We start from the raw sequence: 56,912 nt of genomic DNA, 5'->3' as shown, positions 1-56,912 counted from the left end.
GCTGATGGCCACCGCAGGCCTGCAGGATGCGCTGATGCGTGGGCAGCCGGGTCGTTGGCTGCGCGACTGGCGGCAGGCCGACGATGTGATCGCTGTGGCCGGGGATCGCCTGGCGCCGGCCGGCAGCCTGCTCGACCTGGCCTCTTACGCGCGGCTGGCACTGCAGCAGGGCTGCAACCTGCGCGAAGCCGCCACCCGTGACATCGAGTGGGATGGCGAGCCGCTGGAGGCACTTGCCGGATGAATGGTGAAATGGCCGCGCAGATGGGGTTTTCCGAGAGCGCACGGGCGCTGGCGGGCATCCACGCAGGCACGCCGTTGCAGGCGCTGGTGCCCAACCTGCATGCGCGCTTCGAAACCCTGCCCAGCGCGGCGGGCGACCTGCCGGTCACCGTGCACGATGCCCGCCCGGGCGATGCCTGGGTCTGTTCGCCGCGCAGCACCTATGCCGACTACGCCGCCGAAGAAGGTGCGCGCTACCTTCCACGCTGGGCCGCGCCGCTGCCCCGGTGGATGATCGCCGCGCTGGGCACTCCCCTGCGCTGGAGCGGCATCGACCGCGCGGTGTCGATCAACAACTGGCTGCTGTCCACCAATCTCTACCCGGCACTGGCGCAGGCGGCGCCGGCCAGTCTGCTGCGCATCGCCAGCGAACGCTGGCCAGCGCACACACTGTGGTTCCGCTCGCTCAACGAACACGACAATGCCGACTGGCTGGCGGCGCTGCAGGCGGCCGGCTGCCACCTGGTGGCCAGCCGGCAGGTCTACCTGTACGACAACTTCGATGCGCTGGCGCGCCGGCACGGCAACCTCAGGACCGATCTGGCCCTGCTGCAGCGGACGCCGTTGCAGCACTGCAGCGACCACGACATCGGCGAGCAGGACTATGCGCGCATCGCCGAACTCTACGCCCTGCTCTACATCGGCAAGCATTCGCGCTTCAATCCGGTGTACAGCTCGCTGTTCCTGCGCCACTGGCATCGTGCCGGCCTGCTCACCTTCGAAGGGTTCCGCACCCGGGATGGCCGGCTTGCCTGCGTGCTGGGCATCTTCCGCCAGGGCCACACGGCCACCGCCCCCATCGTCGGCTACGACACCGCCCAGCCGCAGAAGCTGGGCCTGTACCGGCTTGCCACGGCATGCGCCTACCGTCGCTGCCAGGCCAACGGTTGGCGCCTGAACTTCAGTGCCGGCGCGGCCGGCTTCAAGCGCCTTCGCGGCGGCGTGCCCGCCATCGAGTACAGCGCCGTCTACACGCGGCATCTTCCACGCCGAACGCGCGCGGCCGTCGCCGCGCTTTCCACACTCACCTGCCGCGCCGGCGTCCCGATACTGCGCAGGTTCGGCCTATGAGTGCCTGGCATCCACGCCTGTTCACCCACTGGTACGCGGTCGCCCGTGCCGACGAACTGGGCACCCGACCGCTGGCCGTCACCCTTCTGGACACGCACGTGGCATTGGCACGTACGCGCAGCGGCACGTTGATCGCGCTGGAGGATCGCTGCCCGCACCGCCACGCCCCCTTGTCTGCTGGCTGCGTGGAGGGCGAACGGCTGGCCTGCCCCTACCACGGCTGGAGCTTCAACGCGGATGGCCGGGTATGCCGCATTCCGGGCCTGCCGGCGGACAACGCGCTTCCCGGGGTGCGCGTACGCCACTTCGCGGCCTGCGAACTGGATGGCTTCATCTGGTTGCGCCCCGGCGACTCCGGCGCCGCGCAGCCGCACGCGATGATCCGCGCCACCGACCCGCAGACCCGCCGCTTCCTGTGGCGTACGCGCTGGTCGGCGAACGTGGTCGATGCCATGGAAAACTTCCTGGACCCGCTGCACACGCACTTCGTCCATGCCGGACTGGTGCGCCGCGATGCCGCCCGGGTGCAGGCAGTGGCGCACTTCCGTTCAAACGAGGAAGGTTTCAGCGTCGACTACCGGTGCATGCCCGCGCAGTCAGGCTTGCTGTACCGCCTGTTCGAATCGAAGCGCACGGCCGAGCGTGCACACGTTGCCACGCCGGGCAGCGCCCGCCTGGAATACGTCTACGCCAATGGCAGCCGGGTGCTGATCGATCTGCACTTCACCCCGCGCACGCAGGAGCAGACCGATGTATCCATCGCCCTTCACGTGGAAGGGCGATGGGCGCCGGCGTGGGCGGTACGTCTGCTGGCCTGGCCCTTCCTGAAGCGGGTGAACGCGCAGGACATGGCCATCCTGGCGCTGCAGGCAGGCAACAAGCGGCGGTTTGGGGAGCGCAGGGGCGCGTCGACCCCGCTCGACATCGTGCGGGGCACGCTGGAGCACTTCTGGACGCAGGGTGAGCTGCCGCCGGCAGCGGCCCGCGACATATCGATGATGCTGTAAGTCGAACATGCCGAACGCAGCGTCCGGCATGTTCGTACCATGTCTGCCCTCAGTGGGCCGCCATGTAGATGTCCTGCAGAACGGCCTTCTCCAGTTCCAGCTCGCCCAGCAGGTTCTTCACGATATCGCCCAGGCTGAGGATGCCGACCAGGGTGTTGCCCTCGGTCACCATCAGGTGGCGGCGACGCGAGTACGTCATCAGCGACATGGCCTGCTTCAGCGTGGCGTCCGGCGCAATGCCTTCCAGACCGGTGGAGGGCAGCGTGGAAATGACCCGGCGGCCGGCCTGCGGGCCGTCGTCGGCCAACACGCGCACGATGTCCTTTTCGGAAATGATGCCCACCGGGGCACCGTCCTTGACCACCACCAACGCGGCGATACGGTTCGCGCTCATCTTGTGCGCGGCGGCACCGATCGTGTCTTCGGCGTCGATGGTGATGACAGCTTCTTTCTTCGATTGCAGGAGTTCGCGGACGTTCATTCTTGTTTCCTGGTACAGGTCACTGAAGTCAAAAAAGTGTGCTCTTCCGAATCGCCCCCTCCCCGGGAACAGACCTTTCAGCGCACGTCTGGCGCATGCTGCCTGCCGGTGAAAACAATGGGCAGGTGGCGTGCTGCAACGCGATCGAAACCGACGCTGCAGCAGCAGCGACGGCCCCGGTCGATTCGATTCTACGACTGCCCTGTGCGGCCACTACCGGCACCGGTGGGACAGTTCGTCGTGGAACCTGTCGACGATTCCGAGAATCGCACCCGCGCTGAAACCGGCGCTGAATACAGCCGCCCGCCAGCGCTAAAGTTCGCGCCACGACGGCCGACGCATGCGCAGCCGCCCGACCCTGCGAAGTCAGGGGAACGGGCGCCAACTGCCCAGCACCGCGTCGGTGCTGTACTGCGCCGCTTCATCGCCCGACAGGTGGTGCGACCACGGCACACGCTCCTCCGGCGAGGCGCCAGGCCCGGTGCTGCCGAACTCACCGTAGTAAGTGGTACGTTCGGCATCGGGCTTGTCCCAGTTGTGCCAGCCCGCCTGCACGACGTGCGGGCCCAGGTTGGACTGCAGGAACACCGTGCGCGCGAAAGGCCGCCACGGCCGGCCCAGGTAGGTGGTGCCGGCACCTTCGCCACGCAGCAGCGCGCGTCGGAACACGTAGCCGAAGCGCTGCCCTTCCGGCGTGGATGCCGCGGTGACCCAGCCCAGCTTGCCCTTCGATACGATCGTGCAGTCATCGAACAGCGCGGTGGCCGCACCGAAGATGAAATCCACCGTGCCCTCGATATAGCAGTCCTTGAAGTGCAGCACGCTGCCTTCGTGGGTGTACAGCGTGTCCTGGTTGCCGAGCAGGCGCACGTTGCGGAAACCACCGCGTGGCGGCGCCGCGTACAGCGCCAGTGCCTGGCCGACGTTGCCGGCCGTGTTTTCGATGGTCAGGTCCTCGGCGATGAACTCATCGCCGTGCACATAGACCGTGGCCGAGCCACTGGTGCGCATCGCCTTGCCGGTGGCCGGATCGACCAGGTCGGCGTAGTTGTTCCAGCTGAGGATGGACGCGCCGGCGCCCGCGCCGCGCAGCGTCACCCGGGTCTTTTCCTTCGGCACCTTCACCACGCCGCGATACAGGCCTTCGCGCAGCACGATGACCTGGCGCGTGCGGTTGCCATCGGGCACCGCATCGATGGCCGCCTGCACGCTGCGGTAGTCGCCGCTGCCATCGGCGGCCACCACCCAGTCACGGGCAGTGGCCGGCAGGCTGGCGCACCACAGCAGCATCGCCAGGGGAAGAAAACGACGGCATGGAATACGCATGTTGGCTCCTGCGGGACGTGGCAACGGTCAGAACTTGTAGCGCAGGCCGACCAGGTACTCGCGCCCGGTCTGGGTGTAGGTCAGCGGCAGTTTCCAGGCCGTGGTGCCCACCCATTCATTGCTGGTTTCGTTGGTCAGGTTGATCGCTTCCAGGCTGATTTCCAGCTGGTCATCGATCTTCCAGCTGATCGAGGCATCCACCGTGTCCACCGCATCCATGCCGTGGAAGCTGAAGCCCTGCACGCTGGCCGGTACCTGCGTGTAGTAGCCATCGCGGTGGGTGTAGGACACGCGCGCACCCAGCTTCTCGCCTTCGTAGAACAGCGTGCTGTTGTACGAATTCTTCGACAGTCCGGTCAGGTCTGTCTTCAGCGATGCCGCACCGGTGGAGGTGAGGTACTGGATCTGCGAATCCACCCAGGTGTAGTTCAGCTGCAGGCCCAGGTTGCTCCAGCGCCCGGGCAGGAAGCTGAAGGGCTGTACGTAGTTGAACTCGGCGCCCTTCAGGTCACCGCCCGGGGTGTTCAACGGGCGGGTGAAGGTGAAGTCCTCGTTGGGCGATACGCCGGTGCCATCCAGCAGGCTGGCCGGCAGGCCGCTGGCGGTGAACGGCATGACCGTGCTGGTGCCCTGCACGAAACTTTCGATGTCCTTGTGGAACAGCGCCAGGCCCAGCAGGCCGCCTTCCTGGAAGTACCATTCCACGCCCAGGTCCAGCGTGCGTGCGCGGATCGGGTCCAGGTTGGGGTTGCCGCCGTTCACGTAGCGGTGGCCGCTGGACAGGCTGAGGGTGGTGCCCGGCGTAAGCGATGACAGCCCCGGCCGCGCCATCACCTTGGCCGCACCGAAGCGCAGCATCACGTCGGGGCCCAGCTCGGCCACCAGGTTCAGCGAGGGCAGCGTATCGGTGTAGTCGCGCGAGACATGGGTCAGCACCATCGCCCCGTCCACGGTGGAATAGCCGGTGGACGACTGGGTGGTCTTCACCCGGCGCACGCCCACGTTGCCCGACACCGGCACGCTGCCGATATCGAAGCCGAACTCACCCATCAGCCAGGCACCGCGGTCTCGCTCTTCCACGCTGCGCCGCGTCGCATTGCGTTCGTACAGCTGGTAGATGCCCTGCCGGCTGTAGATGCCCAGCAGCTGCGACAGCGCGGCAAGATCGGGCACCGCCCAGGCTTCGGGCGCACCGGCCACGCCGCCCAGGCGCGCGATGTCCACCATCGCTGCCGGCACGGTGTAGCTGCCATCGGCGAAGGCCGGCACCACCGTCTCGCTCTGCCGGCGGTACTCGCTGGTGTCGAACTGGTAATCCTTGGCCAGCAGACCGCCCTTCAGGGTGAACGACGGCCCGAAGTTCCAGCTGAAATCCAGCGCGGCGGTGTCGAAGGTATTGGTGGCGTACTGCGGGCGCAGGCGCACTTCGGCCAGGGTCCAGCCACTGGCGTCGGTGGGATCGATGCCGTAGTTGAAGGTCGGGTGGGTGACGCTGTCGCGGAAATCGTAGCTGTAGCCGGCCACGTTGGCCTTGTCCATGATCAGCGTGGTCTGCACCGGGTTGGCATGCTTCGAACTGGAATGCCCGGCCAGCAGGTTGATCTTGAACGCATCGCTGAAACGGTGTTCGCCGCTGAGCGAGACTTGCTTGAACTCGGTGGCCCATTCGTCGCGGCGCTGCTCCGAGCGCACGCCGGCGCCGTCGAACACGCCGTACAGCAGCGCACCGGAGGTGGGATCGATGTAGCCATCGCGCAGCAGCATGTTCTGCTTCTGCGCCGAGTAGGCGAACGAGATCGCTTCGATGTACTTCTCGCTGCGCACGGTATCGATCTTCGAATACAGCGCGTCCAACGCGAACTCGGTATTGTCGGTCGGCTTCCACTGCAGCGCGGCGGTCACGCCCAGGCGCTTCTGGTCGTGCTCCAACAGCGTGTAGCGCGGGAAATACGGGTGCCACACGCCATCGGCCAGGCCGGCGGTGAACGGCGACGCCGGATTGAAGCCGCCATTGCTGCTGGCGCTGTACCAGCGCCCGGTGTTGCTGCCCTCTTCGCGCACCTGGCGCTCGGAATAGGCCACCGACAGCAAGCCGCCGAAGCGGCCATCGGCCCAGGTATCGGCAATCAGCGCGGCCGCGCGCGGGCTGGCCTTGTTCGACAGATCGTTGAAGCTGCCCTGCCCGCTGGCGGCAAAGGTGAAGCCGTCATAGTCGAACGGGCGCGCCGTGCGCAGGTCCACCGTGGCGCCCAGCGAGCCCTCTTCCACGTCGGCCGAGGCGGTCTTGCGCACGATCAGCTGCGAAAACAGGTCCGAGGCGAACACATTGAAGTCGAAGCCGCGGCTGCGGTTGGTGCCACCGGACTGGTCCGAGCCACCGACGGTGGTCAGTGCTTCCAGGCCGTTGATGCGCACGCGGGTGAAATCCGGGCCCAGCCCACGCACGGAAATATTGCGGCCTTCGCCGGCGTCGCGGGTGATGGTCACGCCGGGAATGCGCTGCAGCGATTCGGCCAGGTTCAGGTCGGGGAAGTTGGCGATGTCTTCGGCCACGATCGCGTCGACCATGCCCTTTTCAGAGCGCTTGATGTCCAACGCCTTTTCCACGCTGGCCCGATAGCCGGTCACGGTCACGGCATCCAGGTCGGTGGGGTTGCCGCCGCTGTCCTGGGCGGCGGCCGGGCCGGCCAGGGCCAGCAGCACGGCGCTGGCCAGCGCGCTGGCGGCGAAGGTAACCGGTGTCTTTTTGCGATTCAGCCTGTGCGTCATGAAAATCCCTTGCAATCACTGCTACTGGCGGTCGTAGGTGCGCATCAGTCGATGACACCGGGGGACAGGCAACGTAACAGTGTCATCCGGCTGAAACATCGTGCGGCGCAGCACGGCGCCACACCCAGCCAGGGGATATCAGGCGGTATGGGTGGCCGGCGGCGCCGGCGGGGGCAGCGCGCGCGGTGGGCGCGTGGCCCACCAGCACAGCAGGGAACCGGCAGTCACGCAGGCCACGCCGCGCACGAAGCCCATGCCCGGCTGCAGCGACAGCCACAGGCTGCTCCACAGCACCGACAGCACCGGCGCGAAGTAGGAAAAGATCGCCATCGAGGTGACGTTGCCGTGCTGCAGGCCATGGTTCCAGCAGCCATAGGCGGTGGCGGTCAGCAGGCCGAACACCGCCACCTGGGCCAACCCACCCCAGTGCAGGTGCAGCGGCGGCGCATCGCCCAGCAGGTACTTCAGCCACAGCACCACAGCGGTGGCGGCCATGAACAGCGGTACCGCATTGCGGGTGCCGCCGATGCGCTTGGTCACCAGCGAATAGGTGGCCCACATGCAGGCCGCGCCCAGTGCCAGCGCATAGGCCAACGGGTTGCTGCGCAGGTTGTCCCACAGCACCGCCGGCGACCAGGCGCCCTCGCCGGTCACCACCATCACCACGCCCAACAGGCACAGCACCGTGGCCGGCAGCAGCAGCCAGTTGCCGCGCTGCAGGCGGGTCAGCACCGTCAGCAGCACGGTCAGGCAGGGCCACAGGTAATTGATCATCACCAGTTCCAGCGCCTGCCCACGGTGGTGGGCCAGGCCGATGGACAGCGACAGCGACGCCTCGGTGCCGATGAACAGCGCGCCGCCCAGCAGCAGGTAGCGGCGCGGCAGCTGCGAAGGCCGCGGCATGCCCAGCATCAACGCGGAAAAGAACGCGGCGGCAGTGAAGATCAGTGCGGCGCCACCGGTGGCACCGAAGATCTCGCTGATCGTGCGCAGCATGCCCAGCGTGGGGCTCCACAGCAGCACGGCACTGGCGCCGATCAGGGTAGGAAGGTGGGGGGACGCAGAAGCGCGCAGCGCGCGGAAGCCGTACATGGGGGCGACGACAACAAGGGCAGTTCGGTTGAAAGGCACGCGCCCGCCTGCGCCCGGCCCCGACAACGGAACAGGCAGACAGCGGAACAGGTGAGTCCTGGGAAGTACGCTGGTCCGTAGCGACGTCCCCGGAATGCCCCGGCACTGTGCGTTGCAGGGGAATACGGCAGGAGGCGGGTTACAGCAGACGACTGGCCGAAGCGGATTGTACGCCTTCGATGTTGCGCCGCAATAGAGCCCTGTTCAGGCGCTACGCGGCGCGGTCACGGCGGAAGCGTGGCAGCCCGCGCAGGCGCTCCACCAGCCACTGTGCCGCGCCCGACAGCGGCCACTCCGCGCGGTGGATCAGCCACAGCGTATCGCGCACCGGATCGCCACATTCCACCGTGTCGATCAACGCCGCCTGCGCGAACGATTCGCGTGCATGGCGCGGAATGACCGTGAAGCCCAGGCCGCGCGACACCGGCTCCAGGATCAGCGCGACCTGGTTGGTGAAACCGTGCACCGGCAGCGTGCCCACCCCGGGGTTGCCCGGGAAACGCCGCGACAGCAGGCGCGTAGCCATCGCTCGTCCATCGGGGTGGTCGATGAAGCCCAGCCGCTGCAGATCCGCCCAGTCTTCGGCCTGCGCACCGGCAGGCACCACCAGTTCCAGCACTTCCTCGGTGAAGGCCGAGGCGGCCACGCGCGGGTCGTCCGGTTTCAGCGTCACCAGGCCCAGTTCGTACTGTTTGTTCACCACCGCCTGCAGCGCTTCCGGGTCGGGAGCGAAGCGGTGGCGGATCATCAGCCCCGGGTGGTTGCGCTGGTAGTCCAGCAGGATGGGATAAAGCGCCAGGCCCACGCTGCCGGGGCTGATCAGGCTGACCTCGCCCTGGTCTGAAACCGTCTGCGACAGGCTCGCCCGCAAGCGCCCCTGCGCGCGCTCCATGTCCTGGATGAAGGCCAGCAAGGCGTTGCCCGCCGGGGTCAGTTCGATCTGCCGCGGCCGGCGGATCAACAGCGGCCCCAGTTCGTCTTCCAGGTGGCGCACGTGTTGGCTCACCGCGGCCTGGGTCAGGCCGAGGTGCTGGGCCGCACGGGTGAAGCTGCCTTGGGCAACCACGGCGGCGAACGAGCGGAGCCACTGCGGATTATGCATAACCAGATTTTATCCATGGGATAAGTCGCCATTAGACCACCTATGGGCACGGGCCACCTACGCTTGTACAGCCCCCTTTCCCTCCCTGCGCGACTCCCCCATGAAAATGAACGCTATTCACTGGCCCGACGGCTACCTGCCGGGCCTGACCGACAATTTTGTCTCCAATGAGGTCATCGTCGCCGGCCTGACCGCGGCCGACATCTGGCCGCTGCTGGCCACCCCGGCGCACTGGCCGACCTACTACGCCAACGCGGCCAACGTGCGCTTCCACGATGGCCGTGGCCCGGTGCTGGCAGCCGGTGACCACTTCTATTTCGAAACCTTCGGCTTCCCGGTCGAAGCCCGCTGCACCGAATACAGTGCGCCCACCGCCGGCGCGCCGGGCCGGGTGGCGTGGCACGGCTGGGCCGGCGAGGAAGGCGCCGCCAACCGGCTGGATGTCCACCATGCCTGGCTGGTGGAAGACCTGGACGCTGGACGCGTGCGCATCCTCACCCAGGAAACCCAGAACGGCGCACCGGCCAAGGCGCTGCAGGCGGCCAAGCCCAACCCGATGATCAACGGCCACCAGGACTGGCTGGACGGCCTGGTCGGCGCCGCCCGCGCCCTTCCGCCGCGCTGATCCCATCGCTCCCCGCCCGTTCGCTGCACCCCGCTACCGAGATCTTCATGACCGCTCTGTTCAGTCCCTTCACCCTGAAGGACATCACGCTCCGCAACCGCATCGCCATTCCGCCCATGTGCCAGTACTCGGCGCACGAGGGCTATCTCAGCCAATGGCACACCCCCCATTACGCCGGCATGGCGCGGGGTGGCGCCGGTCTGGTCATCGTCGAAGCCACCGCCGTTTCCGCTGAAGGCCGCATCACCCCCGGCTGTGCCGGGCTGTGGGAAGACGGCCAGATCGAAGGCATGGCGCAGGTTGCCGCGGCGATCAAGGCCGCCGGCGCGGTGCCCGGCATCCAGATCGGCCACGCCGGGCGCAAGGCCAGCGCCAACCTGCCGTGGGAAGGCGACGACCACATTGCCGAGGGCGACCGCCGTGGCTGGCCGACACTGGCGCCGTCGGCGCTGGCCTTCGGTGGCGGGCTGGGCAAGGTGCCGCAGGCGATGACGCTGGACGACATCGCGCGCGTGCAGGCCGATTTCGTAGCCGCCGCCCAACGCGCGCTTGCCGCAGGTTTCCAGTGGCTGGAACTGCACTTCGCCCATGGCTATCTGGCACAGAGCTTCTTCTCGCCGGTGGCCAACCAGCGTACCGATGCCTACGGCGGCAGCGCTGAAAACCGCGGCCGCTTCCTGCGCGAAACCCTGGCCGCCGTGCGCCGCGTGTGGCCCGAACACCTGCCGCTGACCGCGCGCTTCGGCGTTGTGGAATACGACGGCAACGATGAGCGCTTCTACGACGAAGCCGCGCAGCTGGTGCGGGACATGCGCGATGGCGGGCTGGATCTGATCGACGCCAGCATCGGCTTTTCCACCGCCGCCAGTCGCGCGCCGTGGGGCCCGGGCTTCTTCGTTCCGGTGGCGGCACGCCTGAAGCGCGATGTGCAGATGCCGGTGGCCGCAAGCTGGTGCATCGACGATCCGCATATGGCCGAAAAGGCCGTGGCCGAGGGCAGCATGGACCTGGTGCTGATCGCCCGTGCGCACCTGGCCAACCCGCACTACCCCTACCAATTGGCGCTGGCACTGGGCGAACAGAACCCGGCCGGCGTGCTGCCGCCGCCCTACGCCTACTGGCTGTCGCGCTACCGCGGCCCCGGCAAGGGCGCCGCGCAGTAACGGCGCAGCACCGGCGCCGTTGTCAGCCGCTGCCGTGGAACTGCAGCCCCACCCCGGGCAGCGTCTGGATGTAACGCGGTGCGGCGGCGCTGTCGCCGATCTTCGGCCGCAGGCGTGCCAGCAGGATGCGGATGTAGTGCGCATCGCGGTTGTGGGTGGGCCCCCATATGCCGGTCAGGATGACCGGCTGGGTCACCACCCGCCCGGCGTTGCGGGCCAGCAGCAGAAGCAGCGCGTACTCCTTGCGCGACAACGCAAGGGGGCTGCCCTGGAAGGTGACCACGTGGGTCTGGTCGTCAATGCACAGGCAACCATCGTCGAAGCGGAACGGCTCATCGCCACTGCGGCTGGCCGAGCGCAGCAGCACCCGGATGCGCGCCATCAGTTCATCAATGCCGAACGGCTTGGTGACGTAGTCATGTGCACCGCCATCGAGCGCGGCCACTTTCTCGCGCTCGCCGGCGCGGGCCGTGAGCATGATCACCGGCGCCGGTGAAAACGCCCGCAGCTGGGCCAGCACCGCGTGCCCGTCCATGTCGGGCAGACCGACATCCAGCACCACGATATCCACGCTGCAGCTGCGGGCCACGTCCAGCCCGCCCTGCCCGTTCTCGGCCAGCAGCACCGTATAGCCCTGCGCACGCAGGCTGATCTGCAGGAAGCGACGGATATGCGGCTCATCATCGATGACCAGCACGTTGATGCCCGATTCCACGGCGGCAATCTGCGTCACATCCGGTTCCTCACGCCGCCGTGGGGCGCAGCATCGGCAGGGTGATGCGGATGACCGTGCCCACCCCATCCGGCCCGGCAAACGCTTCAACCGATCCGCCATGCGCGCCGATCATGCCCTGCGCGATGGTCAGGCCCAGCCCGGTGCCCTTGCGGTTCCGGTCGCCACGCTCGACGCTGTAGAACATGTCGAAGATGCGCTTGCGCTCGTCCTCGGGAATGCCGGGGCCACGATCGCGCACGTCGATCTGCAGGGTGCCGCCGAGCAGGCGTGCCGACACATCCACCGCCGCGCCCGGCGGTGAGAACCTGGCGGCGTTTTCCAGCACGTTGAACAGCCCCTGTTCGACCAGCGCCGGATGCACCCAGATAGGCGGCACGTCCGCGGCGATGGCCACATCCAGCGTGACCCCCGGCTGGTACCGGCGCAGACGCCCGGCGGCCGATCCGATCAGCTCATCCACGCCCACCCAGTCCCGGTTCAACGTCAGCCCATCGTGGCCCAGCCGGGTCATGTCCAGCAGATTCTGGATGTAACGGTCGAGCCGGTCGCCCTCCTCCAGAATGGTGTCGAGCAGGTTGGCCTTGTCCTCAGCCGACAAGGCATCGGGATAGCTGACCAGGCTGCTGGCCGAACCAATCATCGACGCCAGCGGCGAGCGCAGGTCGTGCGACACCGACGACAGCAGCGCCGAGCGCAGGCGCTCGGTCTCATTGCTGACCCGCGCGCTTTCCAGATCGGCCACCAGCCGGGTGCGCATGATGGCCTGGGTCACGTCGTCGATCATCGCTTCGGCCAGGCGGCGTTGTTCGGGCGCCAGGCGCCCCGCGTCCTCGCCCCAGCGCAGCCCCGCCACGCCCACCACGGTGCGGTTGGCCAGCAGCGGAACGAACCACCACGGCGAGGCGGCCAGCGTATCGGTGAAGCGCCCGGCCTGCTGGCGGTGCGCCAACGACCAGTCCGCCGCCGCCCGATCGGTGGCCTGCAGTACGGTGCCGGGCGACTGCTCGGTGCGATCGGCAGACTGGATCCAGACCGACACCCCCAGGCTGCGTTCCATTGCAATGCGCCCCACGTGCAGCACCTGGCCCAGATCGGCGGCGCTGCTCAGGCCGCGCCCCAGTCGCTCCATCATCGTGGCCTGCGCATTGACCGCGCGCAGCGCCAGGATCTGTGCGCGCAGGCGCGTGGCCAGGCTGCCACACACCAGTGCCGCCACCAGGAAGATGACCACCGTGGCCACGCCGCGGTTGGCGCTGATGCTGAAGGTGAAGGTGGGTTCGATAAAGAAGAAGTTGTAGCTGAAGAAGCACAGCGCCGCGGTGCCAACCACGCCCAGCATGCTAGTGCGGGTGGCCACCAGGATCACCGCCACGATGAACACCATCGACATATCGTCAATGCCGAGCCAGCGTTGCGCCATCCACGCGGCCACGATGGCGCCCACCGTCGCCAGCAGCGCGGCACTCAGGTCGTGCCGCAGCAGCGAGCGGTCCGGAATACGCAGGCGGCGGCGCGCACGCGCACGCGCTCCGGGCGAGCTGATGATGACCAGTTCGTAATGTGCGCCGCGCTGCAGCAGCTGCTGGGTCAGCGTACGATTGACCATGCGCGCCAGCGGCCGCTCGCGGGTGCGGCCCACGATCAGCGTGGATGCACCGCAGCGTTCGGCGTGGTCCAGCAGTGCGTCGGCCACGTGGGTACCATGCACCACCTCCGCCTCCGCGCCCAGGCTGCGGGCCAGCGCGAACGCGCGGTCCAGCTCGGCCTGGCGTGCCGCCTCCACCGGCTTGCCCGACTGCACGGTCACCACCGTCCAGGGCGCATCACGGCGCTGGGCGATCCTGCGCCCCGCGCGCACCATGTATTCCGATGCGCCCATGCCATCGATGGCGATCAGCACCCGGTTGCGCAGAGCGATGCCGGGCAGGCCACGCGCGATCTGCGATTCACGCAGGTCCTCTTCCACATGATCGGCGGCGGTCTGCATGGCCAGTTCGCGCAGCGCGGCCAGGTTGGACGGCGAGAAGAACGCCTGCAGCGCATGGGTCGCCTGTTCGGGCAGGTAGACCTTGCCCTGGTTCAGGCGTTCGATCAGTTCGCGCGCGGGCAGGTCGACCAGACGGATATCGCGCAGGCGGTCGAACACCGCATCGGGCACCGTCTCGCTGACACGGACGCCGGTGATGCGATGGACGACATCGTTCAAGCTTTCCAGGTGCTGGATGTTGACCGTGGTGTAGACATCGATGCCCGCATCCAGCAGATCGATCACATCCTGCCAGCGGCGCTCATGGCGGCTGCCCGGCACGTTGCGATGGGCCAGTTCATCGATCAACGCCACCTGCGGGCGGCGCGCCAGGATCGCATCGACATCCAGTTCCTGCAGCTTCCGCCCCTGGTAGTCGATCCGCCTGCGCGGAATCAGTTCCAGCCCGTCCACCAGCGCAGCGGTTTCGGATCGGCCGTGGGTTTCGACGATCCCCACCACCAGGTCGATGCCCTGGCGGCGCAGTTCGCGTGCGCGCGACAGCATGGCGTAAGTCTTGCCCACGCCGGGCGCGGCGCCCAGGAACACGGTGAGGTGGCCGCTGTTCTGGCGACGGAGTTCTCCGGCCAGGGCATCGGCCTTGGCGCTGCGGTCTTCGTTCATGGCCCGCTTCCATCAGGGTGGCGCACGCCCCCGTGCGTGCACAGGGGCGGCAGGATACGCGCGTGTCGCGCTCAGTGCCTGGACGGTGCCGGTGCCACCTGGTCCAACGCCAGGTTCAGCTCCAGCACGTTCACGTGCGGCGCGCCGTAGAGGCCGAAGCGCATGTCCTCGGTGTGCTCGGCCAGCAGCGCCTGCACGTCGGCGACCTGCATGCCACGCGCTGTGGCCACGCGCTGCACCTGGATCTGCGCGGCCTGCGGCGAGATATGCGGATCGATACCGCCACCGGACTGGGTCACCAGATCGCTGGGCACGGCCTCCGGCGCCACGCCGTCGCGTGCAGCGACCGCCGCGCGGGCCTCGTCCACCCGTTTGCGCAGGTCTGGATTGGTGCGCGCCTGGTTGCTGCCGGCCAGCGCCATCACGTCGTACGACGCCGCCGACGGGCGCGACTGGAAGTAGCGGTCATCGGCAAACGGCTGCGCCACCAGCGACGAGCCGACCACCTTGCCGTCGCGCTCGATCAGGCTGCCACTGGCGGCGGCGGGAAACATCAGTTTTCCCAGGTGGGTGGCCGCCAGCGAGTAGACGAACCCGAAGCCCAGCAGTGAAACGATCGCCAGGCCGATGGAAGCGCGCCAGACGCCGCTGCGGGTAGCGGTGGATCGGGACGGAGCGTGTTCAATGGTGTTGTTCATGGCAGGTCCTCAGGCGCCGGACACGGCGGCCAGCGCCATGTCGATCAGTTTGATGGCCGGGAACGGCAGCAACACGCCGCCCAGGCCGTATACCAGCACATTGCGGCGCAGCAGCGCGGTGGCGCTGGCGGCACGGAAGCGCACACCGCGCAGGGCCAGCGGAATCAGGATCGGAATGATGATCGCGTTGAAGATCAGCGCGGCCACCACGGCGTTGGTCGGGCTGGACAGGTGCATTACGTTCAGCGCGGCCATCGACGGCAGGGCGGCGAACATCGCCGGCAGGATGGCGAAGTATTTGGACACGTCGTTGGCCAGCGAGAACGTGGTCAGCGCGCCGCGGGTGATCAACTGCTGCTTGCCTACTTCCACCACCTGCAGAAGCTTGGCCGGATCCGAATCCAGATCGACCATGTTGCCGGCTTCCTTGGCGGCCTGCGTACCCGAATTCATCGCCAGGCCGACGTCGGCCTGCGCCAGCGCCGGTGCGTCGTTGGTACCGTCGCCCACCATCGCCACCAGTCGCCCCGAAGCCTGTTCCTGGCGGATGCGGGCCAGCTTGTCTTCCGGGCGCGCCTCGGCGATGTAGTCGTCCACGCCGGCTTCGGCGGCGATGGCCGCAGCGGTCAGCGGGTTGTCGCCGGTGATCATCACCGTCTTGATGCCCATCGCACGCAACTGCGCGAACTTTTCCTTGATGCCGTGCTTGACCACGTCGGACAGTTCGATCACCCCCAGCAGGTGGCGACCATCGGCCACCACCAGCGGCGTCGCGCCATTGCGGGCCACCTGTTCCACGCGCGCGGACAGTTCCGGCGACGGTTCCGAGCCCAGCGACTGCGCGTACTTCACCATGGCGTCGATGGCGCCCTTGCGGATCGCACGCACCTGCCCATCGGCCAGGCTCAGGTCGACACCGGACATGCGGGTGTGTGCGCTGAACGGCACGAAGTGCGCGTTGGCCGGCTCTTCGATGGGCGTGTTCGGCTGGCGGGCCAGCTTCACGATCGACTTGCCTTCCGGGGTCGGGTCGGCCAGCGAGGACAGCAGCGCTGCTTCGCGCAGGCGCTGCATGTCCACGCCCGCCAGCGGATGGAACGCCGTGGCCTGGCGATCGCCGTGGGTGATGGTGCCGGTCTTGTCCAGCAGCAGCACGTCCACGTCACCGGCCACTTCCACTGCCTTGCCCGATTTGGCCAGCACGTTGGACGACAGCGCGCGGTTCATGCCGGCGATGCCGATGGCCGGCAGCAGGCCACCGATGGTGGTCGGGATCAGGCAGACCAGCAACGCGACCAGCAGCAGCGGGTCCAGCGAAATGCCGACGAAGCCGGCGATGGACGGCAGGGTCAGCACCACGATCAGGAAGGTGAGCGTCATCGTGATCAGCAACAGGCCCAGCGCGATCTCGTTGGGGGTCTTCTGCCGATTGGCACCCTCCACCAGCGAGATCATGCGGTCCAGGAAACTGTTGCCCGGTTCGGCGGTCACCCGCACCACGATCTCGTCGGACAGCACCTTGGTGCCACCGATCACGCCGGAGCGGTCGGTACCGGCCTCACGCAGCACCGGTGCCGATTCGCCGGTCACCGCCGATTCGTTGATGGTGGCCAGGCCACGGATGATCTCGCCATCGGCGGGCACGATCTCGCCTGCTGACACCACCACCAGATCGTCCGGGCGCAGTTCGGCGGCCGGCACCGAGACCGCGCTGCCGGGCTTGGCCGCATCGCTGATCCTGCGCGCCACCAGATCCTTGCGTGCACGGCGCAGCGAGGCGGCCTGGCCGCGACCGCGCGCTTCGGCCACCGCCTCGGCGAAGTTGGCGAACAGCACGGTGACCAGCAGCAGTGCAGTGACCGCCCAACCGGTGCCGGTGGCGGCCTTGCCGGCGATGGTCAGGCCCGCGGTGAGCAGGGTGCCCAGCCACACCACGGCCATCACCGGGTTGCGGAAGGCATGGCCAGGCGACAGCTTGGCGAAGGACGCAATGACGGCGGCCTTGAACCCGGCGGCATCAAGCAGCGCCGGGCGACCGGGGCGTTGCCCCGCATGCATGGACGTATCAGTCATTGGGAAATCCTCAGAAGGCCTTGAGCGCCAAGTGATCGGCGATGGGGCCCAGCACCAGAACCGGCATGAACTGAAGCAGGGTCAGGATGACGACCACCGCGATCAGGGTGAGAGCGAACGTCGGCGTTTCCACGTGCAGCGTGCCCGGGCTTTCCGGAACGGCACGCTTGCGCGCCAACATCGCCGAGATGACCAGGGGGATGATCAGTGCCGGGTAGCGGCCCAGCGCCAGCACCACCGCACAGGTCAGGTTCCACCAGTAGGTGGCATCGCCCAGCCCTTCGAAACCGGAGCCGTTGTTGGCAAAGGCCGAGGTGAATTCATAGAACACCTGGCTGATGCCGTGGAAGGACGGGTTGGAGTTGCCGGTCAGGCTGGGCACGGCCAGGGTGATGGCAGTAAGGGTAAGCAGCACCAACGGCTGCAGCAGCACCAGCACGGCCAGCAGCTTCACCTCGGGCGCCTCGATCTTGCGACCGAACAGTTCCGGGGTGCGGCCGGTCATCAGGCCAGCCAGGAACACGCTCAGCAGCAGGTAGACGATGAACTGCTGCAGGCCGCAGCCGATGCCACCCCAGATGGAATTGACCAGCATGTTGCTGATCGTGACCAGGCCGGTAAGCGGCGACAGCGAATCGTGCATCGCGTTCACCGAACCGTTGGAGGTCTGCGTGGTCAGTGCCGCCCACAGCGCGGATGCATCGGCGCCGAAGCGCACTTCCTTGCCCTCCATCAGCGCACTGTTCGTGCTGGTGGACGAGAGCGATTCAGACCACAGGGCCACACCGGTGGAGACCAGCGACATCGCCAGCATGGTGCCCACCACCAGGGCGGTGAAGCGGCGGCGCCCGGTGAAGGCGCTGACCATGAAGGCGATGCTGACCGGAATCAGGATCAGGGCCAGGGTTTCCAGCAGGTTGGAAATCGCAGTCGGGTTTTCCAGCGGCACCGCGCTGTTGGGGCCATACCAGCCACCACCATTGGTACCCAGCTGCTTGGCCGCCACCATCGAGGCCACCGGCCCCAACGGAATCTTCTGCTCGGCCATGCCCGCAGACGCGTCGATGGGCGTAGCCACCGGACCGCCATCGAACGTGGACGGCACGCCCTGCCAGGTCAGCAGCAGCGACCACAGCAGGCACAGCGGCAGCATCAGGCGCACCGCCGGACGGATGACATCGGCCCAGTAGTTGCCCAGGTCGGCTTCGCCATCGTTTGCAACGACCGACGGCGCGCGATCGTTGCCCGCAGCGGCCAGCACATCGCGCCTGCGCCCGCCAAACAGGCCGCGCAGCGTCGCCACCACCAGGGCCAGGCCCATCATCGGGGTAATCACCTGCAGGCCGACGATGCCGGTCATCTGCGCGAAGTAGGACAACTGCGCCTGGCCGGAATAGTGCTGCTGGTTGGTGTTGGTCAGGAACGAGACCATGGTGTGCAGCGCCAGGTCCCAGCGCATGTTCGGCGCATTGTTGGGGTTCAGCGGCAACCAGGCCTGGGTCATGAAGATGGCCAGGGTCAGCAGGGCCAGTACCAGGTTGCTGACCAGGAGCGCCGTAACGTACTGCTTCCAGCCCATACCCTGGCCAGGCGCAACGCCCAGGATGCGATAGAGCGGCCGTTCGATCAGGCCAAACACGCGGTCACCCCACATGGGTTGGCCACGCATCACCGCCGCCAGATAGCGGCCGATGGGCCAGCCCAGCAGCAGGGCCAGCGCAATTACGGAAAGGAACTCGAACATGGGATGTCCCACCTTGTTGTGGTCGGATCGCCGTGCGTGCGAGGGCGCACGCCAGCGATGCCGGACTCAGTTCAGAACGACGCCTGCAGCGCGGCTTCGACGCGCGAACCTGCCAGATCGGGGAAGATGCGCTTGGCCACCGAATCGGTGGCATGCGCGGTCACGCGCAGTTCGAACGGCGCCTTGAAGGCCCAGATGCCGCTCAGCTGGCCGTGCGTGTAGCTGTCGTTGTAGGCGTCTTCCAGCCAGTAATGGCCCACGGCGGCCTCGAAGCGGACGCTGTCGCTGACCGGCAGACGTGTACCCAGCTGCGCATACACGCCGCGCTCATCGGTGGCCAGGGCGTCCGGCGAATACGCCACCTGCAGCCAGTAGTTCTGCTTCCAGGTCACGGTGCTGTTCAACTCAGTCCAGTTCAGATCCACCGTGGTGGACGGGTACCGGTAATGGGTCAGGTTGACGTCCAGCGCCCAATCGTCGGACACGCCACCGGACCAGCCGGCAATGAAATCCAGCTCGCTGCTGGCATGGGTGTCCGGCGCGAATTCGACATTGGAACCCCACACCGACGCATACCAACCCGACTCGGCGCTGGCCTTGAAGCCGGCCTGCACGGCCGCATCGCCCTGGGTCTGGCTGGAACCGCGCCACACGTAATCATTGGCAATGGCGGCCGAGCCGGACACGCTGGCCGCATGGCTGCTGAAGGCCGCACCGGCGAACAGAACCAGACCGGCCAGGCTACGGGTGGCAATGACCTGGGCACTGATGGGCTGGCCCGGGAAGATATGCAGAGACATGGAATGACAACTCACAGGATGGCTGTTCAGCCGATGCGAAATTGTCGAATCGATGCCTGTAAAAAGCCCATTCCCGCGCTGATACGCCGCGTAAAATCCGCATAAATTTTTCACACCTGGCAGGGGGCGGTGCAGCGCCCAGCAGCGCATTACGCAGATTTTATGCCCGGCACGGAAAAGGCGGCTGGCGATTTTACGCAGCCCACCGCGACCATGGCATCACCGCACCGCAGGGTGTGAAACCAGAACCGCCATGACCGTGATCGTGATTCGCCACGCAACCCCCAGCAGTGTGCCGCCGAGCCTGCCCATGCAGTTGGGCAACCACCCCGTGGTGTGCAGGGACTGCAGTGGCGTGGAAGAGATTCGCCAGTGTCTGTGCCAGATCGACGCCCAGCCCCGCGACTGGGTGGTGCTGGAACTGGGCACCGTGGACGAGCAGCAGTGGTGCGAACAGGCCGCCGCGCTGGGCCACGCGCTGGACCAGTTGCCGGCGCAGTACATCGAAGTCCAGGCCACCTGCGAACTGGACCTGCAATCGCGGCTGCGCCTGCAGCACGCGCCCGCGGCCGTGGTGGTCGACCATCGCGACGCGCAGGGCGGCTACCCGCTCTCGCTGGGCATCATCCGCCACCGTCTGGCCATGGAGGCCTGAGCCATGTCGATCTTCATCATTCGCGGCCCGGAAGCCAGTGGTCGCCTGATCCGCACCGCTGCACCGCTGCCCAGCCCGGTATTGAAGGCCCTGGTGGAGCGCGCCATCGACGCCGGCACCACCCTCGCCATCCGCGCGTGCGGTTCCGAACAGGAACTGCTGGACGCACTGCGCGTGGCCGACCACAGCCGCGGCGAGATCACCCTGCTCGACCCCGGTGCGTGCGCCGACAGCGCCCGGTTGCAGCGCCTGCTGCCGCATCTGCATAACGCCTATGTGGAAGTGCACGACGATGGCGCGCAGCGCGAGACCTGCATTCCGGCCGGTGCGGGGCGCCGGCTGGCAGTGGCCAGTGGCTACGGTGCGCAGAGCTACGCGTTGGGGCTGGAGATCGCGCTGGAACACCTGGGGCTGGCCGAAGACAGCAACCGCTTCCACGTGGGCACGTGAGCTGCAACCGCTTCGATGCGCCCATCGGGCCGGACGTATCGCAGCGGACCTGGCGCGGGCGAACTGCTGCCACGCTGTGATGCAGCAGGAGCCCTGCGGGTCGATCTAATGGGCGCAGCAGGCGTTGTAGATCTCTGCCGAGGCGGACCTGGCCGATGCCTGCTGCTGCACGGAAAGGTCCGTTTGCAGCGACACCATGAACGCAGCATCGAACGTGCCCGGTTTCATCCTGTTCGCCGCAAGCGCATAGGCATAGGACATCTCACTGCTGCGCTGGACGAAGACACCCTTCGCGTAGGCATTCGACAGCCGCACCATCGCATCGAGGTTTCCCGTTGCCGCGACCTGTTCCAGGTACGACCGGGCCGTGTCTTTCCATTCCAGCGTTTTTTCCGGATTGGCCAGTCGCTGCGAAGACGGGCCCAGCACCGATGTGACATCCACTGCATACATCAGCTGGGCCTCGATCGAGCCTTGGTGCGCGGCCATTTCCAGCCAGTGCTCGTTCCAGAGGGCAGCATTGCCTGCAAGCAAAGTGCATTCTGCGAGCTTGCGCTCCGAAGTGCTCAACTCCCGCGGATCCACCCCGCCCTGCACCTCCAGCGCGAGCGCCGTGTCGGCGTCACCGCTGATGTAGTTCTGGCAATCGCGGACAGCGAGGTAGATCTCGAACGTGGCACTGAAATCACCCGCGCGAGCGCGCTGCACGCGGCTGTGCACGAACGCGAGCGCGTCGCCGGGCGGACGGGCCGCACCCAGCCTGATGATCTGATAGACGCCAGGCCCGACGGACTGGAAGACCTGGGGATCGATCCCGCGCCTGGCCTGTTCGTAGCGGGTGAGGCGTGCCGATGCCGGCAGTACAGCGTCATCAGACGCGGCGCGGGCGGTCGTTCGGGGCGGCGCGGCCGGTGGCTCGATGTGGTCACGTGTACTGAACATCACCAGTGCGCAGAGTGCCGCTGCCAGCAGTGCCACGGCGCCAGCCAGCATCCACCTGCGTTGCGCCCGTGCAGCCCTGCTTCCCTTCATTCCTTGACCACCACTCGATAAATGCAAATCGTTCGCAACAAAGCTACGCGTGCGTGGACGATGACGCAACGGTGTTCGCGCCGTCTGTAGCGTCGAGCCATGCTCGACGGACCGTCGGCAATCGGTGTCGCAATCGGCAGGTAGACGCTGCCGATGGCCAGCCGCTGCAGCGCAAGGGCCGCAGCACCGGCCAGTGCATGGCGCTGGCGCGCATCAATCGCGCCAACGCAGGGCTGACGCTGCTGCTGGAACGGCTGCACGCCAGCGAGCGCGTGCGCGTGGATGGCGACGAAGCGCAGCAGGTTGGCAACGATGTGCGCGAAGGCCTGCTTCTGGCGTGCCGTGGCCTGGCCGAATATGTGGATGTGCAGGTGCACGCGGCCTGAGGCATTCCGCCGGGCATGGCCCGGCGCTACCGATGCGGGCCGGGCCGCCGTGCGCGGCGGCCACAGCCCTTCCGGCTTATTCCACCGTAACGCTCTTGGCCAGGTTGCGCGGCTTGTCCACGTCCGTGCCGCGTGCCAGCGCGGTGTGGTAGGCCAGCAGCTGCACCGGAATAGTGTGCACCACCGGGCTCAGCACGCCGGCATGGCGCGGGGTGCGGATCACGTGCACGCCTTCGGACTCGTTGAAGTTGCTGTCCTGGTCGGCGAACACGAACAGCTCGCCACCACGCGCGCGCACTTCCTGCATGTTCGACTTCACCTTTTCCAGCAGGCTGTCGTTGGGCGCGATCACCACCACCGGCATGTCTTCGTCCACCAGCGCCAGCGGGCCGTGCTTCAGCTCACCGGCCGGGTAGGCCTCGGCATGGATGTAGGTGATTTCCTTCAGCTTGAGCGCGCCTTCCAGTGCGATCGGGTAATGCAGGCCACGGCCCAGGAACAGCGCGCTGCTCTTGCGCGCGAAGCGCTCGGCCCAGGCCGCAATCTGCGGTTCCATGTTCAGGGCGTGCTGCACGCTGCCCGGCAGGAAGCGCAGCTGCTCCAGGTATTCGGCTTCCTGTGCTGCATCCACCCGGCCGTGCAGCTTGCCCAGCACCACGGTCAGCTGGAACAGCGCGGCCAGCTGCGTGGTGAAGGCCTTGGTGGAGGCCACGCCGATCTCGGCGCCAGCACGCGTGTAGCAGACCAGTTCGCTGGCGCGCGGAATCGCGCTTTCCGGCACGTTGCAGATCGACAGCGTGTGGGTGTGGCCCAGCGACTTGGCGTACTTCAGTGCTTCCATCGTATCCAGCGTTTCGCCGGACTGGGAAATGGTCACGATCAGGTGCTTGGGATTGGCATACGCGGCGCGGTAGCGGTACTCGCTGGCGATTTCCACGCTGCACGGCAGGCCGGCGATGGATTCGATCCAGTAACGCGCGGTCAGACCCGAGTAGTAGCTGGTACCGCAGGCCAGGATCTGCACGCCTTCAATGCCGGCCAGCACGGTTTCGGCATTCTTGCCGAACAGCTCGGCCGGGAAACCACCGGCGTCGATCGCCGCTTCGATGGTGTCACCCAGCGCGCGCGGCTGCTCGTGGATTTCCTTCTGCATGAAGTGGCGGTACGGGCCCAGTTCCAGCGAGGCCAGCGATACGTCGGACAGGTGGGTATCGCGCTGCACCGGCTGGTCGTGTTCGTCGAACACCTGCACGCCATCACGGCGGATATCGGCGGTGTCGCCCTCTTCCAGGAAGATGACCTTGCGCGTGGCCGAGATCACGGCCGAGACATCGGACGCGACGAAGTTTTCGCCCTCGCCCAGGCCCACCAGCAGCGGGCAGCCCATGCGCGCGCAGACGAAGTGGTCCGGCTCGGCGCGGCTGACCACGGCCAGGGCGTAGGCGCCGGTCAGTTCCTTCACCGTGCGCTGCAGCGCGCCCAACAGACTGTCGCCGCCCTTCAGGTGGTGGTGCATCAGGTGCGCGATCACTTCGGTGTCGGTCTGCGACTCGAAGGTGTAGCCCAGCGCGCGCAGCTTCTCGCGCTGCTCTTCGTGGTTTTCGATGATGCCGTTGTGCACCAGCGCCACGCCGTGGCTGATGTGCGGGTGCGCATTGGCCTCGGTCACCCCGCCATGGGTGGCCCAGCGGGTGTGGCCGATGCCCAGGCTGGCGTTGAAGCCTTCGGCCTCGGCGGCGTTGGCCATTTCCGAAACGCGGCCGGTACGCCGCACGCGGCGCACGTCCTCGCGCTCGCCCTGGTCGATTACCGCAATACCAGAGGAATCGTAACCGCGGTATTCCAGTCGTTTCAGTCCTTCGATCAGCACCGGCACCACATCGCGATCAGCGATCGCACCTACGATTCCACACATGTCGCGTTTCCTTGAAGACGGTGTCGGCATTCTAGCGTGGGTGCCTGCCCTCCCCCGCCTGTCCGCTTAACGAAAGTGTCCGCCACAGTGTCCGCGGACACCCGGACACCGATCCCGCATCGCTAAATCATTGATTCATAAAATCAAAAAGTTGGCACGCGACGTGCTTGGTACTGTCTACCACCGACAGGCACGTACCCGATGATCCGCGACACCTCTGCCCAGGACCAGATCGTTTCCCCCGCCCCGGCCGGCACCTCGCGCTCGGGCGCCGCCCTGCGCCGTTACCGCTGGCCGGTGCTGGGCGGGCTCGCCCTGCTGGCCGCCATCGGCTGGGCGGTGCATGCCTGGTCCAATGCCAGCCGCTCTTTCGACAGCAGCCGGGTGCGCATTGCCGAAGTGCAGCGCGGCGACCTGGTGCGCGACATCGCCGCCGACGGCCGCGTCATCGCCGCCAACAGCCCCACTCTGTACGCCATCTCGGCCGGTACCGTGGACCTGAAGGTGGTGGCCGGTGACGTGGTGAAGAAGGGCCAGGAGCTGGCGAACATCGACAGCCCGGAACTGCGCAGCAAGCTGGCCCAGGAACAGGCCACCCTGGCCGGCCTGGAGGCGGAGGCCAGCCGCGCCGCGCTGGATGCCACCCTGGCCCGCGCCAAGTCCCGCAAGGAAACCGACCAGGCCAACATCGAACGGCAGGCCGCCGACCGCGACCTGCAGCGCTACCAGCGTGGCTACGACGGCGGCGCAGTGCCGCAGATCGACCTGGCCAAGGCCCAGGACACCCTGAAGAAGGCCGACATCACCCTGGCCAACGCCACTACCGACGCCCGCCTGCAGAGCCAGGGCGCCGACCTGGATGCGCGCAACAAGCGCCTGCTGGCCGACCGCCAGAAGGCCGTGGTGGCCGAAGTGCAGCGCCAGGTGGACGCACTGACCCTGCGCGCCCCGTTCGACGGCCAGGTGGGCCAGGTGCAGGCCACCCAGGCCACCAACCTGGCGGCCAACGCGCCAGTGCTGGGCGTGGTCGACCTGTCCAGGTTCGAAGTGGAGATCAAGGTGCCGGAAAGCTTCGCCCGTGACCTGGCCATCGGCATGCCGGCGCAGCTGACCGGTGGCAACGGCAAGCCGTTCGCCGGTGAGATCAGCGCGGTGTCACCGGAGGTGGTGAACGGTGAAGTGAACGCCCGCGTGCGCTTCGCCGCCGCCCAGCCCGAAGGCCTGCGCCAGAGCCAGCGCATGTCGGTGCGCGTGCTGCTGGATACCCGCCGGAACGTGATGAAAGTCGAGCGTGGCCCGTTCGTGGAACAGGGCAACGGCGTGGCCTACGTGATGGACGGCCGCACTGCGGTGCGCCGGCCGGTGGAACTGGGCGTCAGCAGCCTGGGCGAAGTGGAAATCAAATCGGGTGTGCAGCCGGGTGACCGCATCGTGGTCTCCGGCAGCGACCTGTTCAAGGACGCCGAACGCGTCTCCGTCAACTGACACATCCTGGAGAGAGGACATCCCATGCACATGCTTGAAATGCGTTCGGTCGCCAAGGTCTTCCGCACCGAACAGGTGGAAACCCACGCACTGCGCTCGCTGGAACTGCAGGTGAAGGAGGGCGAGTTCGTGGCCGTCACCGGCCCGTCCGGCTCCGGCAAGACCACCTTCCTCAACATCGCTGGCCTGCTGGAAACCTTCACCAGCGGCACCTACCTGCTGGACGGCCAGGACGTGAGCACGCTGGGCGATGATGCGCGCAGCCGCCTGCGCAACCAGAAGATCGGCTTCATCTTCCAGGGCTTCAACCTGATTCCCGACCTGAACCTGTTCGACAACGTGGATGTGCCGCTGCGCTACCGCAAAATGAGCGCCAACGAGCGCCGCGAGCGCATCGAGAAGGCGCTGACCCAGGTCGGCCTGGGCTCGCGCATGAAGCACTACCCCAACGAACTGTCCGGCGGCCAGCAGCAGCGCGCGGCCATTGCCCGCGCCCTGGCCGGCAGCCCGCGCCTGCTGCTGGCCGACGAACCAACCGGCAACCTGGACACGCAGATGGCACGCGGGGTGATGGAGCTGCTGGAAGAGATCAACGCCGCCGGCACCACCATTGTCATGGTCACCCATGACCCGGAACTGGCCGCGCGCGCGCAGCGCAACGTGCACATCGTCGACGGCCAGGTGACCGACCTGGTGCGTGAGCCCGTGCTGGCCACCCCGCGCCGCATCGTCGCCGTGAACGAGTGAGGGCCTGACCATGTTTGCCTACTACGCCCGCCTGGCGGCGCGCAGCTTCCGCCGCAACAAGGTACTGACCGCGCTGATGGTGGTGGCCATCGCGCTGGGCATCGGTGCCTCGATGACCACCCTGACTGTTTTCCACGTGCTTTCCGGCGATCCGATCCCGGACAAGAGCGATCGCCTGTTCTACGTGCAGCTGGACCCTGGCCAGCGCGGTGGCTACGTGCCCGGCGAAGAACCCAACCCGCAGATGACCCGCTTCGACGGTGAGGCACTGCTGCGCGAGGCCAAGGCCGAACGTCAGGCGTTGATGAGCGCCGGCGGCGGCACCATCGAACCGGACAACAGCACGCTGCAGCCGTTCTCGATCGATACGCGTTGGACCTCGGCCGATTTCTTCCCGATGTTCAACGTGCCCATGCAGTACGGTCGCCCCTGGACCCGCCAGGACGATGACGCCCGCGCGCGCGTGGTGGTCATTTCCAAGGCGCTGAACGACAAGCTGTACCAGGGCGGCAACAGCGTGGGCAAGGACATCCGCATGGATGGCCAGAGCTTCCGCATCGTTGGCGTCATGAAGGAATGGAATCCCGAACCGCAGTTCTTCGACCTCACCACCGGCACCTATGGCAAGGATGAAGACCTGCTGCTGCCGGTCAGCACCTCCTTCGAGATGAAGCTGGGAAGCAGCGGCAACATGAACTGCTTCGGCGAAAACCCGGACGGCAACAGCTACTCGTTGAACGCACCCTGCACCTGGCTGCAGTACTGGGTCGAGGTCGACCCGGCCAAGGCCGACGACTATCGCCGCTACCTGGAAAACTACTCCAGCCAGCAGCGTGAGGCCGGCCGCTTCCAGCGCCCGCCGAACGTGCGCCTGCGCAACGTGATGGAGTGGCTGGACTTCAACGGTGCAGTGCCCAGCGATGTGCGCCTGCAGCTGTGGCTGGCACTGGGCTTCCTCGGCGTGTGCCTGGTCAACACGGTGGGCCTGTTGCTGGCCAAGTTCCTGCGCCGCAGCGGAGAGATCGGCGTGCGTCGCGCGCTGGGCGCCAGCCGCGGCCAGATCTTCCTGCAGTGCCTGGTGGAAGCCGGTGCGGTGGGCGTGGTGGGTGGCGTGCTTGGCATCGGCGTGGCGTTGCTCGGCCTGTTCGCCGTGCGCCAGCAGCCGGTGGACTACGCCAAGCTGGCCCACCTGGACGGCAGCATGCTGCTGCTGGCCATCGGCCTGACCCTGTTTGCCAGCCTTGCCGCCGGTTTCCTGCCCGCCTGGCGCGCGATGCAGGTGACCCCGGCCATCCAGCTCAAGTCGCAGTAAGCACCGGAACGAGGACTCCCATGGACATCCGCCCCATCCTCAGCACCCTGCGCCGGCACAAGACCGCTGCCGCGTTGATCGTGCTGGAAGTCGCCCTGACCTGCGCCATCGTCTGCAACGCGCTGTTCCTGGTCAGCCAGCGCGTGGAAAAGATCAGCATGCCCAGCGGCATCGCCGAGAACGAACTGGTAATGGTGCGCGTCAGCGGCATCGGCAAGCAGACCAACGCTCAGGCCCGCACCCGCGAAGACCTGGCTGCACTGCGCGCCATTCCCGGCGTCACCAGCGCCACCATCATCAACCAGGTTCCGTTCCGCGGCGGCTCGTCCAGCAGCAGCATCCAGCGCCAGCAGGACCAGGAACAGCCGACCACCGAAGCGTCCATGTACACGATGTCCGAAGATGGCATCCGCACGATGGGCATCAATGTGATCGCCGGGCGCGACTTCCAGCCCGACGAATACCGGGACTATGACGTGGTCAGCAAGGCCGGTTCGCAGGACAAGGCGATCCCGGTGATCTTCACCCAGGCCACCGCCGCGAAGATGGAACCCAATGGCAACGCGCTGGGCAAGACCTACTACATGGGCAAGCAGCCGCTGCATGTGATCGGCATCGTCGATACCCTCACCACGCCAACCGGCTGGGGCAACAACTGGTCCGAATCGATGCTGCTGCCACTGCGCCGCGGCTTCGATGAAGGCGGCACCTACATGCTGCGCACCGCACCCGAACGCCGAGACGAGGTGCTGAAGGCCGCGGTGGCTGCACTGAACCGCAACGATGCCAACCGCTTGATGCGCGAAAAGCTGACCTATGAAGAACAGCGCCAGAAGTACTTCAGCAACGACCGCGCCATGGTCGGCCTGCTGGTGACGGTGTGCGTGGCGCTGCTGGTGGTCACGGCCCTGGGCATCGTCGGCCTGGCCAGCTTCTGGGTGCAGCAGCGCAGCAAGCAGATCGGCATCCGCCGTGCGCTGGGTGCCACCCGCGGGCAGATCCTGCGCTACTTCCAGACCGAGAACTTCCTGCTGGCCACCCTGGGCATCGTACTGGGCATGCTGGCCGCCTATGCCATCAACCTGGCCCTGATGAACATGTACGAGCTGCCGCGCATGCCCCTGCTGTACCTGCCGCTGGGCGCGCTGCTGCTGTGGGTGCTGGGCCAGATCGCGGTGTTCGGGCCGGCCCGGCGCGCCGCTGCGGTGCCCCCCGCTGTGGCCACCCGCGGGACCTGAGCGGCCGGCCGTTGCGGCGTCGTGACTTTGGCTATATTGGGAAGGTGACGGTAGCGCCGGGCCATGCCCGGCGGCTTTACTGCACCCTCGTCCGCCGGGCATGGCCCGGCGCTACCCCTTACCGGGCATGCCCGGCGCCACCCTTCTGCGAAACATGCCTGCGATCCTGATCATCGACGACAACGCCAGCGTCGCCACCGCGTTGGACGTGCTGTTTTCCCTGCATGACATCGACACCCTGCAGGCGCAGAGCCCGGCCGAAGGGCTGGCCCTGCTGGAATCGCAGCCGGTGGATCTGGTGATCCAGGACATGAACTTCACCGAAGACACCACGTCCGGTGAGGAAGGCGAAGCACTGTTCGCGCAGATCCGTGCGCGCCACCCCGACCTGCCGGTCATCCTGCTGACCGCCTGGACCCACCTCAGCAGTGCGGTGGACCTGGTCAAGGCCGGTGCGGCCGACTACCTCGCCAAGCCGTGGGATGACCGCAAGCTGCTGACCACGGTGAACAACCTGCTGGAGCTGTCCGAAGCGCGTCGCGAACTGGACCAGCGCCGCGCACGCGAACAGCGCCAGCGCAGCGCCCTGGAAGCGAAGTACGATCTCTGCGGCGCGGTGGTCGCCGATCCCGCCAGCGAACGAGTCATCACCCTGGCCTGCCAGGTGGCGCGCTCGGACCTGCCGGTGCTGATCACCGGCCCCAATGGCGCCGGCAAAGAGAAGATCGCGCAGATCATCCAGGCCAACTCGCTGGTGGCCAAGGGCCCGTTCGTGGCGGTGAACTGTGGCGCGCTGCCATCGGAACTGATCGAGGCCGAACTGTTCGGGGCCGAAGCCGGCGCCTACACCGGTGCCAACAAGGCACGCGAGGGCAAGTTCGAAGCGGCCGACGGCGGCACGCTGTTCCTGGATGAGATCGGCAACCTGTCCCTGGGCGGGCAGATGAAACTGCTGCGGGTGCTGGAAACAGGCCGCTTCGAACGCCTGGGTTCCAACCGCGAGCGGCAGGTGAAGGTGCGCGTGGTCAGCGCAACCAATGCGGACCTGCCGGCGATGATCCGCGATGGCAGCTTCCGCGAAGATCTGTATTACCGCTTGAATACCGTCGAACTGGCGCTGCCGCCGCTGGCCGAGCGGCCCGGCGACATCGTGCCGCTGGCCGAGCGCTTCCTGACCGCCGGCACGCCGCTGTCCAGCGCCGCCGCTGCGGCCCTGCAGCGCCATCCATGGCCGGGCAACGTGCGCGAACTGCGCAACGTCATCCAGCGTGCCGAACTGTTGGCCAGCGGCCCGCGCATCGAAGTGGCCGATCTGAACCTGCCCCGCGCGCCAGCCGCCGCACGGCCGGCACCGAGCACCGGCAATGATCCCGATCGCGCGCGCATCGAGGAGGTGCTGACGCGCAACCACGGCGTGATCGCGCAGGCGGCCGCCGAACTGGGTCTGAGCCGGCAGGCGTTGTACCGCCGCATGGATCGCCACGGCATTCCGCGCGAATGAAGCGGCGCTCGTTCACCTTCCGCCTGTTCCTGCGCCTGCTGCCGGTGCTGGCACTGGCTGCAGCACTGCCGTGGCTGCTGGCCTACTGGCTGGACCACGGTTGGGTGATCACCCTGGTGTCAACGGTGCTGCTGCTGGCGTTGATGTGGTGGGCGCTGCGCCGTGCCACCGCGCCAGTGCGGTCGCTGATGCGCGCGTTGGCCGGGACCACCAGCAGCTACCGCGATGGCGAGTACAACTTCAGCGTGCATTGGCCGGGCAACGATGAGCTGGGTGACCTGGTGCAGGCCCATCGCGAACTGGGTGATGTGCTGCGCGAGCAGCGCCAGGGCCTGGTGCAGCGCGAACTGCTGCTGGACACCATGGTGCAGAACACGCCGGTGGCCATGCTGCTGATCGCCGCCGGTGGCGATGGCATTGCGCGCGTGGTGTTTTCCAACCTGGCCGCACGCAGGCTGCTGCACGGCGGCTGGAAGCTGGAAGGCCAGCGCCTGCAGGATGTACTGCAACAGATGCCGGTGGAACTGCGCGATGCCATCGAGCGCGGCGGTGACAGCCTTTTCGCGGTGCGCCCGGAGGTGGACGACGGCAGCGAGGTGGATGAGGACGACGAACAGATCTACCACCTGTCGCGGCGCGCGTTCCATCTGAACGGGCGCCCGCATGATCTGCTGCTGGTGCGCCTGCTGACCGCCGAACTGCGACGACAGGAAGTGCAGACGTGGAAAAAGGTGATCCGGGTGATCAGCCACGAGTTGAACAACTCGCTGGCGCCGATCGCCTCGCTGGCCCATTCCGGAGGCGAGCTGGTGAAGCGCGAGCGCTTCGATCGCCTGCCGGAAATCTTCAGCACCATCGAAGACCGCGCACGCCATCTGGAAGGCTTCATCCGCAGCTATGCACGCTTTGCCAAATTGCCCCAGCCACAGCTGCAGACCGTGCACTGGGCGCCGTTCCTGGCCAGCCTGTGCCAGCAGATTCCGTTCACCATGGACCACCCGCCCGGCGCGGACCTGAGCAGTCGCATCGACATCGCGCAGTTCGGTCAGGCACTGCTGAATCTGCTGAAGAACGCACATGAAGCCTGCGCCGAGGCCGAACCACCCAACGACGATGTGCACGTGCAGCTCACGCGTCTGCCGCAGTGGCTGCGCCTGGATGTGCTGGACCGCGGCAAGGGCATGAACGAGCAGGTGCTGCAGAACGCGCTGATGCCGTTCTATTCCACCAAGCGCAACGGCACCGGGCTTGGCCTGGCGCTGACCCGGGAAATCGTGGAAGCGCACGGCGGGCGGGTGTCGTTGCAGAACCGCGGCGAGGGCGGGTTGTGCGTGTCGATCCTGTTGCCGGTGGGGTGAACGGGGGGCCGTATCCACGCATGGCGTGGATCTACGGCCGATGACCTGGACGTATCCACGCGTGGCGTGGATCTACCGGCGTAGGGCCATGGCCGGCGGCAGTAGATCCACGCCATGCGTGGATAGGCCGATCAAGGTCGGCCGCTACAGCACCCGACGCATCGCGACCCGCAGATGCATCGGAAACGCCAACGCAGCCTCTTCGGCCATCACGGCCTGCAGGCCGGCGCCCCATTCCGCTTCCGGCACCGTGACGAATCCTTCGCTGGCGTAGAAGGCCGCGTTCCACGGCACATCGCTCAACGTGGTCAGTACCGCTGCCGGATAGCCGTCTGCCCTGGCCATCGCCAATGCGTGGCGCAACAGCGCACGTCCATGGCCCCGGCGCGCGTGCGCGGGATCCACATCCATCTGCAGCACATGGAACTCACCTGCCAGTTCACCGGCCAGCAGGTAACCGGCGATTCCGCCGTCGGCCGCATCCACCACCCACACCTGCCGGCGCCGCAGACCTTCGTGTAGCGCAGGCAGATCCAGGCCATGCCCGGCAAACACCTGATAGGCATCATGGCCCTCCAGCAGCTCGCCGGCGCGCTGTTCGATGCCTGGCAGCACGCCGAGCTCATCGGCGTGCGGCACACGTGGCTCAGGTCTTCTTGACCGGGCGCTTCCAGCCATCGATGGTTTCCTGTCGTGCGCGCGCCAGGGTCAGCTTGCCATCGGGTGCGGTGCGGGTAATGACCGAACCTGCCGCAATGGTGGCGCCCTCGCCGATCAGCACCGGTGCCACCAGCGCACTGTTGGAACCGATGAAGGCGTTGTCGCCGATGGTCGTGGTCGACTTGTTCACCCCATCATAGTTGCAGGTGATGGTGCCGGCGCCGATGTTCACCTTGCTGCCAATCACCGCATCACCCAGGTAGGTCAGGTGGTTGGCCTTGCTGCCCACGCCCAGGGTGACCTTCTTGGTTTCCACGAAGTTGCCCACGTGCACGCCATCAGCCAGCACAGTGCCCGGGCGCAGGCGCGCGAACGGGCCAATCTGTGCCGCACCCTCGGTCACCACGCCTTCCAGATCGCAGTGCGCGCGCACTTCGGTGCCCGGCCCCAGCGTCACGTCCTTCAAGCGGGTGAACGGGCCCACGCTTACGCCATCGGCCAGCACCACGGTGCCCTCCAGGATCACGCCCACGTCGATCTGCACGTCGCTGCCCACGGTCACCTTGCCGCGCACGTCCACGCGCGCCGGGTCGAGCACGCGTGCGCCCTGGGTGCACAGTGCGCGCACCGCACGACGCTGCCACGCGCGTTCCAGCTGCGACAGCTGCCAGGGATCGTTGGCACCTTCGGCTTCCTGGGCGTCGGCCACCAGCGCCATTTCCGCCGGGGTGTACTCATGCGCGGCAAAGGCGAACACATCGGTCAGGTAATACTCGCCCTGCGCGTTGCGGTTGGACAGCTGCGACAGCCAGCGCCGCAGCGCGGTCGATTCGGCGGTGATGATGCCTGTGTTGATGATGCGGATGCGGCGCTGCTCTTCGTCGGCATCCTTCTGTTCGACGATGGCGCCGACCTTGCCCTCGGCATCGCGCAGGATGCGGCCGTAGCCGGTGGGGTCGTCCATCTCGGCCACCAGCACCGCCAGACGGCCGGGCTGCGCCAGCAGATCACGCAGGGTCTGCGCGCGGATGAGCGGCACATCGCCGTACAGCACCAGCACCTGCGCGGCATCGGGCACCTCGGGCATGGCCTGGGCCACGGCGTGGCCGGTGCCCAGCTGCTGCGCCTGCTCGGCCCACAGCAGATCCGGCTGGTCGGCGAAGCGCTGGCGAACGGCATCGCCGCCATGACCGTAGACCACGTGGATCGCCGCCGGCTGCAGTTCACGCGCGGTGGCGATCACATGCGCCAGCATCGGCTGCCCGGCGATCGGCTGCAGCACCTTGGGCAGCACCGACTTCATGCGCTTGCCGGCGCCGGCGGCCAGGATGATCACGTGCAGGGGTTGGGTCATGGGCGGCTATCCGAAGGTCGTTGCCGACGATTCTAGAACGCAGGCCGTTAACATGGGCATCCATTGCGCCATCGGTCCGCCATGAGCCTGCTCCGCCAGGGACGTTCCTACCTTGCTGTTGGCCTGGCCCAGCTGCTGCTGGACTGGCTGGTATTTGTCGCCTGCACCGCAGCGGGCATGCCGGTGGTGCCGGCCAACGTTGCCGGGCGCGTGGGCGGCATGCTGCTGGGGTTCTGGCTCAACGGGCGCTACACCTTCGCCGACGGCCACGGCCACCAGCGGTTGGGCTGGCACCGGTTCGCACGCTTCCTGCCGCTGTGGCTGCTGCTGACCGCGGCCAGCTCGCTGCTGCTGGCCGCCGCCGACCATGCGCTGGGCCTGCAGTACGCGTGGCTGGCCAAGCCGCTGGTGGAAGGCGGGCTGGCGTGCGTGTCGTTCGTGTTGATGCGGTATGTGGTCTACCGCTGAAGGTTGAAACCCCGACCGCGTGTGGGGGACGGGGTAGCGTCGACTGTCGGTTGACTATCGCGCGCAGCGCGGGCTTTTCCGCCGCCGCACGAAAGGCAGTCGAGCAAGCTCGACTCTACGCCGACCATTGCGCGAAGAGCAGTCGAGCAAGCTCGACTCTACGGCGCCTCGGCCCTTCAGCGGCACAAACAAAAACGCCGGCACTGGGCCGGCGTTTTCGTGGGTGCTGCGGATGAACCTCAGTGCTTCAGGTTCTTGCGCAGTCGTTCCAGGGCCTGCAGCTGGACCACGGCTTCGGCCAGCTTCTGCTGGGCTTCGGCCACTTCCATCGCTTCACCACGGTTGGCCAGGATGCGCTCGGCTTCTTCCTTGGCCTTGCGGACCGAGGCTTCGTCGATGTCCTGGGCGCGGATGGCGGTGTCAGCCAGCACGGTCACTACCTGCGGCTGCACTTCCAGGATGCCGCCGGAAATGGCGAAATCCAGCTGCTCGCCGTTCGGCGTGGTGACCACGACCTTGCCGGGCTTGAGTCGGGTGATCAGCGGGGCGTGCTTGGGCGCAATGCCCAGCTCGCCCAGCTCACCGGTCGCCACGACCAGGGTCGCTTCGCCACGGAAGATTTCCTGTTCAGCGCTGACGATGTCGCAACGAATGGTGCTCATGATCAGGCCTTCTCAGCCATCTTCTTGGCCTTCTCGACCGCTTCTTCAATGCCGCCGACCATGTAGAACGCCTGCTCCGGCAGGTGGTCGTACTCGCCATCGACGATGGCCTTGAAGCCACGGATGGTGTCCTTCAGCGGCACGTACTTGCCCGGCGAACCGGTGAACACTTCGGCCACGTGGAACGGCTGGCTGAAGAAGCGCTCGATCTTGCGGGCGCGCGACACGGCCTGCTTGTCTTCTTCGGACAGTTCGTCCATGCCCAGGATGGCGATGATGTCCTTCAGTTCCTTGTACTTCTGCAGGGTCTGCTGGACGCGCTGGGCGGTGTCGTAGTGCTCGTGGCCGATGACCAGCGGGTCCATCTGGCGGCTGGTGGAGTCCAGCGGATCGACGGCCGGGTAGATACCCAGCGAGGCGATCGAACGCGACAGGGTGACGGTCGAGTCCAGGTGGGCGAAGGTGGTCGCCGGCGACGGGTCGGTCAGGTCGTCCGCGGGAACGTAGACGGCCTGGATCGAGGTGATCGAACCGTTCTTGGTCGAGGTGATGCGCTCCTGCAGAACGCCCATTTCCTCGGCCAGGGTCGGCTGGTAACCCACGGCGGACGGCATACGACCCAGCAGTGCCGACACTTCGGTACCGGCCAGGGTGTAGCGGTAGATGTTGTCGACGAACAGCAGGACGTCCTTACCCTTGCCGTTTTCGTCCTTCTCGTCGCGGAAGTACTCGGCCATGGTCAGGCCGGTCAGGGCGACGCGCAGACGGTTGCCCGGCGGCTCGTTCATCTGGCCGTACACCATCGCCACCTTGTCGAGGACGTTGGAGTCCTTCATTTCGTGGTAGAAGTCGTTGCCCTCACGGGTACGCTCACCCACGCCGGCGAACACGGACAGACCGCTGTGCGCCTTGGCGATGTTGTTGATCAGTTCCATCATGTTGACGGTCTTGCCGACGCCGGCGCCGCCGAACAGGCCGACCTTGCCGCCCTTGGCGAACGGGCACATCAGGTCGATGACCTTGATGCCGGTTTCCAGCAGTTCGGTGGCCGGGCTCTGGTCTTCGTACGACGGGGCCGCACGGTGGATTTCCCAGCTGTCGCTGGCGGCCACCGGGCCGGCTTCGTCGATCGGACGGCCCAGCACGTCCATGATGCGGCCCAGGGTGCCAGCGCCGACCGGCACGGAGATGCCGCGGTCGGTGTTGATGGCCACCAGGTTGCGCTTCAGACCGTCGGTGGAACCGAGGGCGATGGTACGGACCACGCCGTCGCCCAGCTGCTGCTGGACTTCGAGGGTGATCTCGGTGTTTTCAACCTTCAGTGCGTCGTACACCTTCGGCACCGACTCACGCGGGAATTCGACGTCGACGACCGCGCCGATGATCTGAACGATCTTGCCCTGACTCATTGCTGCATCCTCTAATGTGTGCTTTGAACGAACGCGGTCAGACTGCTGCCGCGCCGCCGACGATTTCGGAGATTTCCTGGGTGATCGCTGCCTGGCGCGCCTTGTTGTAGACGAGCTGCAGGGTGCCGATCAGCTTGTTGGCGTTGTCGCTCGCCGCCTTCATCGCGACCATGCGTGCGGCATGTTCGGAGGCGACGTTTTCCAGCAGTGCCTGGTACACCAGCGATTCGATGTAACGCGTCATCACGTGCTCGAGCACGGTCGCGGCATCGGGTTCGTACAGGTAGTCCCAGTCATGGTGGGCGACCTGCTTTTCAGCCGGCGGCAGCGGCAGCAGCTGATCGAAGCTGGCCTTCTGCACCATGGTGTTCACGAAGCGGTTGTAGACCAGGTACACGCGGTCGACCTTGCCTTCGGTGAAGGCGTCGAGCATGACCTTGATCACACCGATCAGCGATTCCAGCTTCGGCACGTCGCCGATGTGGGTCACGCTGCCGACCATGTTGACCTTCACGCGGCGGAAGAAGGTCGATGCCTTCTGGCCGATGGTCACCAGGTCCACTTCAGCACCCTTGTCCTGCCATGCCTTGGCTTCGCCCAGCATCTTGCGGAACAGGTTGTTGTTCAGGCCGCCGGCCAGGCCGCGATCGGAGGAGATCACGATGAACCCGACCCGCTTGACCTGCTCACGCTCGACCAGGAACGGATGCTGGTAATCGGTGCTGGCCTGGGCCAGGTGGCCGATCACCTGCTTCATCGCCTGCGCGTACGGACGCGAGGTCTTCATCCGATCCTGCGCCTTGCGGATCTTGGAGGCCGAGACCATTTCCAGGGCGCGCGTCACCTTGCGGGTGTTCTGCACGCTCTTGATCTTGGTTTTGATTTCGCGTCCGCTTGCCATCTCTTGTTTCCCGTGGCGCGGGGCTGTTGCCCCGCGTTGTTCAACCGTTTGAGCGGGGCGAGCCCCGCTCTACGAGCGCTGGATTACCAGCTGCCGGTGGTCTTGAACTCGGCGATGCCCTTCTTGAAGGCACCTTCGATGTCGTTGTCCCAGCCGCCGGTGGCGTTGACCTTGCTGACCAGTTCGCCCTGGGTGTTGGCGAAGTGGGCGTGCAGGCCTTCTTCGAACGCCAGCAGCTTGTTGACCGGCACGTCGTCCAGGTAGCCCTCGTTGACGGCGTAGATCGACAGCGCCTGGTTGGCGATGGACATCGGCGCGTACTGCTTCTGCTTCATCAGCTCGGTCACGCGCTGGCCGCGCTCCAGCTGCTTGCGGGTCGCTTCGTCCAGGTCCGAGGCGAACTGCGCGAACGCAGCCAGCTCACGGTACTGGGCCAGCGAGATACGGATGCCGCCCGACAGCTTCTTGATGATCTTGGTCTGGGCCGAGCCACCGACGCGCGACACCGAGATACCGGCGTTCACGGCCGGGCGGATGCCGGCGTTGAACAGGTCGGTTTCCAGGAAGATCTGGCCGTCGGTGATCGAGATCACGTTGGTCGGAACGAAGGCGGACACGTCGCCGGCCTGGGTTTCGATGATCGGCAGCGCGGTCAGCGAACCGGTCTTGCCGGTCACCTTGCCTTCGGTGAACTTCTCGACGTATTCCTCGGACACGCGGGCAGCGCGTTCCAGCAGGCGCGAGTGCAGGTAGAACACGTCACCCGGGTAGGCTTCACGGCCCGGCGGGCGCTTCAGCAGCAGCGAGATCTGGCGGTAGGCCACGGCCTGCTTGGACAGATCGTCGTACACGATCAGCGCGTCTTCGCCGCGGTCCATGAAGTACTCACCCATGGTGCAGCCCGAGTAGGCGCTGATGTACTGCATGGCAGCCGATTCGGAAGCGGTAGCGGCGACCACGATGGTGTGGGCCAGCGCGCCGTTCTCTTCCAGCTTGCGCACGATGTTGGCGATGGTCGAAGCCTTCTGGCCGATCGCAACGTACACGCACTTGATGCCGGTGCCCTTCTGGTTGATCACCGCATCGATGGCCATCGCGGTCTTGCCGGTCTGGCGGTCACCGATGATCAGCTCGCGCTGGCCACGGCCGATCGGGATCATCGAGTCGACCGACTTGTAACCGGTCTGCACCGGCTGGTCGACCGACTTGCGCCAGATCACGCCCGGAGCAACGCGCTCCACCGGGGCGGTGACGTCGGTGCCCAGCGGGCCCTTGCCGTCGATCGGTTCGCCCAGGGCGTTCACCACGCGGCCCAGCAGTTCCGGACCGACCGGCACTTCCAGGATGCGACCGGTGGTCTTGGCGACGTCGCCTTCGCGCAGGTGCTCGTAGTCACCCAGGACCACGGCGCCGACCGAGTCGCGCTCCAGGTTCAGGGCCAGGGCGAAGGTGTTGTTCGGCAGTTCGATCATTTCGCCCTGCATCACGTCGGCCAGACCGAAGATGCGCACGATGCCGTCGGACACGCTGGTCACGGTGCCTTCGTTGCGCGATTCCGCGGCCAGCTTGACCTTCTCGATGCGGTTCTTGATCAGTTCGCTGATTTCGGAGGGGTTGAGCGTGGTTGCCATCGTCAAGTCCTAGTGCCGGCAGCGGGGCCGGACGTTAAATGAATTCAGTTAGCGAGCGCGGTCTGCAGACGGGCCAGCTTGCCCTTCAGCGAACCATCGATGACCACGTCGCCGGCATCGATCACGGCGCCGCCGATCAGCGAGGCATCCACCGCAGTGGTCACATCGACCTCGCGGTTGAAGCGCTTGCGCAGCGCGACCTTGATCGCGTCCAGCTCGCCGGCCGACAGTTCGGCGGCCGAGGTCACGGTGGCCTTGACCACGTGTTCGGCTTCGGCGCGCAGGGCGTCGTACATGCCGGCGATTTCCGGCAGCAGCGGCAGACGATGCGATTCGGCCAGGATGGCCAGGAAACGCGAGTAGCTTTCGCCGTGGTTCACCGGCGCCAGCAGGGCGACGGCGTCGTCACGGCCCAGCTCCGGGTTGGCGAGCAGGGCCGCCACGCGCGGGTCGGCGGCGACGTGGGCGGAGAACGCGAGGGCGTCCGACCACGGCGCGAACGTGCCTTCGTCGCGCGCGGTCGCGAAGGCGGCGCGGGCGTACGGGCGGGCAAGCGTGAGGGCCTGGCTCATCCTTAGATCTCCGAGGCCAGCTCGTCGAGCAGCGCCTTGTGGGCGTTGGCGTCGATTTCGCGCTTGAGCAGCTTTTCGGCACCGGTCACGGCCAGCGCGGACACCTGCTTGCGCAGATCTTCACGGGCACGATTGGCGGCGGCGTCGATTTCAGCCTGGGCCAGTTCCTTCTGACGGGTGGCTTCGGTGATCGCTTCGGTACGGGCAGCGTCGACGATCTGGTTGGCGCGCGCGTGGGCCTGGTCGATGATCTCGTTGGCCTTGGTGCGGGCGTCCTTCAGTGCTTCGTTGACCTTTTCCTGCGCCTGGGCCAGATCTTTCTGGCTGCGGTCGGCAGCGGCGAGGCCTTCAGCAATCTTCTGCTGGCGCTCTTCGATCGCGTTCATCAGCGGCGGCCAGATCTTGGTCGCGATGATCCAGATCAGACCAGCGAAGGCGAGCGCCTGCGCAAGAAGGGTGAAATTGATATTCATGGTTAGCTCGATCGCTGGTTTCGGGGTGGATGCGCCGCCGGAGCGGCGCACCCGGACCTTCATCCGAAACCGGGTGCATCAGCACCCGGTCGTCTCAAACCGCTGTATCAGCCGGCCAGAGCCTTGGTGACGGCGCCAGCGAAGGCGGCCGACAGCGGGTTGGCGAAGGCCAGCAGCAGGCCGACGGCGACCGAGATGATGAACGCGGCGTCGATCAGGCCGGCGGTGATGAACATGCGGACCTGCAGGACCGGGATCAGTTCCGGCTGGCGGGCGGCCGACTCCAGGAACTTACCAGCCATGATGGCCAGACCCAGACCGGCGCCCAGCGCGGCCAGGCCGATCATGATGCCGACGGCAAGGGCGGTGGAGCTCTGAATCTGCGCGAAGTTGGTCAGGACGGCGAAGTACATGGTTATCTCCAGGAACTAAGTTGCTAAGGGTGATGAAACGGATGAAGGTTGAAACGCGTTGAAGCTTGGAACTTTAGTGAGCGTCTTCCGACAGGCTCAGGTACACGATCGACAGCATCATGAAGATGAAGGCCTGCAGCGGGATCACCAGCAGGTGGAACAGCATCCAGCCAAGGCCGAACGCACCACCGGCAATGGCACCGAAGAAACCGGCACCACCCAGCACCCAGATCAGCAGGAACACGATTTCGCCGCCGAACATGTTGCCGAACAGTCGCATCGCCAGCGAGATCGGCTTGCTCAGCCACTCGACGATGTTCAGGATCAGGTTGAACGGCATCATCCACTTGCCGAACGGCGCCGTCAGGAATTCCTTGATGAAACCGCCCAGGCCCTTCGCACGCAGGGCGAAGAACAGCATCAGGAAGAACACGCTGAAGGCCATGCCCAGGGTGGCGTTGACGTCAGCGGTCGGCACCGGCTTCCAGTAGTGGATACCGGCCATTTCCAGCGGCTTGGCGATGAAATCGGCCGGGATCATCTTCAGCAGATTCATCAGCAGAATCCAGAAGAAGATGGTGATGGCGATCGGCGTGACCAGCTTGCTCTTGCCGTGGTAGGTGTCCTTGGCCTGGCGGTCGACGAACTCCAGGCAGATTTCCACGAACGCCTGCCACTTGCCCGGCACGCCAGCGGTGGCCTTGCGGGTGCCCAGCCAGAACGCGACCACGATCACCAGGCCCATCAGGACAGCGGTGAGGAACGTATCGACGTGGATGTGCCAGAACATTCCTTCGCCGTTACCGACCGGGGCGGTCAGGTTCTGCAGGTGATGCTGGATGTAGCTGGTAGGGGTTAGAGCCTCGCCCGCCATGTGTCCGGAACCTTCGTTAATTGAATTTTTGTCAACGCCTGGCCATGGCCAGGACCTGGAACATCAAACCGACGGCGATACCGGCCAGCAGCGCCAATGCAGGCAGCTTGAAGACCAGGAACCCCACCAGCAGGACGCCGAAAACCACGACCCACTTGGCAACGATCGCGACAATCAGCCGCGCCATCGCCGAACCCGCTGCCACCGCCCCACCACTGAGCGCCATCCGTGCCGCCACCCAGCCACCGGCCGAGATCGCAACCCCGGACGCCAGGGCGCCAAGGGCGTACTTCGGCCCTACCAGAAGGAAGGCCAGAGCCAGCACAGCGACTGCAGCCAGCGGGTAGACCGCGGCGCGCAGCATCAGTCGCCGACCCGCTTCAACGGAGTTCAGCACAGGACGTCCCACGTGGTTACAAGTGAATGGCTGAGGCTGCTGAAACAGGGGGTGCCTCATCGAGCCGCCAAATTATAGCAATGGGACAATTTGCGAGACAACCGCTGCCTGTTCATCCCGGGAGCTGCAAGTTGCGGGAACGGCAGGTTTTTTAGGGCCCAACGGGGGGACAATCGCGTCCGCCGCATGCTGCAGCGCAGCGTATTGAACTTTGGTCGCACAGGCGGGAACTTTCCCGCACGCCGGTAGTCTGACCTTTCGACCTGCCTGCTGCACTTCCTCGTCGATGCTCCGCCCAGCAGGTCCCAGGATGGCCCCGAAGCGCGCTCCGGGGCCATCTTCTTTGCAACGTCATGACCGCGCTGAACCGTCCACGCGGCGTGGACCATACGTTCACGTAGGGTGGACGCGCGCGTCCGGCACAGTGGCCTTCATCCCGAATGAACCACTGCAAGGACCCTCTGATGCGCTCCGTACCCACCCTGCTCGCTCTCTCGCTGCTCGCCGCCGGTGCCTCGTTCGCCAACGCCGCCCACGCCGCTGAGGGCGATCCGCGCTTCACGCTGCGCGTGGGTGCCATGAACATCGAGAACGACAACACCATCCGTGGCAACACCACCGTTGCCGGCCAGGACGTCAACGTCAGCGAAGACTTCAAGATGGGCGGCAAGGAGTGGGAGCCGCGCATTGATGGCGTGTTCCGTGTCAGCGACCGCCAGCGCCTGATCTTCGACTACTTCAAGTGGGACAAGGACCGCCGCGAGACCCTGGATGACGGCATCGCCTTCGGCCAGATCAACGTGCCGGAAGGCAGCTTCGTCAAGGCCGAGCTGAAGTACCAGGTCGCCAGCCTGGTGTACGACTACTCGGTGGTGGACACCGAGAAGTTCGACCTGGGCCTGCAGCTGGGTGCCGAATGGGCCAAGGTCAGCGCCAAGGGCTTTGCCGACCTGGGCAACGTCTACAACGGCCGCTTCCTGGACGAGAGCGAGAGCGGCGTGGCACCGGTGGTGGGCGCGCGCCTGAGCTTCACCCCGGCCGACCGCTGGCTGATCAACATCCAGGGCCAGTACCTGAACACCAAGTGGGGCAGCTTCGACGACTATGACGGCGACCTGAGCCGTGCCAATGCCATCGTCGAATACCGCTTCACCGAGACCTTCGGCGTGTTTGCCGGCTATGACTGGTTCAAGCTGGACGTCGACCAGAAGGGCAGCGACGGCGTCGTGGGCCTGAAGCAGGAGTTCAAGGGCCCGATCGCTGGCATCAGCCTGACCTTCTGATCGAGCCTCAGATAGATCTCTCCAACGCGGCGCCCGGGCAACCGGCGCCGCGTTTTCTGTGCGCGTGGGGAGCGGTTGAGTCGCCTGTCAGTCGACTGCCCTTCGCGGGACTGCCTGAAGGCGCGCGCTGCGCGCGATAGTCGACTCTACCGCGACGCGTCAGCTGCCGGTTCGCTGGAAACAACCGGAGCCGTCGCAATCAGCACGTTTGATCGCGCCCATCCACGGTCAAGCACCACGTTCGCCGCGTGAGGCAACCACCGAGCTGCGGCCCAGTGCACGGATCGGGACGTTCGCAGTCCTAAAACGGAGCGAAAACAAGGCGACCGTGATCTCAGGCCGGTCCCCGGCCTGAACGATTTCTACACTGCATGGGCCGATGCGAATCGCCGCGTCGGCGGCTCCTTCCACATGCAGGTAATGCCCATGAAGATTCTTCCCTCTCTCGCTGGCCTGATGCTGGCGCTGTCCATCGCCACCGCTTCGGCACCCGCCCTTGCTACCCAGCCCACCAACGGCCTGCTGGCGGTGTTCCAGGCCGAATACCAGTACTACAAGTGTGTGATCGAGCAGCCCGGCGGCCCGGCTTACGTCATTTCGAACGTCTGGGCGCGCTCTGCGACCGAGGCTGCAAACCTGGCGCGCAGTCGCATCCCGATGGGCCACCGGGTAAACGCCTGCGGCATCTGGTAAGCGAAGGGCTGCGATCCAGCCCGCGTCGGCCTCACGGTCGACCACAAAAAACCCGGCTTTCGCCGGGTTTTTTGTGTGCAACGCGCAGGCGCGTTATTTCTTCTTCGGCATGTACAGATCGGTGATCGTGCCGTCGTAGATTTCCGAGGCCATCGCCACCGATTCGCTCAGCGTCGGGTGCGCATGGATGGTGTGGCCGATGTCTTCGGCTTCGGCACCCATCTCGATGGCCAGGCCGATTTCGGCCAGCAGGTCACCGGCGTGCACGCCGACGATGGCACCACCGATGATGCGGTGGGTCTCTTCGTCGAAGATCAGCTTGGTAAAGCCCTCGGTACGACCGATGCCGATCGCACGGCCGCTGGCGGCCCACGGGAACTTGGCTACGCCCACCTTCAGGCCTTTGGCCTTGGCTTCGGTCTCGGTCACGCCCACCCAGGCGATTTCCGGGTTGGTGTAGGCCACCGACGGAATCACGCGGGCGACCCATTCCTTCTTGTGACCGGCAGCCACTTCAGCGGCCAGCTTGCCCTCGTGCGTGGCCTTGTGGGCCAGCATCGGGTTGCCGACGATGTCACCGATGGCAAAGATGTGCGGCACGTTGGTGCGCATCTGCCGGTCCACCGGAATGAAGCCGCGCTCGGTGACCTGCACGCCAGCCTTCTCGGCATCGATCTTCTTGCCGTTCGGCGAGCGGCCCACGGCCACCAGCACGCGGTCGAAGGTACCCTGCGCCAACGCCGGCGCCTGGCCCTCCTCGGCGGCCTCGAAGGTGACCGTGATGCCCTTGGCATCGGCGGTGACGCCCGACGCCTTGGTCTTCAGGTGCACTTCAATGCCCTGCTTCTTCAGGCGGTCGGCCAGCGGCTTGACCAGGTCCTTGTCAGCGCCCGGCATCAGCTGGTCCATGAACTCGACCACGGTGACCTTGCTGCCCAGCGCGCCATACACGGTGGCCATTTCCAGGCCGATGATGCCGCCGCCGACGACCAGCAGCGAGCCCGGCACTTCGGCCAGCTCCAGCGCGTCGGTGGAATCCATTACGCGCTTGTCGTCCCACGGGAAGTTGGGCAGCTTCACCGCCTGCGAACCGGCGGCGATGATGCACTTCTGGAAGCGCAGCAGCTGGGTGCTGCCGTCAGCGGCGGTGATTTCCAGCTCGTTGGCCGAAACAAACTTGCCCACGCCCTGCACGCTGCGGACCTTGCGCTGCTTGGCCATGCCGGCCAGGCCCTTGGTCAGCTGGTTGACGACCTTTTCCTTGTACTGGCGCAGCTTGTCCAGGGTGATGGTCGGCTTGCCGAATTCGACGCCGAAATCGCCGGCATGGGCCACTTCGTCGATGACCGCGGCAGCGTGCAGCAGGGCCTTGGACGGAATGCAGCCCACATTGAGGCAGACGCCGCCAAGGCTGGCGTAGCGCTCGACCAGCACCGTGTCCAGGCCGACGTCGGCGGCGCGGAAAGCGGCAGTGTAGCCGCCCGGGCCCGAACCCAACACGACCATTTCGCATTCGATGTCGGCCGGCTTGCCGCTGGACAGCGCCGGCTTCGGTGCCGCCGGCTCGGCCGGGGCGCGGTGCGACGGGGTCACCGGCGGCTTGCTGGCCGGGGCGGCCGCTGCCGGGGCCGGCGCGGCGGCCTTGGCCGGGGCTTCGGCGGCGCCTTCAGCGTCCAGCAGCACGACCACGGCGCCCTCGGACAGCGTGTCGCCCAGCTTGACCTTGATTTCCTTGACCACACCGGCGGCCGACGACGGCACTTCCAGGGTGGCCTTGTCCGATTCCAGGGTCACCAGACCCTGGTCCTTCTTCACCGTATCGCCGACGGCGACCAACACTTCGATCACCGGCACATCGCTGTAATCGCCGATGTCGGGAACCTTGACTTCAATCGTGGCCATGGTGGTTTTCCTCGTGCCCGCCCGGCGTGGCCGGCGGGCTGTCACTGCATCTGTTCACGCGGCCGCGCCGGGGGCAGCGGCCGCACGGTGGGGGCGAAGCGGCGCCTTACAGCAGCACGCGGCGCATGTCGGCCAGTACCTGCGACAGGTACGTGGTGAAGCGTGCGGCCAGGGCGCCATCGATGACGCGGTGGTCGTAGCTCAGCGACAGCGGCAGCATCAGCTTCGGCGCGAATTCCTTGCCATTCCAGACCGGCTGGATGGAGGACTTGGACACGCCCAGGATGGCCACTTCCGGCGCATTGACGATCGGGGTGAACGCGGTGCCACCGATGCCGCCCAGCGAGCTGATCGAGAAGCAGCCGCCGCTCATGTCGGCCGGGCCCAGCTTGCCGTCGCGGGCCTTCTTGGCCAGTTCGGTGGTTTCCTGCGCGATCTGCACCACGCCCTTCTTGTCCACGTCGCGGATGACCGGCACGACCAGGCCGTTCGGCGTATCGGCGGCAAAGCCGATGTGGAAGTACTTCTTCAGGGTCAGGTTTTCACCGCTGGCATCGAGCGAGGCGTTGAATTCCGGGAACTTCTTCAGTGCCGCGGCACTGGCCTTGATCAGGAAGGCGAGCATGGTCAGCTTGATGCCGGCCTTCTCGTTTTCCTTGTTCAGCGCCACGCGCAGGCCTTCCAGGTCAGTGATGTCGGCCTGTTCGAACTGGGTGACGTGCGGAATCATGGCCCAGTTGCGGGCCAGGTTCGCGCCGGAGATCTTCTTGATGCGCGACAGCGGCTGCACTTCGGTCTCACCGAACTTGCTGAAGTCGACCTTCGGCCACGGCAGCAGGTTCAGGCCACCACCGGCAGCAGCGGCGGCACCGCCGGCAGCCGGCACGCCACCGCTGAGTGCAGCCTTGACGAACTTCTGCACGTCACCCTTGGTGATGCGGCCGCCCTTTTCGGTGCCGCTGATCTGCAGCAGGTCCACGCCCAGTTCGCGGGCGAACACGCGCACGGCCGGGGTGGCGTACGGCACCTTGGCCGGCAGCACGCCATCGGCGTTGAACTGCACCGGCGGGCTGGTCGGCGTACCGGCCGAGGCGATTTCGCGCGCGGCCAGCTTGTCCGGCTGGGCCGGCACGGCGACCGGCTCGACCTTGGTGGCGGTCTCGGCAGCGGCCGGGGCGGCGGCAGCGGCGGCCTTGCTCGGGGCCGGCGCGGCGGCGCCCTCAGCTTCGATGATGGCGACCACGGCACCCTGCGACAGGGTGTCGCCGACCTTGACCTTCAGTTCCTTGACCACGCCAGCGACCGAGGACGGCACTTCCATGGTGGCCTTGTCGCTTTCCAGCGTGACCAGGCCCTGGTCCTTCTTGACCGTATCGCCGACGGCGACCAGCACTTCGATGACCGGGATGTCGGTGTAATCACCGATGTCCGGCACCAGGGCTTCCACCGCACCGCCGCTGGCGGCCGGGGCAGCAGCAGCCGGGGCCGGCGCGGTCTGGGTGGCAGCGGCCGGCGCAGCGGCCTTGGCCGGGGCCGGGGCGGCAGCGGCCGGCTTGGCCGCCTCGCCTTCAGCCACTTCGATCAGCGCCACGACCTTGCCCTCGGACAGGTTGTCGCCGACCTTGACCTTGATTTCCTTGACCACACCGGCGACCGAGGACGGCACTTCCATGGTGGCCTTGTCGCTTTCCAGCGTGACCAGGCCTTGGTCCTTCTTGACCGTATCGCCGACGGCGACAAGCACCTCGATTACCGGGATATCGCTGTAGTCACCGATATCGGGGACAAGTGCTTCCTTGATTTCGGCCATGGGGATAACTCCGGCAATCTGGTGTAGGGAAACGTCTATTGTGCGGCCAGCGGGGGCCAGCGCCAACCGTTACAGGTGTTTTCAGTACGCACGCCACCGGGACACGCTGTTGCCACGGGCCTGCGCGGCCTTCCAGTCGGTAGCGTATTGTCCCGTCGATGTCCGCTTCATGTCGCCAGCGCATCGGCCACGGGCTGCCAGGCCTGGCGCAGGCGGGGCAAGGACCAGGCGGCATTGGCGGGGCTGGTGGAGGGCAAGGCCAGCACCGGCGGCGGCGCCACCAGCTGCGGCAGCACCCAGCGCCGGAAGGCCTGCGCGGCGGCGGCACCATTGCAGCCGATCAGCACCAGCGACGGCAGGCCCGCGATCAGGGCGGGCAGCGCATTGGGCACTTCGCTGCCGCGCACGATGTCCGCATCCAGGCTGCCACGCCGCTGGCACTGGCCGATCACATCCCACAGCCCCACCCGCGCAACGGCCAGCGCGTGCAGGCGCTGCGCGTACGGCAGGTCCGCATCGAAACCGCACAGGGCGCCCAGCAGCGGCCAGAACCGATTGCGCGGGTGCGCGTAGTACTGCTGTTCCTGCAGCGATGCCACGCCCGGCATCGAACCGAGCAACAACACGCGACAGTCGTCGTTCACCTGCGCAGGAAAGCCGATGCACAGGTGTTCGACACTCACATCGTCTCCAACAGCATGAATATCAGGACGCATCAAAAACCCCTTTGAAACAGCACTTTCGCGCTGCTCGCTGAACAAGGACAACCATTTTTTAACGCGCGTCGGATTCGATTCATGTTGGGGCGACTACGGTGTCCTCGCCCCGCAACCGGGGGCTTAAAACAAGAAACATCAGGAGATTCCCCCATGCGCTCCATCCGTATTCTGAGCCTCGCCCTGCTGACCTCCGCCGCCTTTGCGCCGGCCGCTTTCGCCCAGGACAGCAGCACCGACACCGCTTCGGGCAAGCATTTTGCCGTGGTTGGCGGCGTGACGCTGCTGCAGCCGAAGAACGATCCCATTGAAGGCGTGAAGAAGGTCGATGGTGGCCCGGCGCCGACCGTCAGCTTCAGCTACTACGTCAACGACAACTGGGCCGTTGAACTGTGGGGCGCCGCCGACAAGTTCGACCACCGCGTGAAGGGTCCGGGCGACGCCCGCCTGGGCAACGTCGAGCAGCAGCCGGTCGCGCTGAGCGGCCAGTACCACTTCGGCCAGGCGGACAACGTGTTCCGTCCGTTCGTGGGCGTGGGCTATTTCCAGTCGGCTTTCAGCAATGAATCGCTGTCCGATGGCACCACGTCGGACATCCGCCTGAAGGATGCCAAGGGCGTGATCGGCACCGTTGGCGTGGACATGAACATCAACTCCACCTGGTTCGCCCGTGCTGACGCGCGCTACATGCGCTCGCGCCCGGACGTGAAGATCGATGGCGTGAAGGTGGGTGAAGCCAAGGTCGACCCGTGGACCGTAGGCGTGGGTATCGGTGCCCGCTTCTAAGCACCTACCCGCTTCACTGCAATAACGCGACGGGCCCTGCGGGGCCCGTCGTCGTTTCCGTCACCCGCATTCTGTAGAGTCGAGCTTGCTCGACTGCCGTTTTCTGTAGAGTCGAGCTTGCTCGACTGTTTCTCCAGCAGTCGAGCAAGCTCGACTCTACCTGGACACACGGGAGCTCCATGCACGAGGTAGACCTGCTGGTGATCGGCGGCGGCATCAACGGTGCCGGCATTGCCCGTGATGCCAGCGGCCGTGGCCTGCGCGTGCTGTTGTGCGAACAACACGACCTGGCCGCACACACTTCCAGTGCCAGCAGCAAGCTGATCCACGGCGGCCTGCGCTACCTGGAACAGGGGGAGTTCGCGCTGGTGCGCAAGGCACTGGGCGAACGCGAAGTCGTTCGCCGCCAGGCCCCGTTCCTGGTGCAGCCACTGCGCTTCGTACTGCCATGGGAACCGCACCTGCGGCCGCGCTGGATGCTGCGGCTGGGGCTGTGGCTGTACGACCACCTGGGCCAGCGCAGCCCTGCCTTCCCTGCGGCACGTGCGCTGGACATCCAGGCCGACCCGCTGGGCGCGCTGCTGCAGCCGCATCTGCAGCAGGGCTTCAGCTATGCCGACGCGCAGGTGGATGACGCACGCCTGGTGCTGCTCAATGCGCTCGATGCCGCCCACCGCGGCGCGCGCGTCCTCACCCGCACCCGCTGCCTGCAGGTAGAGCGGCACGGCACGCACTGGCAGGCGCAGCTGCAGACCGCCGCCGAACCGCCCTTCGCCGTGCATGCCCACGCCGTGGTGAACGCCGCTGGCCCCTGGGCCGGCAGCCTGCTGCAGCAGATGCAGGGCGACAGGGGTACCCCGGCCCTGCGCCTGGTGCAGGGCAGCCATATCGTTCTGCGCCGGCCCTGGCCCGGCCACAGCGCCTGCCTGCTGCAGCAGCCCGATGGTCGCGTGGTGTTCCTGCTGCCCTTCGCCGGCGACCATCTGCTGGTCGGCACCACCGATACCGACTACCACGGCGACCCGGCCCGCTGCACGGTGCTGCCTGAAGAGATCGACTACCTGTGCGCCGCAGCCAGCCGCTATCTGCGCAATCCGGCCACGCCGTCGCAGGTGGTCTGGCACTTTGCCGGGGTGCGCCCATTGCTGGCCGACCCGGACCCGCGCGCAGCACGCCTGAGCCGCGACTACCGGCTGCAGTTGCAGGACGAGGGTGCTGCGGCGCTGCATGTGCTGGGCGGCAAGCTGACCACCTACCGGGTGCTGGCCGAACAGGCCCTGGAGCTGCTGCGCAGCGCCCTGCCGCAGATGGGACCGGCCTGGACGGCACACGGTCCTGCCCTGCCCGGCAGCGACTGGGGAGATGCGGCGCAGGCCCGCCAGCAACTGCAGCAGCGCGCGCCGTGGTTGCCTGCCGGTCTGGCGCAACGCTGGGCCCACGCCTACGGCAGCCGCAGCGCCGAACTGCTGGAGGACGCGCACGATCTGCACGCACTGGGCGAAGATTTCGGTGCGGGCCTGCATGCACGCGAAGTGACCTTCCTGCGCGAACACGAATGGGCACGCAGCGCAGATGACGTAGTGTGGCGCCGGAGCAAGCTGGGCCTGCGCCTGGACTCAGCGCAGGTAGCGCGCCTGCAGACCTGGATGCAGGCCCCGTAGCGTCGAGCTTGCTCGACTCTACAGATCGCAAGCATTCCCGCATCCCCGCAGCCCATCCGCATCCCAGGCACCCCCACACACCGCACCGCCCCTGGCGATGCCGTACGATTTCCCCATCGCCACCGGAGACGCCCCATGACGCCCCGCTACGTGCTGGCCATCGACCAGGGCACCACCAGTTCACGCGCCATCCTGTTCGATCACGCCGGCGATATCGTCGGCAGCGCGCAGCGCGAGTTCGCGCAGATCTTCCCCCAGCCGGGCTGGGTCGAACATGACCCGCGCGAAATCCTGACCAGTGTCTACGCCACACTGACCGAACTGCTCAGCCGCGAACAGATCGATCCGCGCCAGATCGCGGCGCTGGGCATCACCAACCAGCGCGAAACCACCGTGGTGTGGGACCGCGCCACCGGCCAGCCGATCCACAACGCCATTGTCTGGCAGTCGCGGCAGAGCCAGGCCATCTGCGAGCGCCTGCGCGCCGATGGCCACGAAGCACTGGTGCGCGAGCGCACCGGCCTGCTGATCGACGCCTATTTTTCCGCCACGAAGGTGCGCTGGATCCTGGACCAGGTGCCCGGTGCGCAGCAGCGCGCCGAACGTGGCGAGCTGCTGTTCGGCACCATCGACAGCTGGCTGGTGTGGAACCTGAGCGGTGGCCAGGCCCACGTGACCGACTACAGCAACGCCGCGCGCACGCTGCTGTTCAACATCCACACGCTGGATTGGGACGATGACCTGCTGGCGCTGCTGGACATCCCGCGCGCCATGCTGCCGCAGGTATGCGATTCCAGTGCGGTGTACGCACATACGCGGCCGCAGTTCTTCTTCGACCACCCCATTCCCATTGCCGGCATCGCCGGCGACCAGCAGGCCGCGCTGTTCGGCCAGGCCTGCTTCACCCCCGGGCGGGTCAAGAACACCTATGGCACCGGCTGTTTCATGCTGATGCACACCGGCGAACAGGCGGTGCGTTCACGCAACGGCCTGCTCACCACCATCGCCTGGGGCCTGCACGGCAAGGTGGAATACGCACTGGAGGGCTCGATCTTCGTGGCCGGTTCGGTGGTGCAGTGGCTGCGCGACGGACTGCGCATGATCGATCATGCCAGCCAGAGCCAGGCACTGGCCGCGCAGGTGCCCGACAGCGGCGGCGTGTATCTGGTGCCGGCCTTCGTGGGCCTGGGCGCACCCTACTGGCGCAGCGACGTGCGTGGGGCGATGTTCGGCCTGTCACGCGGCACCAGCAAGGCGCACTTCGCGCGTGCCGCTCTGGAATCCATGGCCTACCAGACCCGCGACGTGCTGGATGCCATGCAGTCCGACGCCGGGATCGCGCTGAGCGAACTGCGCGCCGACGGCGGTGCGATCGCCAACGATTTCCTGGCCGGGTTCCAGGCCGACATCCTGGGCGTGCCGTTGCTGCGGCCGCGACTGACCGAGACCACCGCCTTGGGTGCAGCCTATCTGGCCGGGCTGGCAGTGGGCTTCTGGGAAAGCCGCGAGCAGATTGCCGCGCAGTGGGGCCTGGACCGCCGCTTCGAGCCGCAGATGGAGGCGGCCCGCCGCGAAAAACTTTATGCCGGCTGGCAGCAGGCGGTGGCCGCAACGCTGGCCTTCCACGTCGATTGAGATCGGTAGCGCCGGGCCATGCCCGGCGAATCCCGAACCCGCCGGGCATCGCCCGGCGGCCCCCCCCACCATCAGAACGCCGGCAGCACCGAGCCCTTGTACTTGGTTTCGATGAAGGCCTTCACCTGCAGGCTGGTCAGCGCCTTGGCCAGCTTCTGCACGCGAGCATCGTCCTTGTTGTCCGGGCGCGCCACCAGGAAGTTCACGTACGGCGAATCCTTGCTTTCGATCGCCAGCGCATCCTGGGTCGGGTTCAGGCCGGCATCCAGCGCGTAGTTGGTGTTGATCAGCGCCAGGTCCACCTGGTCCAGGACACGCGGCAGCATGGCCGAATCCAGCTCGCGGAATTTCAGCTTCTTCGGGTTGGACACGATGTCACGCTGGGTCGAAAGCGCGTTGGTCGGGTCCTTCAGTTCGATCACCCCGGCCTTGTGCAGCAGGATCAGCGCGCGGCTGTTGTTGCTGGGATCGTTGGGGATGACCACGTCGGCGCCCTCGCGCAGCTCGGCCAGCGACTTCACCTTGCGCGAATAGGCACCGAAGGGTTCGATGTGCACCCCGATCACCTTGGTCAGGTCGGTCTTGCGATCGCGGTTGTAGGCGTCCAGGTACGGCTCGGTCTGGAAGTAGTTGGCGTCCACCTGCTTCTGCACCAGCTGGTCGTTGGGCTGCACGTAGTCGTTGAACACGCGCACGTCCAGCTCCACACCTTCCTGCTTCAGGATCGGCTTGACCACGTCGAGGATCTCCGCGTGCGGCACCGCCGTGGCAGCCACCACCAGCTTCTGTGAGGGTTCGCCGGACTTGCCGCAGGCAGTCAGGGCCAGCGCAGCGGCGAACAGGGGCAGCAACAGGGTCTTCTTCATGGGTGCAGGAGATCTCTCGGGGGGGAGGGTCAGGATTTTTCGTAGTTGCTCAGGGCCAGGTCAAGCAGCGCCTTGGCCTGCTCGCGCAGCATCACCGGTTCAACGATCTCGGCGTCGGAGCCGTAGTGCAGCACATCCATCAGCAGCTCGCGCGAAACACTGTAGGGCACTTTCAGTTCATAGCGGCCATCGGGCAGAAAACGCCCCTGCTGCTTGGAATGCCAGTGTTCGTCTGCCACCCAGCGCGCCGCCTTGGCGCTGAACAGGATGGTCGCCCAGCCCTTGGGCGCGCCGGAGAAGATGCCGTAGCTGGCGCCCAGCTGTTCGTCCAGCTCGGTGTCGGCCACGTCCCTGGCGCCTTCATCCACCACCCGCGCCTTGTACACGCGATCGACGGCGAAACTGCGCAGGGCTTCGCGGTCGTGGTCCCACGCATCCAGGTACCAGTTGTCGCGGTAGTGGGTCAGGCGCTGCGGTGACACGGTGCGCCGGGTCGGCTCGTCGGTGGAGCGGGCGCGGTACTCGAAGGCCAGCTGCTTGCGCTCCAGCACGGCCGAAGCCACGGTGCGGAAACTGGCTTCGTCGAACTTGCGGCCACGGTGCGGAATGACCCGCACGCGGTCCACCGGCCAGCTGGACACTCCGGCCTGGGCGGCCAGCAGGCCCTCGATGCGCTGCTGCAGCGGCGCCAGTACCGACGACAATACGCCGCCGCCGGTGCGCGCCAGCAGGTGCTGCGAGGCCAGCAGGGCATGCAGCTCTTCGGAACTGAGCCACAGCCCGGGCAGTTCGAAGCGGTCGCTTTCATCGGCCTGGTAACGGAAGCCGGCCTCGCCGTCGCCCTCGATCGGCGCCATCAGCGCATCGCGCAGGAAGGCCAGATCGCGGTAGACGGTGGCGCGGGAACACGCCAGCTTGTCCTGCAGCGTCGCCACCGTCACCGGGTAGCGAGCGGACTTGAGCAGACGATGCAGGGCGGTGATGCGTTCGTATCGGTCCATACCCCCGATTATGTCCGAGTCGCGGGCGTTGTGTGGGGGCTTTGGGCTATCGTGGGCGCCCCCTGCCCCATGGACACCCCGATGCGCCGGTTGCCCGCCCTGCCCCTGCTGGCCTGCCTGCTGCTGGCCGGCTGCGATCGCGCCCCCGCGCCCGCGCCTGCTGCCGCACCGGTTCCCGCCGCCAACGCCGCCCAGGCGGTGCTGGCGGCCAGCCAGCGCTTTGCCGCCCTGCGCAGCTTCCATGCCGAACTGGACGTGCGCGGCGGCCCGCGCCCGGTGCGCAGCGCGATGGACTTCGTGGCCCCGGACCGCTTCCGCGTGCAGACCCCGGCCGGTGCGCAGATCATCATCGGCGACACCTTGTTCCTGCAGGCCGAAGGCGCCATCCGCCAGGTGCCGCTGCCGGCCGGCGCCCTGGAGCAGTGGCGCAGCCCACTGCCGGCCGATGCCGATCCGGCCGCCCTGCAGGTGGAGGACCTGGGCAGCCAGACGCTGGACGGGGTGAGCACGCGCCATTACCGGCTGCGCAGCGGCCCCGGCGAACACCTGGACTACTGGGTGGACGACCAGGGCCTGCCGCGGCAGATCCTGCGCAGCGGCACCGCCCAGGACGGCCCCTACCAGCTGCGGCTGCGCTATTCGCGCTTCAACGACCCTGCCCTGCGCGTCGATCTGCCCTGAATAGGCGATGCCAGCAACGGCTGCTGAAGCGCCTGGCAAAGAGGGTCGGCCTGTCATCGGCCATCCAGTATCATCACGGGTTGTTAACCGCTTCGGAGAAGCCTTGATGTCCCTGCGTTTGTCCCTGCTGGTCCCCCTGCTGCTGTGCGCGCCGCTGGCCTACGCGCAGGACGCATCCGAGCTTGCGGCGATGACCTCGCCATGGAGTGGCAGCGGCGGCGAGCTGGGCTTCGCGTCGGCACGCGGCAACAGCAGCACCGAGAGCTTCAATGGCAGCCTGCGCCTGCGCTACACCGATGATGACTGGGTGCACACCATGGACCTGTTCGGCCTGCGCTCCAGTTCCAAGGTGACCGAAACCAACGACGACGGCACCACCACGCGCCGCACCAACACCACGGCCAACCGTTACACCGGCAGCGCCGGCAGCGCGCTGCAGCTGGGCGAGCACCGCCAGCTGTCGGCCAAGGTGCGATTCGAGCGCGATGACTTCGCCACCTACGACCGCCGCAGCTCGTTCGGCCTGGGCTACGGCACCCGCCTGTGGAATACCGAACGCTTCTCCTTCGACGCCTTGATCGGCCCGGGTGTCAGCCGCACCCACAGCACCGAAGACGACAGCACCCGCACCGGCCTGATCGGCCAGGGCCAGTTCGAGCTGAAGTATTCGCTGACCGACAACACCGATCTGATCAACAACCTGCTGGTGGAATCGGGCTCGTACAACACCTTCGGCCAGAATGACTTCGGCGTGTCGGTGAGCATGAACGAGCATCTGGCGCTGAAGGCCGGCTGGCAGGCGCGTTACAACAGCGACGTGGCCGACGACAAGCGCAAGACCGATACCCTGACCACGATGAACGTGGTCTACAAGTTCAAATAAGAAACGCTTCTGTAGCGTCGAGCCATGCTCGACTGCCTGGCCAACAGCAGTCGAGCATGGCTCGACTCTACAGAAGAAGCAGTCGAGCAAGCTCGACGCTACGGAATCCCGGTCCGGTCAGACGTTCAATAGTTCGCCGGCGCCGGCATCCAGCAGCATCTTCGCCACCTGCTGGCCCAGTGCATTCGGATCGCTGCCCGGCCCGACTGCCTCGGCCCGCACCGCGCGGCCGTCACTGGCGCTGCCGACCAGGCCCTGCAGGTGCAGGTCCTCCCCCTGCCATTGCGCGATGGCCGCCACCGGCACATGGCAGCTGCCATGCAGCGCACGGTTCATCGCCCGCTCGGCCTCCACGCAGGCGCGCGTGGCCGCATCGTCCAGGCCGGCAAACAGAGCCATCAGACGCGCGTTACCACCATCGCATTCCACCGCCACCGCACCCTGTGCCGGCGCCGGCAGCCATTGCGGCGGCTGCAGGCGGGCCACGATGCGATTGCCCAGGCCCAGACGCTCCAGCCCAGCCACTGCCAGCACGATGGCGTCGTAGCCGCCATTGTCCAGCTTGGCCAGGCGCGTGTTCACGTTGCCGCGCAGGTCGAGCAGATGCAGGTCTGGGCGCAGTGCACGCAACTGGGCCTGGCGGCGCAGCGACGACGTGCCCACGCGGGCACCGATCGGCAGCGCATCCAGCGAGGCATAGAGATTGGAAACGAAACCATCGGCCGGATCGTGCCGGGTCAGCATGGCCGGCAGCGCAAAAGGCGCATCCAGTTCCATCGGCACATCCTTCAGCGAATGCACCGCGCAATCGGCTTCACCGCGCAGCATGGCCAGCTCCAGTTCCTTCAGGAACAAGCCCTTGCCGCCGATGGCGGCCAGCGAGCGGTCCAGCACCTCATCGCCGCGGGTGCTCATCGGTACCAGTTCCACGTGCAGGCCGGGATGGGCCTGGCGCAGGCGGTCGGCGACGTGTTCGCTCTGCCAGAGGGCGAGCGGGCTCTTGCGGGTGGCGATGCGGACGGTTTCCATCAGCACATTATCGCGCCTCCGGCGCGGATACGGCCAACGGCGAAGCCCCTCGTGGCGTCGGCTGATTGGATCTATCGCGCGTGGCCGGGGCGGTGGGGTCAGGCGGGGACGCCGTTAACCCATCCATGGGGGCTTGGCCGCGGCATCCATGCCGCGGACACCCCGCCTGACCCCACTGCCCCGGCCTCTGACAGTTTCCGTGCGCCGCCGCCACGGAAGATCAAAAGAAAAAGCAGAGCAACAGCAACAGCCGGTGACCTCCGGGGTCAGATCCCTTTTCCGCAGGAAAAGGGATCTGACCCCTCTTTCCCCGCCCGATAACAACTCGGCTCTTGCCGTCCGACGCCGGGAAGTTCCAGCGGTGTGGCGCATCGCGCCTCCGGCGCGGATACGGCCAACGGCGGAGCCCCTCGTG

General features: G+C 66.6%; 51 protein-coding genes and 1 pseudogene (1 of these 52 running past the window's edge). 22 read left to right on the top strand and 30 right to left on the bottom strand.

All coding sequences use genetic code 11. The features are described 5' to 3' along the window. The 3 genes in view from RTY46_RS16355 to RTY46_RS16345 are tightly spaced (each overlapping or abutting the next) and all read left to right on the top strand, a layout consistent with a single transcriptional unit that may run on beyond the window. On the top strand, positions 1–244 hold the final stretch of the coding sequence (locus tag RTY46_RS16355) for an ATP-grasp domain-containing protein (RefSeq protein WP_312709699.1). Its footprint begins 785 nt before the window's first position; the window shows 244 of its 1,029 coding nt (coding positions 786–1,029); its start codon lies beyond the left edge, outside the window; the stop codon is at positions 242–244. Continuing rightward, entirely contained in the window at positions 241–1,353 is a 1,113-nt protein-coding gene (locus tag RTY46_RS16350) for a GNAT family N-acetyltransferase (RefSeq protein ID WP_312709697.1), read from the top strand. The genes RTY46_RS16355 and RTY46_RS16350 overlap by 4 nt, the downstream gene beginning before the upstream one ends. Further along, positions 1,350–2,360, top strand: a complete 1,011-nt coding sequence (locus tag RTY46_RS16345; protein WP_312709695.1) for an aromatic ring-hydroxylating dioxygenase subunit alpha — start codon at positions 1,350–1,352, stop codon at positions 2,358–2,360. The genes RTY46_RS16350 and RTY46_RS16345 overlap by 4 nt, the downstream gene beginning before the upstream one ends. Positions 2,361–2,409: 49 nt before the next feature. Here the strand turns inward: RTY46_RS16345 and RTY46_RS16340 are convergent, their stop codons facing one another. The 5 genes from RTY46_RS16340 to RTY46_RS16320 form a co-directional block, all read right to left on the bottom strand. Beyond that, entirely contained in the window at positions 2,410–2,841 is a 432-nt protein-coding gene (locus RTY46_RS16340) for a CBS domain-containing protein (protein ID WP_108750461.1), read from the bottom strand. A gap of 366 nt (positions 2,842–3,207) precedes the next feature. Next, positions 3,208–4,167, bottom strand: coding sequence for a pectinesterase family protein (locus tag RTY46_RS16335; protein WP_312709693.1), 960 nt, complete (start codon positions 4,165–4,167; stop codon positions 3,208–3,210). A gap of 27 nt (positions 4,168–4,194) precedes the next feature. Next, positions 4,195–6,936 carry a TonB-dependent receptor gene (locus RTY46_RS16330; protein ID WP_312709692.1) on the bottom strand — a complete coding sequence of 914 codons (2,742 nt, stop codon included), beginning with the start codon at positions 6,934–6,936 and terminating at the stop codon, positions 4,195–4,197. 138 nt (positions 6,937–7,074) lie between these two features. After that, positions 7,075–8,067 (bottom strand): aromatic amino acid DMT transporter YddG, encoded by a 993-nt coding sequence (yddG, locus tag RTY46_RS16325; protein WP_312709690.1) that lies wholly within the window; start codon positions 8,065–8,067, stop codon positions 7,075–7,077. Between the two features lie 211 nt (positions 8,068–8,278). Then, positions 8,279–9,169, bottom strand: a complete 891-nt coding sequence (locus RTY46_RS16320; RefSeq protein ID WP_312709688.1) for a LysR family transcriptional regulator — start codon at positions 9,167–9,169, stop codon at positions 8,279–8,281. Between the two features lie 100 nt (positions 9,170–9,269). Between RTY46_RS16320 and RTY46_RS16315 the strand changes: the two genes are divergently transcribed. Both RTY46_RS16315 and RTY46_RS16310 read left to right on the top strand, forming a co-directional pair. Continuing rightward, complete coding sequence (locus RTY46_RS16315; protein ID WP_312709686.1) at positions 9,270–9,794, top strand: SRPBCC domain-containing protein; 525 nt, start codon at positions 9,270–9,272, stop codon at positions 9,792–9,794. A 47-nt stretch (positions 9,795–9,841) separates the two neighbouring features. Then, entirely contained in the window at positions 9,842–10,957 is a 1,116-nt protein-coding gene (locus RTY46_RS16310; RefSeq protein WP_312709683.1) for an NADH:flavin oxidoreductase/NADH oxidase, read from the top strand. Positions 10,958–10,979: 22 nt separating this feature from the next. Here RTY46_RS16310 and RTY46_RS16305 read toward each other — a convergent pair whose 3' ends face one another. From RTY46_RS16305 to RTY46_RS16280, 6 genes are all read right to left on the bottom strand, one after another. Further along, positions 10,980–11,690, bottom strand: a complete 711-nt coding sequence (locus RTY46_RS16305; RefSeq protein WP_234412688.1) for a response regulator transcription factor — start codon at positions 11,688–11,690, stop codon at positions 10,980–10,982. A 10-nt stretch (positions 11,691–11,700) separates the two neighbouring features. Continuing rightward, complete coding sequence (locus RTY46_RS16300; protein ID WP_312709681.1) at positions 11,701–14,343, bottom strand: sensor histidine kinase KdpD; 2,643 nt, start codon at positions 14,341–14,343, stop codon at positions 11,701–11,703. 71 nt (positions 14,344–14,414) lie between these two features. After that, a complete protein-coding gene (kdpC, locus tag RTY46_RS16295) occupies positions 14,415–15,041 on the bottom strand; it encodes a potassium-transporting ATPase subunit KdpC (protein ID WP_312709680.1) in 627 nt (208 codons plus the stop codon). 9 nt (positions 15,042–15,050) lie between these two features. After that, positions 15,051–17,099, bottom strand: a complete 2,049-nt coding sequence (gene kdpB / locus RTY46_RS16290; protein ID WP_312709716.1) for a potassium-transporting ATPase subunit KdpB — start codon at positions 17,097–17,099, stop codon at positions 15,051–15,053. A 25-nt stretch (positions 17,100–17,124) separates the two neighbouring features. Then, entirely contained in the window at positions 17,125–18,858 is a 1,734-nt protein-coding gene (kdpA, locus tag RTY46_RS16285; RefSeq protein ID WP_312709678.1) for a potassium-transporting ATPase subunit KdpA, read from the bottom strand. 71 nt (positions 18,859–18,929) lie between these two features. Further along, positions 18,930–19,658 (bottom strand): TorF family putative porin, encoded by a 729-nt coding sequence (locus RTY46_RS16280; RefSeq protein WP_312709677.1) that lies wholly within the window; start codon positions 19,656–19,658, stop codon positions 18,930–18,932. 253 nt (positions 19,659–19,911) lie between these two features. Here RTY46_RS16280 and RTY46_RS16275 point away from each other — a divergent pair, with 253 nt between their 5' ends. Next, the gene (locus RTY46_RS16275) at positions 19,912–20,313 is read left to right on the top strand and encodes a hypothetical protein (RefSeq protein WP_312709676.1); all 402 of its coding nucleotides are present in this window, start codon (positions 19,912–19,914) and stop codon (positions 20,311–20,313) included. Between the two features lie 3 nt (positions 20,314–20,316). Next, on the top strand, positions 20,317–20,763 hold the full coding sequence (locus tag RTY46_RS16270; protein WP_312709675.1) for a 3-dehydroquinate dehydratase: 447 nt from the start codon (positions 20,317–20,319) through the stop codon (positions 20,761–20,763). Between the two features lie 105 nt (positions 20,764–20,868). On the opposite strand, the gene RTY46_RS16265 is transcribed toward RTY46_RS16270, so the two are convergent. Further along, positions 20,869–21,741, bottom strand: coding sequence for a hypothetical protein (locus RTY46_RS16265; protein ID WP_312709673.1), 873 nt, complete (start codon positions 21,739–21,741; stop codon positions 20,869–20,871). A gap of 107 nt (positions 21,742–21,848) precedes the next feature. Between RTY46_RS16265 and RTY46_RS16260 the strand changes: the two genes are divergently transcribed. Beyond that, complete coding sequence (locus tag RTY46_RS16260; protein WP_312709672.1) at positions 21,849–22,181, top strand: hypothetical protein; 333 nt, start codon at positions 21,849–21,851, stop codon at positions 22,179–22,181. Positions 22,182–22,257: 76 nt separating this feature from the next. Here the strand turns inward: RTY46_RS16260 and glmS are convergent, their stop codons facing one another. Then, the gene (gene glmS, locus RTY46_RS16255; RefSeq protein ID WP_312709671.1) at positions 22,258–24,096 is read right to left on the bottom strand and encodes a glutamine--fructose-6-phosphate transaminase (isomerizing); all 1,839 of its coding nucleotides are present in this window, start codon (positions 24,094–24,096) and stop codon (positions 22,258–22,260) included. A 201-nt stretch (positions 24,097–24,297) separates the two neighbouring features. On the opposite strand from glmS, the gene RTY46_RS16250 reads away from it, so the two are divergent. The 6 genes and pseudogenes from RTY46_RS16250 to RTY46_RS16225 form a co-directional block, all read left to right on the top strand. Beyond that, positions 24,298–25,581, top strand: a complete 1,284-nt coding sequence (locus tag RTY46_RS16250; protein WP_312709670.1) for an efflux RND transporter periplasmic adaptor subunit — start codon at positions 24,298–24,300, stop codon at positions 25,579–25,581. A 24-nt stretch (positions 25,582–25,605) separates the two neighbouring features. Then, positions 25,606–26,328, top strand: a complete 723-nt coding sequence (locus RTY46_RS16245) for an ABC transporter ATP-binding protein (RefSeq protein WP_312709669.1) — start codon at positions 25,606–25,608, stop codon at positions 26,326–26,328. Between the two features lie 10 nt (positions 26,329–26,338). After that, entirely contained in the window at positions 26,339–27,640 is a 1,302-nt protein-coding gene (locus RTY46_RS16240) for an ABC transporter permease (protein WP_312709667.1), read from the top strand. Between the two features lie 20 nt (positions 27,641–27,660). Beyond that, positions 27,661–28,878, top strand: a complete 1,218-nt coding sequence (locus tag RTY46_RS16235) for an FtsX-like permease family protein (protein ID WP_312709665.1) — start codon at positions 27,661–27,663, stop codon at positions 28,876–28,878. A gap of 154 nt (positions 28,879–29,032) precedes the next feature. Beyond that, a complete protein-coding gene (locus RTY46_RS16230; protein ID WP_312709663.1) occupies positions 29,033–30,379 on the top strand; it encodes a sigma-54 dependent transcriptional regulator in 1,347 nt (448 codons plus the stop codon). Continuing rightward, positions 30,304–31,737 (top strand): annotated as a pseudogene (locus tag RTY46_RS16225) (ATP-binding protein); the annotation flags it as partial. The gene RTY46_RS16230 and the pseudogene RTY46_RS16225, both read left to right, overlap by 76 nt. 144 nt (positions 31,738–31,881) lie before the next feature. Here the strand turns inward: RTY46_RS16225 and RTY46_RS16220 are convergent. Next, positions 31,882–32,415, bottom strand: coding sequence for a GNAT family N-acetyltransferase (locus RTY46_RS16220; protein WP_312709661.1), 534 nt, complete (start codon positions 32,413–32,415; stop codon positions 31,882–31,884). Next, complete coding sequence (gene glmU / locus RTY46_RS16215; RefSeq protein WP_312709659.1) at positions 32,384–33,751, bottom strand: bifunctional UDP-N-acetylglucosamine diphosphorylase/glucosamine-1-phosphate N-acetyltransferase GlmU; 1,368 nt, start codon at positions 33,749–33,751, stop codon at positions 32,384–32,386. Before glmU ends, RTY46_RS16220 begins: the two co-directional genes overlap by 32 nt. Positions 33,752–33,832: 81 nt before the next feature. Here glmU and RTY46_RS16210 point away from each other — a divergent pair, with 81 nt between their 5' ends. Next, on the top strand, positions 33,833–34,219 hold the full coding sequence (locus tag RTY46_RS16210; protein WP_312709656.1) for a GtrA family protein: 387 nt from the start codon (positions 33,833–33,835) through the stop codon (positions 34,217–34,219). Positions 34,220–34,458: 239 nt separating this feature from the next. Here RTY46_RS16210 and RTY46_RS16205 read toward each other — a convergent pair whose 3' ends face one another. The 9 genes from RTY46_RS16205 to RTY46_RS16165 all read right to left on the bottom strand — a co-directional run bounded on the left by RTY46_RS16205 (position 34,459) and on the right by RTY46_RS16165 (position 41,518). Then, positions 34,459–34,881: a F0F1 ATP synthase subunit epsilon gene (locus tag RTY46_RS16205; protein WP_005419509.1), complete on the bottom strand. Its 423-nt coding sequence runs from the start codon at positions 34,879–34,881 to the stop codon at positions 34,459–34,461. Positions 34,882–34,883: 2 nt separating this feature from the next. Further along, a complete protein-coding gene (atpD, locus tag RTY46_RS16200; protein WP_108750369.1) occupies positions 34,884–36,290 on the bottom strand; it encodes a F0F1 ATP synthase subunit beta in 1,407 nt (468 codons plus the stop codon). A 37-nt stretch (positions 36,291–36,327) separates the two neighbouring features. Next, positions 36,328–37,191 (bottom strand): F0F1 ATP synthase subunit gamma, encoded by an 864-nt coding sequence (atpG, locus tag RTY46_RS16195; RefSeq protein WP_010481324.1) that lies wholly within the window; start codon positions 37,189–37,191, stop codon positions 36,328–36,330. 83 nt (positions 37,192–37,274) lie between these two features. After that, a complete protein-coding gene (gene atpA, locus RTY46_RS16190) occupies positions 37,275–38,822 on the bottom strand; it encodes a F0F1 ATP synthase subunit alpha (RefSeq protein ID WP_108750368.1) in 1,548 nt (515 codons plus the stop codon). Between the two features lie 44 nt (positions 38,823–38,866). After that, complete coding sequence (locus tag RTY46_RS16185) at positions 38,867–39,394, bottom strand: F0F1 ATP synthase subunit delta (protein WP_108750367.1); 528 nt, start codon at positions 39,392–39,394, stop codon at positions 38,867–38,869. A 2-nt stretch (positions 39,395–39,396) separates the two neighbouring features. Next, complete coding sequence (locus RTY46_RS16180; RefSeq protein WP_108750366.1) at positions 39,397–39,867, bottom strand: F0F1 ATP synthase subunit B; 471 nt, start codon at positions 39,865–39,867, stop codon at positions 39,397–39,399. Positions 39,868–39,974: 107 nt separating this feature from the next. Beyond that, entirely contained in the window at positions 39,975–40,280 is a 306-nt protein-coding gene (gene atpE / locus RTY46_RS16175; protein ID WP_005411133.1) for a F0F1 ATP synthase subunit C, read from the bottom strand. Positions 40,281–40,353: 73 nt separating this feature from the next. Beyond that, the gene (atpB, locus tag RTY46_RS16170) at positions 40,354–41,154 is read right to left on the bottom strand and encodes a F0F1 ATP synthase subunit A (protein ID WP_108750365.1); all 801 of its coding nucleotides are present in this window, start codon (positions 41,152–41,154) and stop codon (positions 40,354–40,356) included. 31 nt (positions 41,155–41,185) lie between these two features. Beyond that, positions 41,186–41,518: a hypothetical protein gene (locus RTY46_RS16165; protein ID WP_057496518.1), complete on the bottom strand. Its 333-nt coding sequence runs from the start codon at positions 41,516–41,518 to the stop codon at positions 41,186–41,188. 497 nt (positions 41,519–42,015) lie between these two features. Between RTY46_RS16165 and RTY46_RS16160 the strand changes: the two genes are divergently transcribed. Then, entirely contained in the window at positions 42,016–42,834 is an 819-nt protein-coding gene (locus tag RTY46_RS16160) for a hypothetical protein (protein ID WP_199934349.1), read from the top strand. Between the two features lie 426 nt (positions 42,835–43,260). Continuing rightward, positions 43,261–43,527 carry a hypothetical protein gene (locus RTY46_RS16155; protein WP_312709653.1) on the top strand — a complete coding sequence of 89 codons (267 nt, stop codon included), beginning with the start codon at positions 43,261–43,263 and terminating at the stop codon, positions 43,525–43,527. Between the two features lie 93 nt (positions 43,528–43,620). On the opposite strand, the gene lpdA is transcribed toward RTY46_RS16155, so the two are convergent. The 3 genes from lpdA to RTY46_RS16140 form a co-directional block, all read right to left on the bottom strand. Beyond that, positions 43,621–45,429, bottom strand: coding sequence for a dihydrolipoyl dehydrogenase (gene lpdA, locus RTY46_RS16150; protein ID WP_312709651.1), 1,809 nt, complete (start codon positions 45,427–45,429; stop codon positions 43,621–43,623). A gap of 106 nt (positions 45,430–45,535) precedes the next feature. Continuing rightward, positions 45,536–47,239, bottom strand: coding sequence for a dihydrolipoyllysine-residue acetyltransferase (aceF, locus tag RTY46_RS16145; RefSeq protein ID WP_312709649.1), 1,704 nt, complete (start codon positions 47,237–47,239; stop codon positions 45,536–45,538). Between the two features lie 167 nt (positions 47,240–47,406). Next, positions 47,407–47,955, bottom strand: coding sequence for a DNA-deoxyinosine glycosylase (locus RTY46_RS16140; protein ID WP_312709648.1), 549 nt, complete (start codon positions 47,953–47,955; stop codon positions 47,407–47,409). 153 nt (positions 47,956–48,108) lie between these two features. On the opposite strand from RTY46_RS16140, the gene RTY46_RS16135 reads away from it, so the two are divergent. From RTY46_RS16135 to glpK, 3 genes are all read left to right on the top strand, one after another. After that, positions 48,109–48,741 carry an OmpW family outer membrane protein gene (locus RTY46_RS16135; protein ID WP_312709646.1) on the top strand — a complete coding sequence of 211 codons (633 nt, stop codon included), beginning with the start codon at positions 48,109–48,111 and terminating at the stop codon, positions 48,739–48,741. Between the two features lie 179 nt (positions 48,742–48,920). Then, positions 48,921–50,402: a glycerol-3-phosphate dehydrogenase gene (gene glpD / locus RTY46_RS16130; RefSeq protein WP_312709644.1), complete on the top strand. Its 1,482-nt coding sequence runs from the start codon at positions 48,921–48,923 to the stop codon at positions 50,400–50,402. A gap of 135 nt (positions 50,403–50,537) precedes the next feature. Further along, on the top strand, positions 50,538–52,037 hold the full coding sequence (gene glpK / locus RTY46_RS16125) for a glycerol kinase GlpK (RefSeq protein ID WP_312709643.1): 1,500 nt from the start codon (positions 50,538–50,540) through the stop codon (positions 52,035–52,037). Between the two features lie 71 nt (positions 52,038–52,108). Here the strand turns inward: glpK and RTY46_RS16120 are convergent, their stop codons facing one another. Together RTY46_RS16120 and RTY46_RS16115 are read right to left on the bottom strand one after the other, a co-directional pair. Continuing rightward, positions 52,109–52,903: a MetQ/NlpA family ABC transporter substrate-binding protein gene (locus RTY46_RS16120; protein WP_312709642.1), complete on the bottom strand. Its 795-nt coding sequence runs from the start codon at positions 52,901–52,903 to the stop codon at positions 52,109–52,111. 29 nt (positions 52,904–52,932) lie between these two features. Then, positions 52,933–53,904 (bottom strand): YafY family protein, encoded by a 972-nt coding sequence (locus tag RTY46_RS16115; RefSeq protein WP_108750356.1) that lies wholly within the window; start codon positions 53,902–53,904, stop codon positions 52,933–52,935. Positions 53,905–53,985: 81 nt separating this feature from the next. On the opposite strand from RTY46_RS16115, the gene RTY46_RS16110 reads away from it, so the two are divergent. After that, the gene (locus RTY46_RS16110) at positions 53,986–54,585 is read left to right on the top strand and encodes a hypothetical protein (RefSeq protein WP_312709641.1); all 600 of its coding nucleotides are present in this window, start codon (positions 53,986–53,988) and stop codon (positions 54,583–54,585) included. A gap of 106 nt (positions 54,586–54,691) precedes the next feature. After that, positions 54,692–55,468, top strand: a complete 777-nt coding sequence (locus RTY46_RS16105) for a DUF481 domain-containing protein (protein WP_312709640.1) — start codon at positions 54,692–54,694, stop codon at positions 55,466–55,468. A 117-nt stretch (positions 55,469–55,585) separates the two neighbouring features. Here RTY46_RS16105 and hemC read toward each other — a convergent pair whose 3' ends face one another. Then, complete coding sequence (gene hemC, locus RTY46_RS16100) at positions 55,586–56,497, bottom strand: hydroxymethylbilane synthase (protein WP_312709639.1); 912 nt, start codon at positions 56,495–56,497, stop codon at positions 55,586–55,588. Positions 56,498–56,912 lie beyond the last annotated feature (415 nt).

The organism is Stenotrophomonas sp. (assembly GCF_032056425.1).
GTDB lineage: Bacteria > Pseudomonadota > Gammaproteobacteria > Xanthomonadales > Xanthomonadaceae > Stenotrophomonas.
This window is presented reverse-complemented; position numbering and strand designations above follow the sequence as displayed.

Coding starts and splice junctions, on each gene's coding strand:
- RTY46_RS16350 (WP_312709697.1), top strand. CDS start 241: ATGAATGGTGAAATGGCCGCGCAGATGGGGTTTTCCGAGAGCGCACGG.
- RTY46_RS16345 (WP_312709695.1), top strand. CDS start 1,350: ATGAGTGCCTGGCATCCACGCCTGTTCACCCACTGGTACGCGGTCGCC.
- RTY46_RS16340 (WP_108750461.1), bottom strand. CDS start 2,841: ATGAACGTCCGCGAACTCCTGCAATCGAAGAAAGAAGCTGTCATCACC.
- RTY46_RS16335 (WP_312709693.1), bottom strand. CDS start 4,167: ATGCGTATTCCATGCCGTCGTTTTCTTCCCCTGGCGATGCTGCTGTGG.
- RTY46_RS16330 (WP_312709692.1), bottom strand. CDS start 6,936: ATGACGCACAGGCTGAATCGCAAAAAGACACCGGTTACCTTCGCCGCC.
- RTY46_RS16320 (WP_312709688.1), bottom strand. CDS start 9,169: ATGCATAATCCGCAGTGGCTCCGCTCGTTCGCCGCCGTGGTTGCCCAA.
- RTY46_RS16315 (WP_312709686.1), top strand. CDS start 9,270: ATGAAAATGAACGCTATTCACTGGCCCGACGGCTACCTGCCGGGCCTG.
- RTY46_RS16310 (WP_312709683.1), top strand. CDS start 9,842: ATGACCGCTCTGTTCAGTCCCTTCACCCTGAAGGACATCACGCTCCGC.
- RTY46_RS16300 (WP_312709681.1), bottom strand. CDS start 14,343: ATGAACGAAGACCGCAGCGCCAAGGCCGATGCCCTGGCCGGAGAACTC.
- kdpC (WP_312709680.1), bottom strand. CDS start 15,041: ATGAACAACACCATTGAACACGCTCCGTCCCGATCCACCGCTACCCGC.
- kdpB (WP_312709716.1), bottom strand. CDS start 17,099: ATGCATGCGGGGCAACGCCCCGGTCGCCCGGCGCTGCTTGATGCCGCC.
- kdpA (WP_312709678.1), bottom strand. CDS start 18,858: ATGTTCGAGTTCCTTTCCGTAATTGCGCTGGCCCTGCTGCTGGGCTGG.
- RTY46_RS16280 (WP_312709677.1), bottom strand. CDS start 19,658: ATGTCTCTGCATATCTTCCCGGGCCAGCCCATCAGTGCCCAGGTCATT.
- RTY46_RS16275 (WP_312709676.1), top strand. CDS start 19,912: ATGACCGTGATCGTGATTCGCCACGCAACCCCCAGCAGTGTGCCGCCG.
- RTY46_RS16270 (WP_312709675.1), top strand. CDS start 20,317: ATGTCGATCTTCATCATTCGCGGCCCGGAAGCCAGTGGTCGCCTGATC.
- glmS (WP_312709671.1), bottom strand. CDS start 24,096: ATGTGTGGAATCGTAGGTGCGATCGCTGATCGCGATGTGGTGCCGGTG.
- RTY46_RS16250 (WP_312709670.1), top strand. CDS start 24,298: ATGATCCGCGACACCTCTGCCCAGGACCAGATCGTTTCCCCCGCCCCG.
- RTY46_RS16245 (WP_312709669.1), top strand. CDS start 25,606: ATGCACATGCTTGAAATGCGTTCGGTCGCCAAGGTCTTCCGCACCGAA.
- RTY46_RS16240 (WP_312709667.1), top strand. CDS start 26,339: ATGTTTGCCTACTACGCCCGCCTGGCGGCGCGCAGCTTCCGCCGCAAC.
- RTY46_RS16235 (WP_312709665.1), top strand. CDS start 27,661: ATGGACATCCGCCCCATCCTCAGCACCCTGCGCCGGCACAAGACCGCT.
- RTY46_RS16230 (WP_312709663.1), top strand. CDS start 29,033: ATGCCTGCGATCCTGATCATCGACGACAACGCCAGCGTCGCCACCGCG.
- RTY46_RS16220 (WP_312709661.1), bottom strand. CDS start 32,415: ATGGCTGGAAGCGCCCGGTCAAGAAGACCTGAGCCACGTGTGCCGCAC.
- glmU (WP_312709659.1), bottom strand. CDS start 33,751: ATGACCCAACCCCTGCACGTGATCATCCTGGCCGCCGGCGCCGGCAAG.
- RTY46_RS16210 (WP_312709656.1), top strand. CDS start 33,833: ATGAGCCTGCTCCGCCAGGGACGTTCCTACCTTGCTGTTGGCCTGGCC.
- RTY46_RS16205 (WP_005419509.1), bottom strand. CDS start 34,881: ATGAGCACCATTCGTTGCGACATCGTCAGCGCTGAACAGGAAATCTTC.
- atpD (WP_108750369.1), bottom strand. CDS start 36,290: ATGAGTCAGGGCAAGATCGTTCAGATCATCGGCGCGGTCGTCGACGTC.
- atpG (WP_010481324.1), bottom strand. CDS start 37,191: ATGGCAAGCGGACGCGAAATCAAAACCAAGATCAAGAGCGTGCAGAAC.
- atpA (WP_108750368.1), bottom strand. CDS start 38,822: ATGGCAACCACGCTCAACCCCTCCGAAATCAGCGAACTGATCAAGAAC.
- RTY46_RS16185 (WP_108750367.1), bottom strand. CDS start 39,394: ATGAGCCAGGCCCTCACGCTTGCCCGCCCGTACGCCCGCGCCGCCTTC.
- RTY46_RS16180 (WP_108750366.1), bottom strand. CDS start 39,867: ATGAATATCAATTTCACCCTTCTTGCGCAGGCGCTCGCCTTCGCTGGT.
- atpE (WP_005411133.1), bottom strand. CDS start 40,280: ATGTACTTCGCCGTCCTGACCAACTTCGCGCAGATTCAGAGCTCCACC.
- atpB (WP_108750365.1), bottom strand. CDS start 41,154: ATGGCGGGCGAGGCTCTAACCCCTACCAGCTACATCCAGCATCACCTG.
- RTY46_RS16165 (WP_057496518.1), bottom strand. CDS start 41,518: ATGCTGCGCGCCGCGGTCTACCCGCTGGCTGCAGTCGCTGTGCTGGCT.
- RTY46_RS16160 (WP_199934349.1), top strand. CDS start 42,016: ATGCGCTCCGTACCCACCCTGCTCGCTCTCTCGCTGCTCGCCGCCGGT.
- RTY46_RS16155 (WP_312709653.1), top strand. CDS start 43,261: ATGAAGATTCTTCCCTCTCTCGCTGGCCTGATGCTGGCGCTGTCCATC.
- lpdA (WP_312709651.1), bottom strand. CDS start 45,429: ATGGCCACGATTGAAGTCAAGGTTCCCGACATCGGCGATTACAGCGAT.
- aceF (WP_312709649.1), bottom strand. CDS start 47,239: ATGGCCGAAATCAAGGAAGCACTTGTCCCCGATATCGGTGACTACAGC.
- RTY46_RS16140 (WP_312709648.1), bottom strand. CDS start 47,955: ATGCGTCCTGATATTCATGCTGTTGGAGACGATGTGAGTGTCGAACAC.
- RTY46_RS16135 (WP_312709646.1), top strand. CDS start 48,109: ATGCGCTCCATCCGTATTCTGAGCCTCGCCCTGCTGACCTCCGCCGCC.
- glpD (WP_312709644.1), top strand. CDS start 48,921: ATGCACGAGGTAGACCTGCTGGTGATCGGCGGCGGCATCAACGGTGCC.
- glpK (WP_312709643.1), top strand. CDS start 50,538: ATGACGCCCCGCTACGTGCTGGCCATCGACCAGGGCACCACCAGTTCA.
- RTY46_RS16120 (WP_312709642.1), bottom strand. CDS start 52,903: ATGAAGAAGACCCTGTTGCTGCCCCTGTTCGCCGCTGCGCTGGCCCTG.
- RTY46_RS16115 (WP_108750356.1), bottom strand. CDS start 53,904: ATGGACCGATACGAACGCATCACCGCCCTGCATCGTCTGCTCAAGTCC.
- RTY46_RS16110 (WP_312709641.1), top strand. CDS start 53,986: ATGCGCCGGTTGCCCGCCCTGCCCCTGCTGGCCTGCCTGCTGCTGGCC.
- RTY46_RS16105 (WP_312709640.1), top strand. CDS start 54,692: ATGTCCCTGCGTTTGTCCCTGCTGGTCCCCCTGCTGCTGTGCGCGCCG.
- hemC (WP_312709639.1), bottom strand. CDS start 56,497: ATGGAAACCGTCCGCATCGCCACCCGCAAGAGCCCGCTCGCCCTCTGG.